Source organism: Mycobacterium asiaticum DSM 44297 (assembly GCF_000613245.1).
GTDB classification, from domain to species: Bacteria; Actinomycetota; Actinomycetes; order Mycobacteriales; family Mycobacteriaceae; genus Mycobacterium; species Mycobacterium asiaticum.
Genome location: NZ_HG964937.1, coordinates 1,793,606 through 1,851,276, shown reverse-complemented (window position 1 = coordinate 1,851,276; position 57,671 = coordinate 1,793,606). Strand labels below are relative to the sequence as shown.

Annotated in this window: 50 protein-coding genes, 1 tRNA gene and 1 riboswitch (1 of these 52 cut by a window edge); of the genes, 34 read left to right on the top strand and 17 right to left on the bottom strand. The window is 66.4% G+C overall.

The annotated features are described in order from the left end of the window. Positions 1 to 307, top strand: the 3' end of a protein-coding gene (locus BN972_RS18830; RefSeq protein WP_036360575.1) for a type I polyketide synthase. It extends 2,723 nt beyond the left edge of the window; the window shows 307 of its 3,030 coding nt (coding positions 2,724-3,030); its start codon lies off the left edge, out of view; it ends in the stop codon at positions 305 to 307. 161 nt (positions 308 to 468) lie between these two features. Beyond that, a complete protein-coding gene (locus BN972_RS18825; protein WP_036360573.1) occupies positions 469 to 1,530 on the top strand; it encodes a type III polyketide synthase in 1,062 nt (353 codons plus the stop codon). A 41-nt stretch (positions 1,531 to 1,571) separates the two neighbouring features. On the opposite strand, the gene BN972_RS18820 is transcribed toward BN972_RS18825, so the two are convergent. Then, positions 1,572 to 2,837 (bottom strand): cytochrome P450, encoded by a 1,266-nt coding sequence (locus BN972_RS18820; RefSeq protein ID WP_099051156.1) that lies wholly within the window; start codon positions 2,835 to 2,837, stop codon positions 1,572 to 1,574. Between the two features lie 5 nt (positions 2,838 to 2,842). Continuing rightward, positions 2,843 to 4,609, bottom strand: coding sequence for an ABC-F family ATP-binding cassette domain-containing protein (locus BN972_RS18815; protein ID WP_036360571.1), 1,767 nt, complete (start codon positions 4,607 to 4,609; stop codon positions 2,843 to 2,845). A gap of 46 nt (positions 4,610 to 4,655) precedes the next feature. Continuing rightward, positions 4,656 to 4,835, top strand: a riboswitch (cobalamin riboswitch). Positions 4,836 to 4,913: 78 nt separating this feature from the next. Here BN972_RS18815 and BN972_RS18810 point away from each other — a divergent pair. The 4 genes from BN972_RS18810 to BN972_RS18795 all read left to right on the top strand — a co-directional run bounded on the left by BN972_RS18810 (position 4,914) and on the right by BN972_RS18795 (position 10,296). Continuing rightward, the gene (locus BN972_RS18810; protein WP_036360570.1) at positions 4,914 to 6,602 is read left to right on the top strand and encodes a PPE family protein; all 1,689 of its coding nucleotides are present in this window, start codon (positions 4,914 to 4,916) and stop codon (positions 6,600 to 6,602) included. A gap of 104 nt (positions 6,603 to 6,706) precedes the next feature. Further along, positions 6,707 to 6,994 (top strand): CDGP domain-containing protein, encoded by a 288-nt coding sequence (locus tag BN972_RS18805; RefSeq protein ID WP_036361303.1) that lies wholly within the window; start codon positions 6,707 to 6,709, stop codon positions 6,992 to 6,994. A 116-nt stretch (positions 6,995 to 7,110) separates the two neighbouring features. Then, a complete protein-coding gene (locus BN972_RS18800) occupies positions 7,111 to 10,098 on the top strand; it encodes an acyl-CoA synthetase (protein WP_099051116.1) in 2,988 nt (995 codons plus the stop codon). A gap of 3 nt (positions 10,099 to 10,101) precedes the next feature. Next, positions 10,102 to 10,296, top strand: coding sequence for a Trm112 family protein (locus tag BN972_RS18795; protein ID WP_036360568.1), 195 nt, complete (start codon positions 10,102 to 10,104; stop codon positions 10,294 to 10,296). Here BN972_RS18795 and BN972_RS18790 read toward each other — a convergent pair. The 3 genes from BN972_RS18790 to BN972_RS18780 are packed head-to-tail and all read right to left on the bottom strand — an operon-like array spanning position 10,286 to position 12,446. Continuing rightward, positions 10,286 to 10,906 (bottom strand): TetR/AcrR family transcriptional regulator, encoded by a 621-nt coding sequence (locus tag BN972_RS18790; protein ID WP_036360566.1) that lies wholly within the window; start codon positions 10,904 to 10,906, stop codon positions 10,286 to 10,288. The genes BN972_RS18795 and BN972_RS18790 overlap by 11 nt on opposite strands. Further along, positions 10,906 to 11,748, bottom strand: a complete 843-nt coding sequence (locus tag BN972_RS18785) for an ABC transporter permease (protein WP_200869743.1) — start codon at positions 11,746 to 11,748, stop codon at positions 10,906 to 10,908. Before BN972_RS18785 ends, BN972_RS18790 begins: the two co-directional genes overlap by 1 nt. Further along, complete coding sequence (locus BN972_RS18780) at positions 11,670 to 12,446, bottom strand: ABC transporter ATP-binding protein (RefSeq protein ID WP_036360562.1); 777 nt, start codon at positions 12,444 to 12,446, stop codon at positions 11,670 to 11,672. Before BN972_RS18780 ends, BN972_RS18785 begins: the two co-directional genes overlap by 79 nt. Positions 12,447 to 12,504: 58 nt before the next feature. Here BN972_RS18780 and BN972_RS18775 point away from each other — a divergent pair, with 58 nt between their 5' ends. Further along, positions 12,505 to 13,128, top strand: coding sequence for a DNA-3-methyladenine glycosylase (locus BN972_RS18775; protein WP_036360560.1), 624 nt, complete (start codon positions 12,505 to 12,507; stop codon positions 13,126 to 13,128). On the opposite strand, the gene BN972_RS18770 is transcribed toward BN972_RS18775, so the two are convergent. Next, positions 13,125 to 14,003 carry a bile acid:sodium symporter family protein gene (locus tag BN972_RS18770; RefSeq protein ID WP_036360558.1) on the bottom strand — a complete coding sequence of 293 codons (879 nt, stop codon included), beginning with the start codon at positions 14,001 to 14,003 and terminating at the stop codon, positions 13,125 to 13,127. The two genes, BN972_RS18775 and BN972_RS18770, sit on opposite strands and share 4 nt — an antisense overlap. 154 nt (positions 14,004 to 14,157) lie before the next feature. Between BN972_RS18770 and tyrS the strand changes: the two genes are divergently transcribed. The 13 genes from tyrS to xerD all read left to right on the top strand — a co-directional run bounded on the left by tyrS (position 14,158) and on the right by xerD (position 27,516). Next, positions 14,158 to 15,429 carry a tyrosine--tRNA ligase gene (tyrS, locus tag BN972_RS18765; protein ID WP_036360556.1) on the top strand — a complete coding sequence of 424 codons (1,272 nt, stop codon included), beginning with the start codon at positions 14,158 to 14,160 and terminating at the stop codon, positions 15,427 to 15,429. Positions 15,430 to 15,693: 264 nt separating this feature from the next. Then, entirely contained in the window at positions 15,694 to 16,044 is a 351-nt protein-coding gene (locus BN972_RS18760) for a DUF732 domain-containing protein (protein ID WP_036360554.1), read from the top strand. Between the two features lie 50 nt (positions 16,045 to 16,094). Continuing rightward, the gene (locus BN972_RS18755) at positions 16,095 to 16,883 is read left to right on the top strand and encodes a tetratricopeptide repeat protein (protein WP_080696922.1); all 789 of its coding nucleotides are present in this window, start codon (positions 16,095 to 16,097) and stop codon (positions 16,881 to 16,883) included. Further along, the gene (locus BN972_RS18750) at positions 16,852 to 17,880 is read left to right on the top strand and encodes an HAD-IIA family hydrolase (protein WP_051545609.1); all 1,029 of its coding nucleotides are present in this window, start codon (positions 16,852 to 16,854) and stop codon (positions 17,878 to 17,880) included. Before BN972_RS18755 ends, BN972_RS18750 begins: the two co-directional genes overlap by 32 nt. Before the next feature lie 7 nt (positions 17,881 to 17,887). Further along, on the top strand, positions 17,888 to 18,064 hold the full coding sequence (locus tag BN972_RS28890) for a hypothetical protein (RefSeq protein ID WP_099051115.1): 177 nt from the start codon (positions 17,888 to 17,890) through the stop codon (positions 18,062 to 18,064). 8 nt (positions 18,065 to 18,072) lie between these two features. Further along, on the top strand, positions 18,073 to 18,882 hold the full coding sequence (locus BN972_RS18745; RefSeq protein WP_036360550.1) for a TlyA family RNA methyltransferase: 810 nt from the start codon (positions 18,073 to 18,075) through the stop codon (positions 18,880 to 18,882). Beyond that, complete coding sequence (locus BN972_RS18740) at positions 18,879 to 19,805, top strand: NAD kinase (RefSeq protein WP_036360549.1); 927 nt, start codon at positions 18,879 to 18,881, stop codon at positions 19,803 to 19,805. Before BN972_RS18745 ends, BN972_RS18740 begins: the two co-directional genes overlap by 4 nt. 3 nt (positions 19,806 to 19,808) lie before the next feature. Further along, complete coding sequence (gene recN, locus BN972_RS18735) at positions 19,809 to 21,551, top strand: DNA repair protein RecN (RefSeq protein ID WP_036360547.1); 1,743 nt, start codon at positions 19,809 to 19,811, stop codon at positions 21,549 to 21,551. A 372-nt stretch (positions 21,552 to 21,923) separates the two neighbouring features. Beyond that, complete coding sequence (gene steA / locus BN972_RS18730) at positions 21,924 to 23,105, top strand: putative cytokinetic ring protein SteA (RefSeq protein ID WP_036360545.1); 1,182 nt, start codon at positions 21,924 to 21,926, stop codon at positions 23,103 to 23,105. Between the two features lie 16 nt (positions 23,106 to 23,121). Further along, a complete protein-coding gene (locus BN972_RS18725; RefSeq protein WP_036360543.1) occupies positions 23,122 to 24,066 on the top strand; it encodes a copper transporter in 945 nt (314 codons plus the stop codon). A gap of 129 nt (positions 24,067 to 24,195) precedes the next feature. After that, complete coding sequence (locus BN972_RS18720; protein ID WP_036360541.1) at positions 24,196 to 25,959, top strand: CTP synthase; 1,764 nt, start codon at positions 24,196 to 24,198, stop codon at positions 25,957 to 25,959. Beyond that, complete coding sequence (locus BN972_RS18715; protein WP_036360538.1) at positions 25,952 to 26,575, top strand: NUDIX domain-containing protein; 624 nt, start codon at positions 25,952 to 25,954, stop codon at positions 26,573 to 26,575. Before BN972_RS18720 ends, BN972_RS18715 begins: the two co-directional genes overlap by 8 nt. Positions 26,576 to 26,583: 8 nt before the next feature. Continuing rightward, on the top strand, positions 26,584 to 27,516 hold the full coding sequence (xerD, locus tag BN972_RS18710) for a site-specific tyrosine recombinase XerD (RefSeq protein WP_099051155.1): 933 nt from the start codon (positions 26,584 to 26,586) through the stop codon (positions 27,514 to 27,516). A 26-nt stretch (positions 27,517 to 27,542) separates the two neighbouring features. Here the strand turns inward: xerD and BN972_RS18705 are convergent, their stop codons facing one another. Beyond that, complete coding sequence (locus BN972_RS18705) at positions 27,543 to 28,295, bottom strand: O-methyltransferase (protein WP_036360534.1); 753 nt, start codon at positions 28,293 to 28,295, stop codon at positions 27,543 to 27,545. Between the two features lie 432 nt (positions 28,296 to 28,727). Between BN972_RS18705 and BN972_RS18700 the strand changes: the two genes are divergently transcribed. From BN972_RS18700 to BN972_RS18665, 8 genes are all read left to right on the top strand, one after another. After that, on the top strand, positions 28,728 to 29,591 hold the full coding sequence (locus BN972_RS18700; RefSeq protein ID WP_036360532.1) for a ParA family protein: 864 nt from the start codon (positions 28,728 to 28,730) through the stop codon (positions 29,589 to 29,591). Next, positions 29,579 to 30,415, top strand: a complete 837-nt coding sequence (locus BN972_RS18695; RefSeq protein WP_390176224.1) for a segregation/condensation protein A — start codon at positions 29,579 to 29,581, stop codon at positions 30,413 to 30,415. Before BN972_RS18700 ends, BN972_RS18695 begins: the two co-directional genes overlap by 13 nt. Before the next feature lie 53 nt (positions 30,416 to 30,468). Beyond that, a complete protein-coding gene (gene scpB, locus BN972_RS18690) occupies positions 30,469 to 31,155 on the top strand; it encodes an SMC-Scp complex subunit ScpB (RefSeq protein ID WP_036361297.1) in 687 nt (228 codons plus the stop codon). Then, the gene (locus BN972_RS18685) at positions 31,155 to 31,907 is read left to right on the top strand and encodes a pseudouridine synthase (protein ID WP_036360530.1); all 753 of its coding nucleotides are present in this window, start codon (positions 31,155 to 31,157) and stop codon (positions 31,905 to 31,907) included. Before scpB ends, BN972_RS18685 begins: the two co-directional genes overlap by 1 nt. Then, on the top strand, positions 31,904 to 32,587 hold the full coding sequence (gene cmk, locus BN972_RS18680) for a (d)CMP kinase (protein ID WP_036360529.1): 684 nt from the start codon (positions 31,904 to 31,906) through the stop codon (positions 32,585 to 32,587). The genes BN972_RS18685 and cmk overlap by 4 nt, the downstream gene beginning before the upstream one ends. Beyond that, positions 32,584 to 33,984, top strand: a complete 1,401-nt coding sequence (gene der / locus BN972_RS18675; protein ID WP_036360528.1) for a ribosome biogenesis GTPase Der — start codon at positions 32,584 to 32,586, stop codon at positions 33,982 to 33,984. Before cmk ends, der begins: the two co-directional genes overlap by 4 nt. Positions 33,985 to 34,050: 66 nt before the next feature. Further along, complete coding sequence (locus BN972_RS18670; protein WP_036360525.1) at positions 34,051 to 35,655, top strand: PE family protein; 1,605 nt, start codon at positions 34,051 to 34,053, stop codon at positions 35,653 to 35,655. 77 nt (positions 35,656 to 35,732) lie between these two features. After that, positions 35,733 to 35,806, top strand: a tRNA-Pro gene (locus BN972_RS18665). Positions 35,807 to 35,886: 80 nt separating this feature from the next. Here the strand turns inward: BN972_RS18665 and BN972_RS30540 are convergent. The 6 genes from BN972_RS30540 to BN972_RS29295 all read right to left on the bottom strand — a co-directional run bounded on the left by BN972_RS30540 (position 35,887) and on the right by BN972_RS29295 (position 44,934). Beyond that, positions 35,887 to 36,150, bottom strand: coding sequence for a tyrosine-type recombinase/integrase (locus tag BN972_RS30540; protein WP_051545605.1), 264 nt, complete (start codon positions 36,148 to 36,150; stop codon positions 35,887 to 35,889). A 147-nt stretch (positions 36,151 to 36,297) separates the two neighbouring features. After that, positions 36,298 to 36,981, bottom strand: coding sequence for a TetR/AcrR family transcriptional regulator (locus BN972_RS18655; RefSeq protein ID WP_051545603.1), 684 nt, complete (start codon positions 36,979 to 36,981; stop codon positions 36,298 to 36,300). Beyond that, the gene (locus BN972_RS18650; protein WP_036360524.1) at positions 36,974 to 38,227 is read right to left on the bottom strand and encodes a cytochrome P450; all 1,254 of its coding nucleotides are present in this window, start codon (positions 38,225 to 38,227) and stop codon (positions 36,974 to 36,976) included. The genes BN972_RS18655 and BN972_RS18650 overlap by 8 nt, the downstream gene beginning before the upstream one ends. A gap of 411 nt (positions 38,228 to 38,638) precedes the next feature. Next, on the bottom strand, positions 38,639 to 40,594 hold the full coding sequence (locus BN972_RS27805; protein WP_051545602.1) for a protein kinase domain-containing protein: 1,956 nt from the start codon (positions 40,592 to 40,594) through the stop codon (positions 38,639 to 38,641). Between the two features lie 3 nt (positions 40,595 to 40,597). Then, positions 40,598 to 43,477, bottom strand: coding sequence for a response regulator (locus BN972_RS18640; RefSeq protein WP_051545600.1), 2,880 nt, complete (start codon positions 43,475 to 43,477; stop codon positions 40,598 to 40,600). Between the two features lie 299 nt (positions 43,478 to 43,776). Further along, positions 43,777 to 44,934, bottom strand: a complete 1,158-nt coding sequence (locus tag BN972_RS29295) for a hypothetical protein (protein ID WP_142277133.1) — start codon at positions 44,932 to 44,934, stop codon at positions 43,777 to 43,779. Between the two features lie 297 nt (positions 44,935 to 45,231). On the opposite strand from BN972_RS29295, the gene BN972_RS18625 reads away from it, so the two are divergent. Together BN972_RS18625 and BN972_RS31385 are read left to right on the top strand one after the other, a co-directional pair. After that, the gene (locus BN972_RS18625; RefSeq protein ID WP_051545598.1) at positions 45,232 to 47,871 is read left to right on the top strand and encodes an ATP-binding protein; all 2,640 of its coding nucleotides are present in this window, start codon (positions 45,232 to 45,234) and stop codon (positions 47,869 to 47,871) included. Between the two features lie 235 nt (positions 47,872 to 48,106). Continuing rightward, positions 48,107 to 48,955, top strand: coding sequence for an NHL repeat-containing protein (locus BN972_RS31385; RefSeq protein ID WP_051545594.1), 849 nt, complete (start codon positions 48,107 to 48,109; stop codon positions 48,953 to 48,955). A gap of 24 nt (positions 48,956 to 48,979) precedes the next feature. Here BN972_RS31385 and BN972_RS29790 read toward each other — a convergent pair whose 3' ends face one another. Next, a complete protein-coding gene (locus tag BN972_RS29790) occupies positions 48,980 to 49,126 on the bottom strand; it encodes a hypothetical protein (RefSeq protein WP_167659581.1) in 147 nt (48 codons plus the stop codon). A 140-nt stretch (positions 49,127 to 49,266) separates the two neighbouring features. Here BN972_RS29790 and BN972_RS18615 point away from each other — a divergent pair, with 140 nt between their 5' ends. From BN972_RS18615 to BN972_RS18600, 4 genes are read left to right on the top strand one after another with little or no spacing between them, the layout of a single operon-like run. Next, a complete protein-coding gene (locus BN972_RS18615) occupies positions 49,267 to 50,100 on the top strand; it encodes an enoyl-CoA hydratase/isomerase family protein (RefSeq protein ID WP_200869742.1) in 834 nt (277 codons plus the stop codon). Positions 50,101 to 50,120: 20 nt separating this feature from the next. Further along, positions 50,121 to 50,900 carry an SDR family NAD(P)-dependent oxidoreductase gene (locus BN972_RS18610; RefSeq protein WP_036361284.1) on the top strand — a complete coding sequence of 260 codons (780 nt, stop codon included), beginning with the start codon at positions 50,121 to 50,123 and terminating at the stop codon, positions 50,898 to 50,900. Positions 50,901 to 50,960: 60 nt separating this feature from the next. Then, positions 50,961 to 51,461, top strand: a complete 501-nt coding sequence (locus BN972_RS18605) for a pyridoxamine 5'-phosphate oxidase family protein (RefSeq protein WP_036361282.1) — start codon at positions 50,961 to 50,963, stop codon at positions 51,459 to 51,461. Positions 51,462 to 51,473: 12 nt separating this feature from the next. After that, a complete protein-coding gene (locus BN972_RS18600) occupies positions 51,474 to 52,127 on the top strand; it encodes a trimeric intracellular cation channel family protein (RefSeq protein ID WP_036360514.1) in 654 nt (217 codons plus the stop codon). A 16-nt stretch (positions 52,128 to 52,143) separates the two neighbouring features. Here BN972_RS18600 and BN972_RS29950 read toward each other — a convergent pair whose 3' ends face one another. From BN972_RS29950 to BN972_RS18585, 3 genes are all read right to left on the bottom strand, one after another. Further along, positions 52,144 to 52,521: an adenylate/guanylate cyclase domain-containing protein gene (locus tag BN972_RS29950; protein ID WP_036360512.1), complete on the bottom strand. Its 378-nt coding sequence runs from the start codon at positions 52,519 to 52,521 to the stop codon at positions 52,144 to 52,146. Between the two features lie 7 nt (positions 52,522 to 52,528). Then, the gene (locus BN972_RS30870; protein WP_200869741.1) at positions 52,529 to 54,145 is read right to left on the bottom strand and encodes an adenylate/guanylate cyclase domain-containing protein; all 1,617 of its coding nucleotides are present in this window, start codon (positions 54,143 to 54,145) and stop codon (positions 52,529 to 52,531) included. A 202-nt stretch (positions 54,146 to 54,347) separates the two neighbouring features. After that, a complete protein-coding gene (locus tag BN972_RS18585) occupies positions 54,348 to 57,581 on the bottom strand; it encodes an adenylate/guanylate cyclase domain-containing protein (RefSeq protein ID WP_051545591.1) in 3,234 nt (1,077 codons plus the stop codon). Positions 57,582 to 57,671 lie beyond the last annotated feature (90 nt).

The following is a 57,671-nucleotide window of genomic DNA, read 5'->3' as shown; positions in this document are numbered from 1 at the left end:
ACTTTCACGCACCCTGATCTTCGACTATCCCACTCCGGCGAAGTTAGCCGAACACCTCGGCCAGCAACTTTACGCTGAGACCCCGGATGAATCCGCCGACGAAGAAATTCGGCGGTTGCTGCGCAACATTCCCATTGCCGAACTACGTCGCACCGGATTGCTCGACAAACTGCTGCTGCTCGGGGGTCACACACAAAATTCCAGCTCAACGCCCTTCTTGGCAGAGGATGCGATCGACGCCCTAAGCCCGGAAGCGTTGATCGCGATGGCGCTGGACAGCGCTGAAAGGGAAGACACAGAAAACTGAATTTTGGTTCCTTAAATCTTTATTGGTGATGCTTAGCCGGGCAAATAAGACGGGTGTTGAATAGTGGCTTTTTTTGCGGGACCGTCTGCCGCCGATTAAACTCTTCTTTTGGGGAGTCTGTGCGGGGCGGACGGGCCAGCAGCAACTGAGAAGGCAGGGTCATGAGCGTCGTCGCGGGTGTTTTCGGTGCGTTGCCACCACATCGGTATAGCCAGAGTGAGATCACCGACCTCTTCGTCGAGTTCCCCGGGCTGAAGGAGCACGAAGAAATCGTGCGACGCCTGCACGCGGCTGCCAAGGTGAACAATCGCCATTTCGCCCTGCCGCTGGAGCAGTATCCGGCACTCACCGACTTCGGCGACGCCAACGAGATCTTCATCGACAAGGCCGTCGAACTCGGCATCGAGGCGCTACTGGGAGCGCTCGATGAGGCAGGTCTGCAACCGCAAGACATCGACATGATCGCCACCACGACGGTCACCGGGGTTGCGGTGCCCTCGCTGGACGCCCGCATCGCCGGGCGGCTGGGGTTACGCCCGGATGTGCGCCGGATGCCGCTGTTCGGCCTCGGATGTGTCGCCGGTGCGGCGGGCGTCGCCCGGTTGCATGACTACCTGCGTGGAGCGCCCGACGACGTCGCCGTACTGATCTCGGTCGAGCTGTGCTCGTTGACCTACCCGGCGGTGAAGCCGACCGTGTCGGGTCTGGTCGGCACGGCCCTGTTCGGCGACGGCGCCGCCGCCGTCGTCGCCGTGGGCGACCGGCGCGCCGAACAGCTGCGCGCGGCCGGGCCGCAGATCATCGACTCCCGCAGCCGGCTCTACCCGGATTCGTTGCACATCATGGGCTGGGACGTCGGATCTCACGGCCTGCAGCTGCGCCTTGCGCCCGAGCTGACTGACCTGATCGAGCGGTATCTGCCCGCCGATGTGGACGGATTCCTCACCTCCCACGAACTCACCCGGGACGACATCGGTGCGTGGGTGAGTCACCCCGGTGGCCCCAAGGTGATCAACGCGATCACCAACAGCCTCGAACTGCCGCCGGAGGCGCTGGAGCTGACTTGGCGCTCCCTGGGCGAGATCGGGAACCTGTCGTCGTCATCGGTGCTGCACATCCTGCGGGACACCATCGAAAAGCGCCCGCCCAGCGGCAGTCCTGGGTTGATGCTGGCGATGGGCCCGGGATTCTGCGCCGAATTCGTGCTGCTGCGCTGGCACTGAGTTAGCGCAGAGTTAGCGCTCGCGCAACCTAAGCAACCACATCAACCCACCTGGACCACCAAGCCCGGGCGGGGGCTCAGCGCGGCGAAATTCGCCGCCCGAATCCGCTGCTGCGGCAACCGCAGTCGTGTCCTGGCGACCAGCCGGGCCAGCATCACCGTCATCTCGGTGGTCGCCATCACCGCCCCGATGCACCGGTGCAGCCCGCCGCTGAACGGGATGAACTCGTGCGGCGCCGGCTTGCGGTATCCCTGCACCGCAGGATCCCACCGTAATGGCAGGAATTGCGTTGGCTGCGGCCATATTTCAGGGATCCGGTGCGTCACGTACGCGCTGAACACGATCATCCGGCCCGCGCGGATCCGGTGCCCGTCGAACGACAGATCGCGCATCACCCGGCGGGCCGAGATGACGCCCGGTGGATACAGGCGAAGTGTCTCGTGCACAACGCCGTTGAGGTAGGTGAGTTTCGCGATATCCTCGGCCGTCGGCGCCCGGCCGCCCAGCACGCGATCCACTTCCTCGGCGGCGGCGTCCCACGCGCCCGGCAGCGTCAGCAACGAATAGGCCGCCCAGGCCAGCGCGCCGCTGGTGGTTTCGAAACCGGCGGTGATCATCGAGACGATCTGGTCGCGAATTTCGTTGTCTTGCAGTATCTGACCCTCATCGGAGCGGCCGTTCAGCAACACTGTCAGCATGTGGTCGTCCGGGCGGGGCCGGGCGCGGGCGTCGGCGATCTCGGCGTCCATCAGATCGTCGATCCGCCGGCGGGCGTCCATCGCGCGGCGCCAACCGGGTGAGTTCAATCGCCGCTGCAGCCGCATCACCTGTGGCGGACGGTGGGTCAGGTCCAGCAGCGGTTGCAGCTGCTCACCGAGGAAGTCCGAATGCGCGGCCATCCGGGAACCGAACAGGCTTTCAGCCGTACTGCGTCGCACCGCCGACCGGAAATGCTGATACAAATCCAGGTGTTGCCCGACCCGCCAGCCGTCGATCATAGCGTCGACGGTGTGCACCATGGTCTGTACGTATTCCTGAATCTGCCGGTGCCGCAACCCCGGAGCCACCACGCTGCGCCGTCGGCGGTGGTCCTCGCCGTCGCTGACGATGAGCGCGGTGGGTCCGTCGACGGGCGCCAGGCTGTCGAACGTCTCCCGCCAGCTGAAGGCGTCCGCGTTGGCGAATACGAACTTGTTCGCCTCGGGGCCCAGCAGATACGCGAAGCCGTGCCGGCCGACGCCGGCGTTGATCACCGGACCACGCCGGCGGTAAGCGGCGAGCAGCGCTTCCCCGGGCGGGTAGGTCACCGGTTTCATTCCAACTCCTCCGACAGGTCCAGCCAGCGACCCTCCGTCGCCGCTACCTCGTCCTCGAGGGACCGTAGTTCGCCGGTCAAGCGGGTGATGCCGACGTGGTCGGATTGATCGTGCTCGGCGAGTTCGGTGTGCTTGGCCGCGATCCGCTCGGCCAGACGGGCCAGCTGCCGGTCGAGGGCCGCCAGCTCTTTTTCCGCGGCCCGCCGCTGGGCTCCCGACTTCACCGTCGGCCGCGGGACCACTTGCGGCTGAGACGATTTGGAGCGGTTGGATAACTGCAGGTACTCGTCAACGCCGCCGGGCAGGTGCCGCAACCGGCCGTCCAGGATGGCGTACTGCTGGTCGGTGACGCGTTCGAGCAGGTAGCGGTCGTGGGACACGACGATCAGGGTGCCCGCCCAGGAGTCGAGCAGGTCCTCGGTCGCGGTCAGCATGTCGGTGTCCACGTCATTGGTGGGTTCGTCGAGCAGCAGCACGTTCGGCTCGGACAGCAGAGTGAGCATGAGCTGCAACCGCCTGCGCTGACCACCGGACAGCTCACCGACCCGGGCGGAAAGCTGCCCGCGGCCAAACCCGAGCCGCTCCAGCAGCTGCGCCGGGGTGACCTCGCGTCCTTCGACCTCGTATCCCCGCTGCAGTCGGCCGAGTATGTCGGCGATGCGTTCACCGGCCAGCGCGCTCAGTTCGTCTCCCTGCTGGTCCAGCACCGCCAGGCGGACAGTCTTGCCACGCTTGACGCGTCCGCTGTCGGGCTCGACGGTGCCCGCGATCAACCCCAACAGGGTGGACTTGCCGGCTCCGTTGGCCCCGACGATGCCGGTGCGCTCTCCCGGCGCGATCCGCCACTCGACGTCGCGCAGCACCTGTCGCCCCTCAAACGAGACGGACACCTCGAGCAGATCGATGACGTCCTTGCCCAGCCGCGCGGTGGCCAGCTTGGCCAGTTCCACCGTGTTACGCAGCGGCGGCACGTCGGCGATCAGCTGATTGGCGGCCTCGATCCGGAATTTCGGTTTAGAAGTGCGCGCCGGGGCGCCCCGGCGCAGCCAGGCGAGTTCCTTGCGCATCAGGTTTTGCCGCTTTGCCTCGCTGGCAGCAGCTTGGCGGTCCCGCTCGACCCGCTGCAGCACATAGGCGGCGTACCCGCCTTCGAATGGCTCGACAATGCCGTCGTGCACTTCCCACGTGGTGTCGGCCACCTCGTCGAGGAACCAGCGGTCGTGGGTCACCACCAACAGGCCGCCGCTGTTGCGCGCCCAACGTTGTTTCAAGTGGCCGGCCAGCCAGGTGATGCCCTCGATGTCGAGATGGTTGGTGGGCTCGTCGAGCGCGATCACGTCCCATTCGCCGATCAGCAACCGCGCCAGCTGCACTCGTCGTCGCTGGCCGCCACTCAACGTGGAAACCGTTGCGTGCCAATCGATATCAGAAACCAGACCGTCGACCACATCCCGCACCCGGGCATCACCCGCCCACTGGTGCTCGGGTTGGTCGCCGACCAGCGTCCAGCCCACCGTGTGGCTGGGATCGAGGTTGTCGGCTTGGCTCAGCGCACTTACTTGCAGACCACTTCGCCGCGTCACCCGACCCGAATCCGGGTGCAACCGCCCGGTGAGAACGCCGAGCAGACTGGACTTGCCGTCCCCGTTGCGGCCGACAATGCCGATGCGCGCGCCCTCGTTGACGCCCAGGGTGACCGACTCGAATACGACCCCGGTCGGATATGCCAGGTGTATCGCCTCGGCGCCGAGCAGGTGTGCCACCGGACTGACGCTACCGATCGCGCTGACCGAACCACTTACCGCCGGACCCGGCAAAGTGCAACAATGTCAGCCGTAAGGCAATGACGATGCAGGAAGCCGGTGCGAATCCGGCGCGGTCCCGCCACTGTCATCGGGGAGCGAACCTCAATAGCCACGGCGAATAGCTGGAAGGCGAGGCGAGCGGCGATCCGAGAGCCAGGACACTCGCGTCATCGCATCCTGCGACCCGGGGCGGTGTACCCCGAGAGAGCTGATCGACGTCAATGTCACCCCTTGATCGGGTGGTCCACATCGTGGCCGCCACTTGACTGCCCCCATTTGGATGGCCGCACCGCCAGAGGTGCATTCGACGCTGCTGAGCAGCGGCCCGGGGGCGGGGCCGCTGCTGACCGCCGCGGCGGCGTGGAACGCGTTGGCCACCGAATACGCGGAAGCGGCCGAAGAACTCACCGCCCTCCTCGCGTCGGTTGACGCTGGCGCCTGGGCAGGTCCGACGGCGCAGGCATACATCGCCGCACACGCGCCGTATCTGGTTTGGCTGACGCAGGTCGGCGCGGACAGCGCGGCCGCGGCCGCCCAACACGAATCCGCCGCGACCGCCTACACGACCGCGTTGGCCGCCATGCCCACACTGCTCGAACTGGCGGCCAACCATGCCACGCACGCCGCGCTGACGGCGACGAATTTCTTCGGCATCAACACGATTCCGATCGCCCTGAACGAAGCCGACTACGTGCGGATGTGGATTCAGGCCGCCACGGTCATGAGCACGTATCAGCAGCTCGCTTCCGCGGCGTTAGCGGCGGTGCCGGAAAACATCGCGGCGCCGCAAATCGCGAAAGCCGATGCACAACAGATCGGTACAGCCGAAGCCGCCCCGTTGCCGCCCGACCGGCAGAACGAGTTCATGCAATGGCTGCAAGACATCGGGTTCGTCGACTTCTACGACGAGATCATCCAGCCGTTCATCACCTGGCTTTCCGAGCTGCCCTTCTTCCAGGCCCTGTTTTCCGGCTTCGACCCTTACCTGGTCATCCTGGGCAACCCATTGACCTACTTCAGTCCGTTCAACATCGCGTTCGCCCTTGGTTATCCAATGGATTTCGGCACCTATGTCCTGTTGCTGTCGCAGATGTTCTCTTTCGTCGCACTGGATTTGACGGCGGCGTTCGCGTCGGGCAATCCGGCGACGATCAGCTTCACCCTGCTGTTTGTCACGGTGGAGATCATCGGCACGGTGATCACCGATACCATCGCGCTGCTCAAGACGCTGCTCGAGCAGACACTGGTGCTGATCACGGTCCTGGTGCCGATGCTGACCGCGCCATTGGTGCCGTTGACAGCGGGTGCGGTGCTGGCGCCGCTCGGCATCAAGGGCCTGGCGGCCCTGGTGGCGGTACCGCCACCGCCACCGCCCGTCGCACCGGTGACGCCGCCATTGGCTGCGCTCGCTCCCAGCGTTCCGGCTTCGCCGCCGTCGCCACAATCGGCACCGCTGGAAGTAACTGCCCCGGCCACCACGGGAGCGCCGCCACCGCCGCCGGCCACCGCAGCGCCGCCGACGACCGGAACGGGCGTTGGGTTGGGGCTCGGATTAGGGATGGAAAACTTCGGCTACCTGGTGGGCGGCCTCAGCGCAGACGCGCGACGATCCGCCAGCAGCGGCGCCCGCAACAAGGCGCCAGAACCTGACACGGCACAAGAGCCCGCACCCGCGGCGACGCCGCAGGAGCCGGCTGGCGCACCGAAACGGCGGCGGACGAAGGTCGTACAGCCCGGCCGCGGCTACGAATACATGGATTTGGAGCCCGACATAGCTGCGCCGGCCGCTTCCGATCGGGGCGCGGGGTCCCAGGGGTTCACCGGTACCGCGCCGCGGCACACCGTCTCGGTGGCGGGATTGGCGACCGTGGCCGGCGACGATTTCGGCGGCAGCCCGCAAATGCCTTTGCTGCCGGGCACCTGGCCCGGCGACGCCCCCGAAAGTCCCTGACAGCAGGCCAAACGTAGGAGATTTTGCCGTAAACCGAGCCGAGGCTGGCTACCCGAGCGGTAGCGTCAGTGTGCGGCGACGCGGCCGCGGGATGGGAGACGACCATGAAGCGTTGCATCTCCGGAGGATTGGTCGCCATGCTGACGACCGCAGGGCTGATTGCCGCAGCGCCACCGGCCGGTGCCGGCTGCATTTACGGGGGACTGGCGACCATCAGCCGATGCGACGGTCCGGTGGAACCGGACGGGACTTGGCAACGTTGCGTGGTGTTCGATACGCCGAGCAGCGGCCCGAACTACCGTGCGCCGGACCGCCGCTGTGACACGATGGGCCCTGACCTGCATCCTTGGGGTTTCGCATTCAATGACCCGCCGACGCACATAGACGACTGAGGCCGAACGCGCCCGCCGCCGCGCGTGGGAAGATTGTGACCCAGACCACCCGCTGGGGCGGATGTGCCATGATTGCCACGCTGGTCAAGGCCCAACTGAGGGAGCATTGAGGAGCCGTGGTGGATCTCAATTTGTCGATGGTCACGCGACCGGTCGGGCGACTGGTGGCCACCGCTCAGAATGGTCTCGAGGTCCTGCGACTTGGGGGACTGGAGACCGGGAGCGTTCCGTCGCCGTCGCAGATCGTGGAAAGCGTGCCGATGTACAAGCTTCGGCGCTACTTCCCGCCCGACAACCGGCCCGGGCAGGCCCCGGTAGGCCCCCCGGTGCTGATGGTGCATCCGATGATGATGTCGGCGGACATGTGGGACGTCACCCGCGAAGACGGCGCCGTGGGCATCCTCCACGCCAGCGGACTGGACTGCTGGGTGATCGATTTCGGCTCACCCGACAAGGTCGAAGGCGGCATGCGCCGCAACCTGGCCGATCACATCGTCGCGTTGAGCCAAGCCATCGACACCGTCAAGGACACCACCGGTCAGGACGTACACCTGGTCGGCTATTCCCAGGGTGGCATGTGGAGCTACCAGGTTGCCGCCTACCGGCGCTCCAAGAACCTCGCCAGCATCGTGGCGTTCGGTTCGCCGGTGGACACGCTGGCCGCGTTGCCGATGGGCATCCCGGCCAACTTCGGCGCCGACGCCGCCAACTTCATGGCCGACCATGTCTTCAATCGCCTGAACATCCCAAGTTGGATGGCGCGCACCGGTTTTCAGATGATGGACCCACTCAAGACCGCGAAGGCCCGCGTCGACCTCGTGCGCCAGCTGCACGACCGCGAGGCGCTGCTGCCCCGCGAGCAGCAGCGCAGGTTCCTCGAGCGCGAAGGCTGGATCGCCTGGTCCGGCCCGGCCATCTCCGAACTGCTCAAGCAGTTCATCGCCCACAACCGGATGATGACCGGCGGTTTCGCCATCAACGGTCAGCTGGTGACGCTCACCGACATCACCTGCCCCATCCTCGCGTTCGTCGGCGAGGTGGACGACATCGGCCAGCCGGCCTCGGTGCGCGGCATCCGGCGTGCGGCGCCCAATACCGATGTCTACGAATGCCTCATCCGCACAGGACATTTCGGCCTCGTCGTCGGATCCAAGGCCGCTCAACAGAGTTGGCCCACCGTCGCCCAGTGGGTGCGGTGGATCTCCGGCGGCGGCGACAAACCGGCCAGCATCCAAGTCATGGTTGAGCAGTCAGCCGAACACACCGACAGTGGTGTTGCGTTGAGTTCGCGCGTCGCGCACGGGATCGGGGAGGTCTCCGAGGCCGCCCTCGCCATCGCCCGCGGTGCGGCCGATGCCGTCGTCGCGGCAAACAAGTCGGTGCGCACTTTGGCCGTCGAAACCGTCCGCACGCTGCCGCGGCTGGCGCGGCTCGGACAACTCAACGATCACACCCGAATCTCGTTGGGCCGCATCATCGATGAGCAGGCGCGCGATGCCCCACAGGGTGAATTCCTGTTGTTCGACGGCCGCGTGCACACCTACGAGGCCGTCAACCGCCGCATCAACAACGTGGTCCGCGGACTGATCGAGGTCGGGGTACGCCAGGGCGACCGGGTTGGCCTACTGATGGAGACCCGGCCCAGCGCGCTGGTGGCCATCGCCGCCCTGTCCCGGCTCGGTGGCGTCGCCGTATTGATGCGCCGGGACGCCGATCTGGCCGCCCAGGTCCGGCTGGGCGGAGTCAGCGAAATCCTGACCGATCCAGCCAACCTCGAGGTAGCCCGGCAGTTGCCGGGCCAGATCCTGGTGCTGGGCGGCGGGGAGACGCGCGATCTGCATCTGCCTGACGACGCGGACGTCATCGACATGGAACAGATCGATCCCGACGCCGTGCAACTGCCGGCCTGGTACCGGCCCAATCCGGGGTTCGCGCGGGATCTGGCGTTCATCGCCTTCAACGCGGCCGGCGGCGAACTGGTGGCCAAGCAGATCACCAACTTCCGCTGGGCGCTGTCCGCCTTCGGCACCGCGTCCACAGCGGCGCTGGACCGCAAGGACACGGTGTACTGCCTGACGCCGCTGCACCATGAGTCCGCGCTGCTGGTCAGCTTGGGTGGGGCGGTCGTCGGCGGCACCCGCATCGCGCTCTCGCGTGGCCTGCGTCCGGATCGGTTCGTCGCCGAGGTACGCCAGTACGGCGTGACAGTGGTGTCCTACACCTGGGCCATGCTCCGCGACGTGGTCGACGACCCGGATTTCGCGTTGCACGGCAACCACCCCGTGCGGTTGTTCATCGGTTCCGGTATGCCGACCGGGTTGTGGGAGCGGGTGGAAGACGCGTTCGCCCCCGCCCACGTCGTCGAATTTTTCGCCACCACGGACGGGCAGGCGGTGCTGGCCAACGTGTCCGCCACCAAGGTCGGGTCCAAGGGGCGTCCGCTGCCAGGGGCCGGACGCGTCGAACTCGGTGCCTATGACGCCGAGCACGACCTGATCTTGGAGGACGACGACGGGTTCGTACAGGTCGCCGAGACCAACCAGGTCGGCGTCCTGCTGGCCCAGTCCCGCGGCCCGATCGACCCGACCGCATCGGTCAAGCGCGGCGTCTTCGCCCCCGCCGACACCTGGATCTCCACCGAGTACCTGTTCTACCGCGACGCGGACGGGGACTTCTGGCTGGCCGGCCGGCGCGGCGCGGTGATCCGCACCGCACGCGGCATGGTGTACGCGGAACTTGTCGTCGACGCGCTGGGCTGCATCGGCGCGATCGATCTCGCGGTGACCTACGGCGTGTCGGTCGGGGATCGCCAGCTGGCTGTGTCCGCCGTGACGTTGCGTCCAGGTGCCAGCGTCACCGCCGCCGACCTGACGGAGGCCGTAGCCGGGATGCCGGTGGGGCTTGGCCCCGACATCGTGCATGTCGTGCCGGAGCTGACGTTGAGCGCGACCTTCCGTCCGACGGTCAGCGCGCTACGGGCGGCCGGGGTACCGAAGTCGGGACGGCAGGCCTGGTGTTTCGACGCTGACAGCAAGGAATTCCGCAAGCTGACACCGGCGGCTCGCACCCAGCTGAGCGGCAAGAAAGCGACCAAGGATGCTTGACGGATGATCGACGACGCCCTGCTCGAAATCCTGGTCTGCCCCGCCGACCGGGGCCCGCTGCTGCTTGTTGACGACGGCCGCGAGCTGTACAACCCGAGGTTGCGGCGCGCCTACCGCATCGACGACGGTATCCCGGTCCTGTTGGTCGACGAGGCTCGCGACGTCGGCGACGACGAGCACACCCGCTTTACGGCGTAAGGCCGTCCGGCAGTTCCCCGGTGAGGTAGCGCTGCAGGTTCGGCGCGATGGTGCGCGCGATCTGGTCGGTCGGCAGTGAGGCGAACGGTTCGATCTTGACGATGTAGCGCGCCATCACCACACCCATCAACTGGGAGGCAACGAACTGGGTGCGGATTCTGCCCGTCCCCACCGGATTGTCAACGCGCGAACCCACTTCCACGCTGATCACCTCCTGCAGAAACGAGCGCGCCAGGCTCACCTCGTCGCCCGCGATCAACGACCGCAGCGTCGCGATCAGTCCGGCACCCAGTTCGGAATCCCACAGCGGCAGCAACAAGGACGGCAGCCGATAGCCGAGCTCTTCGACGGGGATTTCCCGCAGTTGCGTTATCACTATCATCGGGTCGATCGGGAGGCGGATCGCGGCCGCGAACAGTTCCTGTTTCGTGCCGTAGTAGTGGTGCACCAGTGCCGCGTCCACACCGGCGGCCTTGGCCACCGCACGAATCGACGTCCGGTCAATTCCGTTGCGTGCAAACAGCTCTCGCGCGCTGACCAGAATCCGCTCGCGGGTGTCGGAGTTTCCCGCGGGCCGTCCCGGTTTGCGCTTCGCGGTGTCCGCCACCATCAAGGGGTCCTGCGCCGCAGGGTGGCAGCGGCAAGACACATTGATGCGACGGCAAAACCCAACACGACAGACATGTCACGCACGGTAGTCGCCGTCAGACCCGAATGGGCACCCACCTGCTGCAAGGCTTCCAGCGCATAGCTGGCGGGCAGGACATTACTGATCCACTGCAGCCAGTCCGGCATTGCCGACCGCGGCACGAGCACGCCGGCCAGCAGCAGCTGCGGCACCATCACCAACGGGATGAACTGCACGGCCTGAAACTCGGTGCGGGCGAACGCGCTGAACAACAGCCCCAATCCGACACCGAGGATGGCGTTGGAGATGGCGATCACGAACACCAACACCGGGCTACCCGCGGTAGTGAAATCCAACAGCCAGAACGAGACCGCGCAGGCCACCACCGCTTGCGCCACCGCGGCAGCCGAGAATGCGGTCCCGTAGGCCATCAGCAAGTCGAGTCGCCGTAGCGGCGTGGTCAGGATGCGCTCCAAGGTTCCCGACGCACGCTCGCGCTGCATGGTGATCGAGGTGATGATGAACATGACGAACAACGGGAAGAGGCCCAGCAGGATCAGGCAGGCGTTGTTGAACGGGGTAGGGGCGCCGGGCCGATGCGGGGCATCCTGAAACATGAAGTACATCAACGAGATCACCACGACGGGCACCACCAGGATCATCGCGACACTGCGGTGATCGGCACCCAGCTGGCGGACAATACGCGTCGTGGTGGCCGCGTACGGCTTGAGCTGCTGCAGCGGGCTCAGCCGGCCCTGGGACCCGCCAGCGGCTCGGTGCTGCGCCGGATGACCGACAGAAACGCTTCCTCCAGTGACGTGCATGACGTTTCCTCTCGTAGTTGGGTCGGGGTGGTGTGCGCCACCAGGCGGCCGTCGCGCATCAGCAGCAGGTCCGCGCAATGATCGGCTTCGTCCATCACATGACTGGACACCAGTAATGTCGTTCCACCGTCTGCCAGTTCACTGAATTGCCGCCAAAGCTCAACGCGCAGAACCGGGTCCAGGCCGACGGTGGGTTCGTCGAGCACGAGCAGGTCTGGCTGGCACACCAACGCGCACGCCAGGGACACCCTGGTGCGTTGACCGCCGGAGAGGTTCTCGCAGACGGCGGTTCGGTGATCGGTGAGCCCGACCCGCTCGATGGCTTGTTCGGCGGCCTGGCCGTCGAACCCGTACAGCGATGCGAAGTAGCGGACATTGTCGATCACCCGCAGGTCGCGGTAGATGGTCGGATCCTGGGGCACGTAACCCACCCGGCGGCGCAGTGCCGCCGAGCCGGCGGGATGGCCCAGCACGGTTACCGTGCCTGACGCCACGATTTGAGTCCCGACGATGCTGCGTATGAGGGTGCTCTTGCCGCAGCCGGACGGTCCGAGGAGCCCGGTGATCGTGCCCGGCGCGATGCGGACCGAGAAGTCGTGCAGTGCAGGCCGTTTACCGCGGATCACCCGGAGATGCTCGATGCTCACCGCGGGGGTTGTGATGTGTTGCATTAATTCATCGCGTGATGAAGTCATCATGTGATGAATATTCGACCTGTCGGCGCGCCTTGTCAAGAGGCCGGGCACAATCAGTTCGATGAGCGCTTCGGGACCGGCCGCGGAGTTGCTGGTCGATCCGCTCGCCGCCGCGCGCCGGCTGCTCGGTGCCGACATCCGTGGTCGGGGGGTTCGCGCCGTGATCGTCGAGGTCGAGGCGTACGGCGGTGTGCCAGACGGTCCGTGGCCGGATGCGGCGGCGCATTCCTACCGGGGGCGCAGCGCCCGCAACGGGGTCATGTTCGGGCCGCCGGGGCGGCTGTACACCTACCGCAGCCACGGCATCCACGTCTGCGCCAACGTCTCGTGCGGCCCGGACGGCACCGCGGCAGCCGTCCTGCTCCGGGCGTGCGTGATCGAGGACGGCTTGGACGTTGCGCGAAGCCGTCGTGGTGCGGCGGTTCGCGATGCGGCGCTAGGGCGCGGGCCGGGGAATCTGTGTTCGGCGCTGGGAATCACGATGGACGACAACGGGATCGATGTGTTCGATCCCGCCAGTGCGGTGACGCTGCAGCTATGTGCGCCGCTGACGCCTACGGCGGGCCCGCGAGTGGGGGTCAGTCAAGCCGCGGACCGGCCCTGGCGACTGTGGCTGGCCGGCCGGCCCGAGGTGTCGGCGTACCGACGAAGTCCACGAGCACCGGCGCCCGGGGCCAGCGACTAGGTCTGCTGCCGAGACGCTGCCCGATAGCCGGGGTCGAGGCGGCGCACCGTGAACACGAACGCCAGCGCGATGAACGGCGCGAGTAGCCCGTAAATCGCGGCAGGGGTGGCCATTTCGGCGTTGTTGAGCAGTTGCGGACTCAGCGCGATGCCGACCGCCACGACAGCATTGTGCAGCCCGATCTCCAAGCTGATCGCGATGGATTGGCGAGGGGCTAGCCGCATCCAGCGGGGCGCCAGATAGCCCACCGTCAGGCTGATCGCGCAGAAGGACACAATCGCCACGCTGAGCACACCGAAGTTGCGCAGCAACGTCGACCGGCCGCCCGCCACGCCGGCGAACAGGGCCACCACCAGCAGGACCGCCGCGACGACCCGGACCGGATTCTGCAACCGCCGCGCCAGATCCGGGAAGCGGTGACGTATCGCCACCCCGATCGCGGTGGGTATCAGCACCACCGCGAACACTCCAAAGAACTTGTCGAACTGCAGCGGGATGAACCGGCCTTCGCCGAGGAACCATGCCATCGAGGCCGCCAGGATCGCCGGTATCGCGAAGATCGACAGCACGGCGTTGACGGCTGTGAGCGTGAGATTGAGGGCCAGGTCGCCGTTGACCAGGTGGCTGAGCACGTTGGCCAGCATGCCGCCCGGGCACGCAGCCATCAGCATCAGCCCGACCGCTAGATTCGGTTCCAGATTCAGCCCCTCGGCGATCAGCAAGCACAGGCCGGGCAGTACCACGGCCTGACACACCAGAGCCACCGCCAGCGGGCGGCGAAGCTTGGCGGCTCGCCGGAAGTCGGCAACGGTCAGGGTGAGGCCAAGCGCCAGCATGACCGCCACGACGACCAGCGGAAAGAATCGATTGTCCATGTCGTTCCGCAAGTTACTCCACGGCCGACCGTCCGGCGCCACACCGCGCGAAGGCCTCGGCCGTTGACCATGCACGCCCCGCTGGAATCATCCTGAGCGAATGGCAGGCATCCGGCGCGCACGGCCGGCCCCGCATCCTGGAAGACTCTCAGCCATGGGAAACGGGATCCTCGACGAGTTGGAATGGCGCGGACTGATCGCGCAGTCCACCGACCTCGACGCGCTCGCCGCCGAGGCGCAGCGCGGTCCGCTGACCGTGTACGCCGGGTTCGACCCGACCGCGGCGAGCCTGCACGCCGGACACCTGGTGCCGCTGCTGGCCTTGCGGCGCTTCCAGCGTGCCGGTCACCGGCCGATCGTGCTGGCCGGCGGCGCCACCGGCATGATCGGCGACCCGCGCGAGGTCGGTGAGCGCAGCCTGCACGAGGCCGACACGGTCGCCGAGTGGACCGAACGAATCCGGGGTCAGCTGGAGCGCTTCGTAGACTTCGACAACTCACCGACGGGTGCGATCGTCGAGAACAACCTCGAGTGGACGGGCAGCTTGTCGGCCATCGAGTTCCTGCGCGACATCGGCAAGCATTTCTCGGTCAATGTGATGCTGGACCGCGACACCGTCCGACGCCGGCTGGAGGGTGAGGGGATCTCCTACACCGAATTCAGCTACATGCTGTTGCAGGCCAACGATTATGTCGAGTTGCACCGGCGGCACGGCTGCTCGCTGCAGATCGGCGGCTCGGATCAGTGGGGCAACATCATCGCCGGAGTCCGGTTGGTGCGCCAGAAGCTCGGTGCGGCTGTGCACGCACTCACCCTCCCGCTGGTGACGTCGTCCGACGGCAAGAAGTTCGGCAAATCCACCGGCGGCGGCAGCCTGTGGCTCGACCCGCAGATGACCAGCCCGTACGCCTGGTACCAGTACTTCGTCAACACCGCCGATGCCGATGTGATCCGCTACCTACGCTGGTTCACCTTCCTGTCGGCCGATGAACTCGCTGAGCTGGAACAGGCCACCGTGGAGCGCCCGCAACAGCGCGCGGCCCAGCGCAGGCTGGCCACGGAACTGACCGTCCTGGTACACGGCGAGGCCGCCGCCGAAGCGGTCCAACACGCCAGCCGGGCGTTGTTCGGGCAGGGCGAGCTGGACCGTCTCGACGAGGCCACATTGTCGGCGGCCCTGCGCGAAACCTCGGTCGTCGAACTCAAACCCGGTGAGCCGCAGGGGATTGTCGACCTGTTGGTGGCCACCGGGTTGTCCGAGAGCCGGAAAGCCGCGCGCCGCACCATCGGTGAAGGTGGTGTGTCTGTCAACAACATTCGCATCACCAGCGACGAATGGTCGCCCCAGCCAACGGATTTCCTGCACGGACGCTGGCTGGTACTGCGGCGCGGCAAACGGAATGTCGCGGGAGTCGAACGGCTGTAGCATTCAGCGGGGTCTCATCGCGAGGGGGAGGGGGGCGTCGACGAGACCCCGCTGAAAATGTGGGGTTGTTATCTCCTTGCTACGACACCAATTCTGCGGCCCGGTCGCCGCTCCAGCTATCCCACTTCCGGCTGGAAGACGGGGGAAATTCCGTTCGCCCGTTCGGCTAGGTGCTGCGTCCACCGATCGGAGGACACGCCTTAGTGCGCAAACCTTTACCTCATCGTGTCGTGTATGTGACAGTCGTTCAGCACTGTTGTCACGATGACCGCACCCGCGCTCGCTCTCCGGCTGCTGGCGCTGGCCGCAGGCGTGTTCGGTGTTTCGGCCAGCGTCGCGGCGCCGATACACGCCGACATGCTGGGGAACGCCTTCCTCAATGGCCTGACCAATGCCGGCATTCCCTACAGCCAGCCGGAGACCGCTATTGCGCAGGGGCGTTCGGTCTGCCCGAGAGCGTTCCAGCCGGGCGGCAACTTCGACGCGATCGTCTCCGAAATCGCTGAGCTCAACGGCATATCGCAAGATCGGGCCGCAGCCTTCACTATCGTGGCGATCGCCACATACTGCCCCGCATTGATAGCACCGATGCTGCCGCACCGACTGCAGGCTTAGCCCACGGCGTTGTTTGTGAGGCCCGCGGCCCTACCCGTAACCTCTAGCGGGTGGTCGATGACAGGCGCGGAGGCAATGAGCGGCGGCCTCGACCGCCATCCGCCGGCGCACCCCGGCGTTCCGGGCCGGGACGGGCGCGGCCTGCACAACCCCGGCAGGCGCCCGCGGACGCCGCCCCGGCCGGACCGCCGATTCCCGACGACATTGACGCTCGGCAACTGGCACCCGACGTGCGTCGGGAGCTGAGCACCCTGGACCGGACTACCGCGGACACGGTCGCCCGCCACTTGGTAGCCGCGGGCGGCCTGCTCGACGAGGACCCGGAAGCCGCGCTGAGCCATGCCCGCGCCGCCCGTGTTCGGGCCAGCCGGATCGCCGCGGTCCGGGAGGCCGTCGGGATCGCCGCCTACCACTGCGGCGACTGGGGCCAGGCGCTGGCCGAATTCCGCGCCGCACGTCGGATGGGCAGCAAGTCCGCGTTGCTGGCGCTGATCGCCGACTGCGAGCGCGGTCTCGGTCGACCGCAGCGCGCCATCGACCTGGCCCGCAGCCCCGAGGCCGCCCAGCTCACCGGCGATGACGCCGACGAGCTGCGCATCGTCGCAGCCGGTGCGCGGGCCGACCTGGGGCAGCTCGAGCAGGCGCTGACCGTGTTGTCCACTCCGGCGCTGGACCCGTCCCGCACCGGCTCGACGGCCGCGCGGCTGTTCTACGCCTACGCCGAAACACTATTGGCACTCGGACGCGCGGACGAGGCTCTGCAGTGGTTCCTGCGGTCGGCCGCTGCCGATGTGGAAGGCGTTACCGATGCCGAAGACCGGGTCAACGAACTTGGCTGACACGAAAACTATTGCGCAGCAATATGATTGCTTGCTGCTGGACCTCGACGGAACGGTCTTTCGCGGCCATCGGCCCACCGAGGGCGCCGTCAAGTCGTTGGACGCGATCAACAGCCGGAAGCTGTTCGTCACCAACAATGCGTCGCGCAGCGCCGACGGGGTCGCCGCACACCTGCGTGAGCTCGGGTTCAGCGCCGACAGCGACGACGTGGTGACCAGCGCGCAGAGCGCAGCCCACCTGCTGGCCGCGCAACTGCAACCGGACGCCAAGGTCCTGGTCGTGGGCACCGAGGCGCTGGCCGATGAGATCGCTGCCGTCGGGCTGCGCCCGGTACGGCGATTCGACGACCGACCCGACGCCGTCGTCCAAGGCCTGTCGATGGAGGTCGGCTGGTCCGACCTAGCCGAGGCCGCCCTAGCCATTCGGGCGGGGGCGGTGTGGGTGGCCGCCAACGTCGACCCGACGCTGCCTACCGAGCGGGGCCTGCTGCCGGGTAACGGGTCATTGGTGGCCGCGGTACGCACCGCTACCGGGGAGGAACCTCAGGTCGCGGGCAAGCCCGGGCCGCAGTTGATGAAGGATGCGGTGGGCCGCGGCGAGTTCCGGGCGCCGCTGGTAGTCGGCGATCGGTTGGACACCGACATCGAAGGCGCCAACGCTGCGGGTCTGCCGAGCCTGATGGTGCTCACCGGAGTCAATTCGGCACACGACGCGGTATTCGCCTCGCCCAAACAGCGGCCCACTTATATCGGGCATGATCTGCGGTCACTGCACCAGGATGCCGAGCTGCTGAAGGTGGGGCCACAGGCGGGCTGGCGGGTCGACGTCGACGCCCACACGCTCACCGTCAGTGCGACCGGCGACGACCCCGCGGACGAGTTGGCCGTGGTTCGCGTCGTGGCCGCCGCGGTCTGGGACGCTCCCGCCGGTGTGGGAATCGAAGCCGGTGACGATCAGGCCCGCGATGCGCTCAAGCGCTGGTCCCTACTAGCGTAAGAGCACAATGACTATCGATCCTGACGAGATTCGCGCGGAAATTGAATCCTTGGTGGCCCAGTTGCCCGAGGACGCCGACGCGGCCGACGGTCCGTCGCTCGAGCAACTCGAAGACATCGCCCGCCGCCTCTCCGAGGCGCACGACGTGCTACTGCGTGCCCTGGAGTCGGCGGAGAAGGGCTGAGTGGGCGCATGCCGCGGCGTGCCCGCGTCGACGCCGAGCTGGTTCGGCGGGGTCTGGCACGTTCGCGTCAGCAGGCCGCGGAACTGATCGGGGCCGGCAAGGTGCGCATCGACGGCCTGCCCGCGGTCAAACCCGCCACCGCCGTCGCGGTGACCGCCGCCCTGACCGTCGCCGACGACGGGGAACGTTCCTGGGTATCGCGCGGGGCGCACAAGCTGATTGGGGCGCTGGATGATTTCGGGATCCCGGTCCACGGCCGGCGTTGCCTGGACGCGGGGGCCTCCACCGGAGGTTTCACCGAGGTCCTGCTGGACCGCGGCGCCACGGAAGTGGTCGCCGCTGATGTCGGGTACGGGCAACTTGCCTGGTCGTTGCGCAGCGACCCCCGCGTGAGGGTTGTGGAGCGGACCAACGCTCGGGACCTGTCACCGATGGTAATCGGGGGACCCGTCGACTTGGTGGTGGCCGACCTGTCATTCATCTCGTTGGCGACGGTGCTGCCCGCGCTGGTTGGCTGCGCTTGCCCGGACGCGGATATCGTTCCCATGGTGAAGCCGCAATTCGAGGTGGGGAAAGGCCAGGTCGGGTCCGGCGGGGTGGTGCGGGAAACCCAACTGCGCACCGATGCGGTGCTGGCTGTGGCGCGGCGCGCCGAGGAGCTGGGCTGGCGTCCGATCGATGTGACGGCAAGTCCGCTGCCGGGCCCGGCGGGCAACGTCGAATATTTCTTGTGGCTGCGCGCCGAGAGCGACCGCGGGCTCGTAGGCGACGCGTTGGTTGATGCGGTGCAGCATGTTGTTATGGAGGGCCCGCAGTGACTACCGAACGCACCGTGCTAATGGTCGTCCACACCGGGCGCGACGAAGCGACCGAAACCGCCCGGCGCGTGGAGAAAGTGTTACACGACAAGGGGATTGCGCTGCGCGCCCTGTCCGCGGAAGCGGTCGACAAGGGCACGCAGCGGCTCGGGCCCCATGACATGCGGGCGATGGGTGTCGACATCGAGGTTGTCGACGCGGACCCGATGGTGGCAGAAGGCTGCGAACTGGTGCTGGTGCTCGGCGGCGACGGCACCTTCCTGCGCGCGGCCGAACTGGCCCGCAATGCCGACCTACCGGTGCTGGGCGTCAACCTGGGCCGGATCGGCTTCTTGGCCGAAGCCGAGGCCGAGGCGATCGACGTCGTACTCGAACATGTTGTGGCACGTGACTATCGCGTGGAAGAACGGCTCACGCTCGACGTCTCGGTGCGCCAGGACGGTGAAATCATCGATCAGGGCTGGGCACTCAACGAAGCCAGCCTGGAAAAGGGCCCGCGCCTGGGCGTCCTGGGCGTGGTCGTGGAGATCGATGGCCGCCCGGTCTCGACGTTCGGCTGCGACGGCGTGCTGGTGTCCACACCCACCGGGTCCACCGCCTACGCATTCTCCGCGGGCGGGCCGGTGCTGTGGCCGGACCTGGAAGCAATTCTGGTGGTGCCCAACAACGCTCACGCGCTGTTCGGCCGGCCGATGGTCACCAGCCCCGATGCCAGCATCGCGATCGAGATCGAAGCCAGCGGGCACGACGCGCTGGTGTTCTGCGATGGCCGCCGCGAGATGGTGGTGCCGGCGGGCAGCCGACTCGAGATCACCCGGTGCAATACGCCGGTGAAGTGGGCGCGACTGGACAGCGCGCCGTTCACCGACCGCCTGGTCACCAAGTTCCGCTTGCCCGTAACAGGTTGGCGCGGACGGAAGTAGCTCGTGCTCACCGAGATAAGGATCGAATCGCTGGGTGCCATCAGCGTTGCGACCGCCGAGTTCGACCGCGGGCTCACGGTGTTGACCGGTGAGACCGGTACCGGCAAGACCATGGTGGTGACGGGGTTGCACTTGCTGGGCGGTGCGCGGGCCGACGCCACCCGGGTGCGGTCCGGCGCCGAGCGCGCCGTCGTCGAAGGTCGTTTCACCACAAGCGATGTCGACGACGCAGTGACCGCCTATCTCGACGAGATCCTGGACGCCTCGGGCGGCGAGCGTGACGAGGACGGCAGCGTGATCGCGTTGCGCACCGTCAACCGCGACGGGCCGTCCCGGGCGTATTTAGGGGGCCGCAGCGTGCCCGCCAAGTCGCTGAGCGGGTTCACCACACAGCTGCTCGCGCTGCACGGACAAAACGATCAGCTGCGGCTGATGCGCCCCGACGAGCAGCGCGGTGCACTGGATCGCTTCGCCGGCGCCGGACCGGCGCTGGAGCGCTACCGCAAGCTGCGCGACGCGTGGCTCACGGCGCGGCGCGATCTCAACGACCGCCGCGACCGGGCCCGTGAGCTCGCCCAGGAGGCCGACCGGCTCAAGTTCGCGCTGAACGAGATCGACACCGTCGACCCGCAACCGGGGGAGGACGAGGCGCTTGTCGCCGACATCCTGCGGTTGTCCGAACTCGACACGCTGCGTGAAGCGGCGGCGTCGGCACGCGAAATGCTGTCGAGTTCGTCGGAGGACGCGCTGGGTGCGGCCGATGCGTTGGGACGGGCCCGGGGCACGCTCGAATCTGCGGGGGATGCCCGACTGCGAGCGCTGGCGGAACAGATCAACGGCGCGTTGACGGTGGTGATCGACGCCGCGTCCGAGTTGGGCGACTACCTGGACGGGCTGCCCGTCGACGCCAGCGCATTGGAATCCAAATTGGCTCGCCAGGCCCAACTTCGCACGCTGACCCGCAAGTACGCCGCCGACATCGACGGCGTGTTGCAATGGGCCCAGGACTCGCGCAATCGGCTGGCGCAGCTCGACGTGTCGGAGGAGGGTCTGGGCGCGCTGCAACGTCAGGTGGACGACCTGGGCCGCGAATTGGCCCAGGCCGCAGTCGAACTCAGCAAGGTCAGGCGCAAGGCCGCCAAGAACCTGGCCAAAGAGGTGACCGCGGAACTGGCGGGTCTGGCGATGGCCGACGCCGAATTCACCATCGGTGTGGCCACCGATCACGCCGAACCGGACGATCCCGCCGCGCTGAGCCTGCCCGACGGCAAGACGGTAAGGGTGGGCGCTGACGGCGTCGACACTGTGGAGTTCGGCTTCGCCGCACACCGCGGGATGTCGGTCCTGCCGCTGGCCAAGAGCGCTTCGGGCGGTGAGCTGTCCCGGGTGATGCTCGCATTGGAAGTGGTGCTTTCGGCTTCGGCCACCGGCACCACGATGGTGTTCGACGAAGTGGACGCCGGTGTGGGCGGCTGGGCAGCGGTGCAGATCGGCCGCCGCCTGGCCCGGCTGGCCCGCACCCACCAGGTCATCGTCGTCACCCATCTACCGCAGGTCGCGGCCTACGCCGACGTGCATCTAGTGGTGCACAGTCAGGGGCCCAAGGGAGCCAGCGGGGTCCGTCGGCTGACCGACGACGACCGGGTCGCCGAGCTGGCCCGGATGCTGGCCGGGCTGGGGGAGTCCGACAGTGGCCGCGCGCATGCGCGCGAGCTGTTGGAAACGGCGCAGAACGACCGAGCCTGAGCTTTCTGTTCGCTCTCCGGATTGCGCGAGCGTGCGCAGATGTACGAGGACACGCCGTTGCGGCTGGCATTCTGCGCACCTTCGCGGGAAGGGGTGTCCCCTGGGGTGGTCTTGCGGCCGGGGCGGTCGCGAGCGTGCCGCGTCGCTGGTGAGCGGCCCCCTCGCTCGCGAGCGTGCGCAGATGCACAAGGACACGCCGTCGCGGCTGGCATTCTGCGCACCTTCGCGGGAAGGGGACCGCGAAAGGGCCGCGAACGGCCGCAATAGACCCGCGATACAACTGTGACAGGTGTGACGCTTTTAAACTTATGGGGCAGATGTTACGGCGCGCCTCCCCGGCAGTGACGACCTTCGCCGACAGAATCGGCTCCCATGAAGATGTCAGCGCTTCTAACCCGTAACACCGTCCGGCCCGGTCTGATCGGCACCGCCCGAGTCGACCGCAATATCGATCGACTGCTGCGCAGGGTATGTCCCGGCGACATCGTGGTCCTCGACATCCTGGACCTCGACCGCATCACCGCCGACGCCCTGGTCGAAGCTGACATCGCCGCGGTCGTCAACGCCTCGCCGTCCGTCTCGGGCCGCTACCCCAACCTCGGCCCCGAGGTACTGGTCAACAACGGGGTCACCCTGATCGACGAGACCGGGCCGGAGATCTTCAAGAAGGTCAAGGACGGCGCCAAGATCCGCCTCTACGAGGGCGGCGTCTACTCCGGGGATCGCCGGTTGATCCGCGGCACCGAGCGCACCGACCACGACATCGCCGACCTGATGCGCGAGGCCAAGAGCGGGCTGGCCGCTCACCTGGAAGCCTTCGCCGGCAACACCATTGAGTTCATCCGCAGCGAAAGCCCGCTGCTGATTGACGGCATTGGCATCCCCGACATCGACGTCGACATGCGCCGCCGCCACGTGGTGATCGTTTCCGAGGAGCCCAGCGCCGCTGACGACCTCAAAGCCCTCAAACCGTTCATCAAGGAGTACCAGCCGGTGCTGGTCGGGGTCGGTCAGGGTGCGGACGTGCTGCGCAAGGCGGGTTACCGTCCGCAATTAATCGTCGGTGACCCCGACCAGATCAGCACCGAAGTCCTCAAGTGCGGCGCCCAGGTGGTGCTACCCGCCGACGCCGACGGGCACGCGGCCGGGCTGGAGCGCATCCAGGACCTCGGGGTCGGGGCCATGACCTTCCCTGCCGCCGGCTCCGCAACCGACCTGGCCCTGCTGCTGGCCGACCACCACGGCGCGGCGCTGCTCGTCACCGCCGGCCACACCGCCAACATCGAGACGTTCTTCGATCGCACCCGCTCGCAAAGCAACCCATCCACCTTCCTCACCCGGCTGCGCGTCGGCGAGAAGCTGGTGGACGCCAAAGCGGTGGCCACCCTGTACCGCAACCACATCTCCGGCGGCGCCATCGCGTTGCTGGCACTGACCATGCTGATCGCCATCATCGTGGTGCTGTGGGTGTCTCGCACCGACGGGGTGGTGCTGCACTGGATCGTCGACTACTGGAACCGCTTCACCCTTTGGGTCCAGCACTTGGTGTCATAACTAAGGACGTGAGTTCATGATCTCGTTACGCCAACATGCGATCTCGCTGGCCGCGGTATTCCTCGCGCTGGCCATCGGCGTCGTGCTCGGTTCGGGCTTCTTCTCCGACACCGTGCTGTCCAGCCTGCGTAACGAGAAGCGTGACCTCGCTGCCCAGGTCAGCACGCTCAACGATCAACGCAACGCACTCAACGAAAAATTGGGCGCAGCAAACACTTTCGACGCGCAGGTGCTCGGTCGCATCGTGCACGACGCGCTGGCGGGCAAGACCGTGGTGCTCTTTCGGACCCCGGACGCCAAAGACGACGACGTCGCCGCGGTGTCCAAGATCGTGGGACAGGCCGGCGGGTCGGTCACCGGCACCGTGGCGCTGACGCACGAGTTCGTCGAAGCCAATTCCGGGGAGAAACTGCGCTCGGTGGTCAACTCGTCGATCCTGCCCGCCGGCACCCAGCTGAGCAGCAAGCTGGTAGACCAAGGCTCGCAGGCCGGTGATCTGCTCGGCATCGCACTGCTGGCCAACACCAACCCCCAAGCGCCGGCCGTCGACGACACGCAACGCAGCACCGTGCTGGCCGCCCTGCGCGAGACCGGCTTCATCACCTACCAACCCAACGACCACATTGCGGCGGCCAACGCGGCCGTAGTGGTAACCGGAGGCGGCCTGCCCGCGGATGCCGGCAACCAGGGCGTCACCGTCGCGCGGTTCACCGCAGCCCTGGCGCCGCATGGCTCCGGTGCGGTGCTGGCCGGTCGGGACGGTTCGGCCGGCGGCAGTGCCGCTGTGGCCGTGGCGCGTGCTGACGCCGGGATGGCCGCGGCGATCAGCACCGTCGACGACGTCGACAGCGAGCCCGGCCGGATCACCGCCGTCCTGGCCCTGCACGACCTGGTCGGCGGCGCCCATCCTGGTCACTACGGCACCGGACACGGAGCGACGTCGGTGACCGTTCCGCAGTAGCACCCCACTAGGGCGTGTTTGCCGCGGCGGCGCGCGGCGGATGTTAGGGTGGGTTTCCGTGGGTCGGCAGGCCCAGCTGGTAAAGGCTAGACAACTTATGCCCTGCCCGTCTTCACGGAGGTCGCCTCTTTGCGTAAGCATCCGCAAACCACCACCAAGCACCTCTTCGTCAGCGGTGGTGTCGCCTCTTCGCTGGGCAAGGGCCTGACTGCCAGCAGCCTCGGACAGTTGCTGACCGCCCGCGGGTTGGCGGTGACGATGCAGAAGCTTGACCCGTACCTCAATGTCGATCCAGGCACCATGAACCCGTTCCAGCACGGTGAGGTTTTCGTCACCGAGGACGGCGCCGAGACCGACCTGGACGTCGGGCACTATGAGCGGTTCCTCGACCGCAACCTGTCCGGTTCGGCCAATGTCACTACCGGACAGGTGTATTCGACGGTGATCGCCAAGGAGCGCCGCGGTGAATACCTTGGCGACACCGTCCAGGTCATCCCGCACATCACCGACGAGATCAAGCGACGGATCCTGGCCATGGCCGAACCTGACGCCAACGGCCGCCGTCCGGACGTCGTGATCACCGAGATCGGTGGCACCGTGGGTGACATCGAGTCGCAGCCGTTTCTGGAGGCCGCCCGCCAGGTCCGCCACTACCTGGGCCGCGAGGACGTCTTCTTCCTGCACGTGTCGCTTGTCCCGTATCTGGCGCCGTCGGGCGAGCTCAAGACCAAGCCGACTCAGCACTCGGTGGCGGCACTGCGCAGCATCGGTATCAGCCCCGACGCGCTGATCCTGCGTTGCGACCGCAATGTCCCCGAGGCGCTGAAGAACAAGATCGCGCTGATGTGTGACGTCGACATCGACGGCGTCATCTCCACGCCGGACGCGCCCTCGATCTACGACATCCCCAAGGTACTGCACCGCGAGGAATTGGACGCCTTCGTCGTCCGCCGCCTGAATCTGCCCTTCCGTGACGTCGACTGGACCGAATGGGACGACCTGCTGCGCCGAGTGCACGAACCGCACGACACCGTGCGTATTGCATTGGTAGGCAAGTATGTTGATCTTTCCGACGCCTACCTCTCGGTCAGCGAGGCATTGCGCGCCGGCGGCTTCAAGCACCGCGTCAAGGTCGAAATCCAATGGGTCGCTTCCGATGACTGCGAGACGCCCAGCGGAGCGGCGCACGCCCTGGCCGACGCGCACGGTGTGCTGATCCCCGGCGGGTTTGGAATCCGTGGCATCGAAGGCAAGATCGGAGCAATCCGGCACGCCCGTCAGCGCGGACTACCCGTGCTGGGACTGTGTCTTGGCCTGCAGTGCATCGTGATCGAGGCGGCGCGCTCGGTCGGACTGACCGAAGCGAATTCGGCGGAGTTCGAACCGGAAACACCCGACCCAGTGATCTCCACAATGGCCGACCAGGAGCAGATCGTAGCCGGCGAAGCCGACCTAGGCGGCACCATGCGACTGGGCGCCTACCCGGCGGTCTTGGACGCGGATTCGATTGTGGCGAGGGCCTATCAAGCGACCGACGTGTCCGAGCGGCACCGGCACCGCTACGAGGTCAACAACGCCTACCGGGAGAAGATCGCCGAGAGCGGCCTGCGGTTCTCCGGGACGTCACCCGACGGGCACTTGGTTGAGTTCGTCGAATATCCGCCCGAGCAGCACCCGTTCATCGTCGGCACCCAGGCGCACCCGGAGCTGAAGAGCCGGCCCACCCGGCCGCATCCGCTATTCGTCGCGTTCGTCCGGGCGGCCATTGATTATCAAGAGGGCGAACTGCTCCCGGTCGAAATTCCGGAACATCACGAGCAGCATGCGCCCAACGGCAACGAGCATCGAGACAGCATCGGGCAGTCGCTACCTGAACCCGCCACCCGTGGCTGAGCACGATTTCCAGACAGTCTCGTCTGAAACCCTCTACCAGGGAGCAATTTTCGCGCTGCGTCGGGACCAGGTAAAGATGCCCGGCGGCAACGTCGCCAAACGGGAAGTACTCGAGCACTACGGCGCTGTGGCTATCGTCGCGCTCAACGACGCCAGCGAAGTCGCGTTGGTCTACCAATATCGGCACACCTACCGCCGCAGGATATGGGAGTTACCTGCCGGATTGCTCGATGCCCCCGGCGAGCCGCCCCACCACACGGCGGTGCGCGAACTCGAGGAGGAGGTCGGGCTGCGCGCCGACACCTGGCAGGTGCTGCTGGACGTGAACACTGCGCCCGGCTACAGCGACGAGTCGGTGCGCGTCTACCTGGCGACTGGGCTCACTGACATCGGGCGACCCGAGGCGCACGACGAAGAAGCCGACATGACGATGCAGTGGTTCCCGCTTGCGAAGGCGGTCGAGTTGGTGATGAACGGGGAGATCGTCAATTCCATTGCGATCGCGGGGATTCTGGCGGCCCATGCGGTCCGTTCCGGCAACGCAGAACCGCGGCCGCTCGACACCCCGTGGATCGACAAACCGGCGGCGTTCGCCAAGCGCAAGGCAGGGCAGTGACGGCAGCCCTGACGCTCGATGCGCAGCTGCAGGGATATCTCGACCATCTGGCGATCGAGCGGGGCGTCGCGGCCAACACGCTGAGCTCCTACCGACGCGACCTACGCCGTTACTCAAAACATCTGGCGGAACGCGGGATTCACGATCTGGCCAAGGTCGGCGAAGACGACGTGAGCGATTTCCTCGTGGCGCTGCGGCGCGGAGACCCGGAATCGGGTGCGGCGGCGCTGTCCGCGGTGTCGGCGGCACGGGCGTTGATCGCCGTGCGTGGGCTGCACCGGTTCGCCGCCGCCGAGGGACTGGCCGAGTTGGACGTGGCGCGGGCGGTACGACCGCCGACGCCCGGGCGGCGATTACCCAAGAGCCTTTCCCTCGACCAGGTGCTGTCGCTGCTGGAAGCTGCCGGCGGGGAGGACGCGTCGGACGGTCCGCTGACGCTGCGCAACCGCGCGCTGCTGGAGTTGCTGTACTCGACGGGGTCGCGGATCTCGGAGGCCGTCGGCCTGGACGTCGACGACATCGACACGCACGCCCGCTCAGTGTTGTTGCGCGGCAAGGGCGGTAAGCAGCGGCTGGTGCCGGTGGGCCGGCCCGCGGTGGCGGCGCTGGACGCGTATCTGGTGCGCGGCCGGCCCGATCTCGCGCGGCGCGGACGGGGCACACCGGCGATCTTTCTGAACGCCCGCGGCGGCCGGTTGTCCCGGCAGAGCGCCTGGCAGGTTTTGCAGGACGCCGCCGAGCGGGCCGGCATCACCTCGGGGGTGTCGCCGCACATGCTGCGGCATTCGTTCGCCACGCACCTGCTGGAGGGTGGCGCCGACGTCCGAGTGGTGCAGGAGCTGTTGGGCCACGCGTCGGTGACGACCACGCAGATCTACACGATGGTCACCGTCCACGCGCTGCGGGAGGTGTGGGCCGGCGCCCACCCGCGGGCCACCTAAGTTTGCGTCTGCTCGCGCACCCAAACCTAGCCCAGGTACGTCGACTCCAGCACCAGGTCGGACACCATCGACTGATACTCCAAATGCGCCTTGTGTTCGGTGGTGTCGAACAACTTGCCCTGCTGCTCTCGCATGTACGCGCGGTACTTCGGCGCGCCGGGCACCCGGACGTTGTCGGCAACAACGACCGACCCCGGATGCAGCCAACCCCGGTCCAGAATGCTCTTCAAGTCGTCCAGGTAGGCATCCTTGTCATGATCGAGGAAGAGGAAATCCAATGTGCCCGAACCAAATCCGTGCTTGTTGGCCAGGGCGTCCAGGGTGCGGCCGCCGTCACCGATGGTGCCGACGACGCACGTCACCCGGTCCGCCACGCCGGCGTGACTCCAGATGCGACGGGCGTTGGCGGCGTTCGCCTCGGCTAGCTCGACCGAGTACACCGTCGCGTTTGGAGCCGCGCGGGAGATTCGCAACGCGCCATAGCCCACGTAAGTACCGAGTTCCAGCGCCACAGTCGGATTCGCGCGCCGCACCGCCGCGTCGAGGATGGCGCCCTTCTCGTCCCCGACGTTGATCAGCATCGACTTCTCGTAGGCGAATTGGTCGATCTTGGCCAGCACATCGTCGATATCGCCGGGCCGCGCATGATCCAAGACGTAGTCGACGACGGCCGCTTCCCGTCCGTCACCGATCTGTCCGGTCTTGGTGATGTTGCGCGCACCGGCGGCCATCCGCCATACCGACCACCGCAGTAAAGGAATGCGTCGCTTGAGATCCATAGGTCTCCACGATAGGGGCTCCCCGGATTCACCGGGATACCTGCTCAACGGTGGTGCAGTACATTCGGCTGGCCGTTCCCGGCGATGGAAAGCCAACGTCACCGAAGTGGACGGCAGCCACCGAGTCGACGGGCCACTGTCGTTTGTCTCTGTCGATGGGGCAGCCCGCTGCGCGACGGCCGCAACCACGTGTCATTGGGGTGTCGATGTGAGCAGCAGCCTCATTCCACCATGCCTTGGGATCATTTGATCGCCCTCCCCGGCAGCGAGCCACGCGACAAGCTACGGGCCGTCGTCGAACACGCCTGACCGGGCCACCCTCAATATCCGCTGATTACGTTGCCTGCGGGTCTCCCGCCGCAGGCGGGCACAGCCGTTAGACTTTCCTGCGATGTCCACGCTGACGCTCGTCACGACCTGCTGCAGGCGGGCATGACCGATCACCCCGACAGCGGACCGGAGCTCGGCCTGACCGGCCGGCCGCCGCGGGCGATTCCTGAGCCCCAGCCGCTCGTCGCGCACGGACCGGCCAAGGTCGTGGCGATGTGCAACCAGAAGGGCGGCGTCGGCAAGACCACCTCGACGATCAACCTGGGCGCAGCGCTGGCCGAATACGGCCGCCGGGTGCTGCTGGTGGACATGGACCCGCAGGGCGCGCTGTCCGCCGGGCTGGGCGTACCGCACTACGAGCTGGAAAAGACCATCCACAACGTGCTGGTCGAGCCGCGGATCTCGGTCGACGACGTGCTGCTGCACACCCGGGTCAAAAACCTGGACCTGGTGCCCAGCAACATCGACCTGTCCGCCGCGGAGATTCAGCTGGTCAACGAGGTAGGCCGGGAACAAACCTTGGCCCGGGCGCTGTACCCGGTGCTCGACCGCTACGACTACGTGCTGATCGACTGCCAGCCCTCGCTGGGTCTGCTCACCGTCAACGGGCTGGCCTGCGCCGAGGGCGTCGTCATCCCAACCGAATGCGAGTTCTTCTCGCTGCGCGGGCTGGCGTTGCTCACCGACACCGTCGACAAGGTCCGCGACCGGCTCAACCCCAAGCTCGACATCAGCGGCATCCTGATCACCCGCTATGACCCGCGCACCGTCAACTCCCGCGAGGTGATGGCCCGCGTCGTGGAGCGGTTCGGTGACCTAGTGTTCGACACCGTGATCACCCGTACCGTCCGATTCCCGGAGACCAGCGTCGCGGGGGAGCCCATCACCACCTGGGCGCCCAAATCCAGCGGCGCGCTGGCCTATCGCGCGCTGGCCCGCGAGTTCATCGACCGATTCGGCGTGTGAGCGGCGAAAAAACAGGTCACGCGGCACCCGAGAACGGCTCCTCGGATGGCTTTCAAGTTCGGCTGACCAACTTCGAGGGGCCGTTCGACCTACTGCTGCAGCTCATCTTCGCGCACCGTCTCGATGTCACGGAGGTGGCGTTACACCAGGTCACCGACGACTTCATCGCCTACACAAAGGCCATCGGCCCGCAGCTGGAGCTGGAGGAGACCACCGCGTTCCTGGTCATCGCAGCGACACTGCTCGACCTCAAGGCCGCGCGGCTGCTGCCGACCGGACAGGTGGACGACGAGGAGGACCTGGCCCTGCTGGAGGTGCGCGACCTGCTGTTCGCGCGGCTGTTGCAGTACCGGGCGTTCAAGCACGTTGCGGAGATGTTCGCCGAACTCGAGGCGACCGCGCTGCGCAGCTATCCCCGTTCGGTTTCGCTGGAGGAGCGCTTCGAGGGCCTGCTGCCCGAGGTGATGCTCGGCGTGGACGCCATGCGTTTCGCCGAGATCGCCGCGGTCGCCTTCACGCCGCGCCCGGTGCCCACCGTGGCGACCGGGCACCTGCACGTGCAGTCGGTATCGGTACCCGAGCAGGCCAGACACATCCTGACGATGCTGGAAAGCCTGGGCAGCGGCCAATGGGCGTCGTTCTCGCAGCTAGTCGCGGACTGCACGGTGCCGGTTGAGATCGTCGGGCGCTTCCTCGCGCTGCTCGAACTGTATCGTTCGCGGGCGGTAGCATTCGACCAGTCCGAGCCCCTAGGCGTGCTCCAAATTTCTTGGACCGGTGAGCGACCGACCGCCGAATCCCTGTTAGAAGTGCGAGACCAATGACCGACCCGCGGCGTGACGATGCAGAGCGGAGCGATGAGGAGGAGCGCCGCTCGATGAACGGAAATCCCGAGCTCGATGCGGGCATCCCGGAGATCGCCGAGCCCGCAGAAATGGACCCCGACGAACTCGGCCGGGTGCTGGAGGCGCTGCTACTGGTGGTGGACACCCCGGTGACGGCCGAGGCGCTCGCCTCGGCCACCGGCCAGCCCGTCTACCGCGTCGCCGCCAAGCTGCAGCTCATGGCCGACGAGCTCACCGAACGTGACAGCGGCATCGACCTGCGGCACACCGGCGAGGGATGGCGGCTGTACACCCGTGCCCGGTTCGCGCCGTTCGTGGAAAAGCTGTTGCTGGACGGCGCGCGCAGCAAGCTCACCCGCGCCGCGCTGGAGACGCTGGCGGTGGTTGCCTACCGCCAGCCGGTGACCCGCGCCCGGGTGAGCGCGGTGCGTGGCGTGAATGTGGACGCGGTGATGCGGACTCTGTTGGCGCGCGGACTGATCACCGAGGTCGGCAACGACGAGGACAGCGGGGCGGTGACGTTCGCGACCACCGAATTGTTCCTGGAACGCCTCGGGCTGAACTCGCTGGCCGACCTGCCGGACATCGCGCCACTGCTGCCGGATGTCGACACCATCGACGACCTCAGCGAATCCCTGGACAGCGAACCGCGTTTCATCAAGCTCGCCGGCGGTCAGCCGGCTGATCCGTCGCTGACGTTTGACGTGGATCACGACTGATGGTGGAGTTCGAGGAGCCGCAGGGCACGCGCCTGCAGAAGGTGTTGTCCCAGGCCGGAATTGCGTCCCGTCGGGCCGCCGAGAAGATGATCCTCGACGGACGGGTCGAGATCGACGGGCGGGTGGTGACCGAATTGGGCACCAGGGTCGACCCGGACCAGTCGGTGATCCGTGTCGACGGCGCCCGGGTGGTGCTTGACGACTCGCTGGTTTATCTCGCGCTGAACAAGCCGCGCGGTATGCACTCGACCATGTCCGACGATCGTGGCCGGCCCTGCATCGGTGACCTCATTGAACGAAAAGTTCGGGGCAACAAGAAGTTATTTCACGTGGGGCGGTTGGACGCCGATACCGAGGGGCTGATCCTGCTGACCAACGACGGCGAGTTGGCCCACCGGTTGATGCACCCGTCCCACGAGGTACCCAAGACCTACCTCGCGACGGTGACGGGCGCGGTGCCGCGCGGGCTCGGCAAGCAGCTTCGGGCCGGCATCGAGTTGGAGGACGGACCGGTGCGGCTCGACGACTTCGCCGTCGTGGACTCCATTCCCGGGAAATCGCTGGTGCGGGTGACGCTGCACGAAGGACGCAACCGGATCGTGCGTCGGTTGCTGGCCGCGGTCGGATTTCCGGTGGAAGCGTTGGTGCGCACTGACATTGGCGCGGTCACACTGGGCAAGCAGCGTCCGGGTTCGGTGCGGCCGCTGCGCCGGGATGAGGTCGGTCAACTGTACAAGGCGGTGGGTCTGTGAGCGCGCTCGTCGTGGCCATCGACGGTCCGGCAGGTACCGGAAAGTCCTCTGTTTCCAAGGGTTTGGCGCGCGGCCTGGGCGCGCGATTCCTGGACACCGGAGCGATGTACCGGATCGTGACGTTGGCGGTGCTGCGCGCCGGGGTCGACCCGTCGGACGCCGAGGCCGTCGGCGAGACCGCATCGGACGTGCAGTTGTCGGTCGGCTATGACCCTGACGACAGCAGCTTTTACCTTGCCGGCGAGGACGTTTCGACGGAGATCCGGGGCGACGACGTCACCAGGGCGGTCTCGGCGGTGTCAGCGGTCCCGACGGTACGCACCCGGCTCGTCGACATCCAACGCGAAATGGCCGAGGGCCCGGGCAGTATCGTCGTCGAGGGACGCGACATCGGCACCGTGGTGTTCCCCGATGCGCCCGTGAAGATCTTCCTCACCGCGTCGGCCGAGACCCGCGCGCAGCGCCGCAACGCCCAGAATGTCCGGGCGGGCCTGGCCGACGATTACCCGGCGGTGCTGGCCGACGTACGCCGCCGCGATCACCTGGATTCCACCCGTGCGGTGTCACCGTTGCGGGCGGCCGAGGATGCGATCGTCGTCGACACCAGCGACATGACCGAGAACGAAGTGATCGCCCACCTGTTGGATTTGGTCACGCAGCGAAGCGAGGCGATGCGGTGACGCAGGACGGTACCTGGGCGGACGAAAGCGACTGGGAACTCAGCGATTCCGAACTGGATGAACTGGCCGAGGCCGGCCCGGCGCCCGTCGTGGCGATCGTCGGACGGCCCAACGTCGGCAAGTCGACGTTGGTCAATCGGATCATCGGCCGCCGTGAGGCCGTGGTTCAGGACGTTCCAGGCGTGACGCGGGACCGGGTTTCCTACGACGCGCTGTGGACCGGGCGCCGGTTTGTGGTGCAGGACACCGGGGGATGGGAGCCCGACGCCAAGGGTCTGCAGCAGCTGGTGGCCGAGCAGGCATCGGTGGCCATGCGCACCGCCGATGCGGTGATATTGGTCGTCGACGCGACCGTGGGCGCCACGTCTCCCGATGAGGCCGCCGCCCGCATTCTCCTTCGCTCGGGCAAACCGGTGTTCCTGGCGGCCAACAAGGTTGACAGCGAAAAGGGTGAGGCCGACGCGGCGGCGTTGTGGTCACTCGGACTCGGTGAGCCGCACGCGATCAGCGCCATGCATGGGCGCGGTGTGGCCGATCTGCTCGACGCGGTGCTCGAGGCGCTGCCCGAAGTTTCCGAAGCGGCGCCGAGCGCCGGTGGTCCGCGCCGGGTCGCGCTGGTTGGGAAGCCCAACGTGGGCAAGAGTTCTCTGTTGAACAAGCTGGCCGGTGACGAACGCTCGGTGGTGCACGATGTCGCGGGTACCACGGTCGACCCGGTGGACTCGCTCGTCGAATTGGGCGGCAAGATCTGGAAGTTCGTCGACACCGCCGGGTTGCGCCGCAAGGTCGGGCAGGCCAGCGGACATGAGTTTTATGCCTCGGTCCGCACCCATGGCGCCATCGATGCTGCCGAAGTGGTGATCGTGCTGATCGACGGGTCCCAGCCGCTGACCGAGCAGGATCTGCGGGTGCTGTCGATGGTGATCGAGGCCGGACGGGCGCTGGTGTTGGCCTACAACAAATGGGACCTGGTCGACGAGGACCGCCGCGAGTTGCTGGAACGCGAGATCGACCGGGAACTGGTGCAGGTGCGGTGGGCGCAGCGCGTCAACATCTCAGCCAAGACCGGACGGGCGGTGCAGAAGCTGGTGCCGGCGATGGAGAACGCGCTGGCGTCCTGGGACACCCGGATCGCGACCGGGCCGCTCAACGCGTGGATCAAGGAGGTCGTCGCCGCGACGCCGCCTCCGGTGCGCGGCGGCAAGCAACCGCGGATCCTGTTCGCGACGCAGGCAACCGCGCGGCCGCCGACGTTCGTGTTATTCACCTCCGGTTTCCTGGAGGCCGGCTACCGGCGCTTCCTGGAACGGCGGCTGCGCGAGACATTCGGCTTCGAGGGCAGCCCGATCCGGATCAATGTGCGGGTGCGGGAGAAGCGCGGACCCAAGCGGCGCTGAACCTAAGACAAGCAGGCGCGGTCGCCTCTACGCTGACCAGCAGGATCAAAGTGTGAGGACTGGCCGATTACCTACCTGACCACCCAGCCGCAGGTGCTGGCTGCGGCAGCAGCGGATCTTTCCGGGATCGGCTCGGCCGTTGCCGAGGCGACCTCGGCCGCGTCGGGACGTACCACCGGCGTGGTGGCCGCGGCCCTGGACGAGGTGTCGGTGGCCACGGCTGCGCTGTTCAACGGCTTCGCTCAGGAATGCCAGGCAGTTGTTGGTCAGGCGGCCGCATTCCACCAGGAGTTCGCTCGTGCGGTGGCCGCCGCGGAAAGCGCCTATCTGGCGGCGGAGACCGGCAACGCGGCCGCAGCAACCGACGTCACGCTCGTGATGGGCGGCAGTGGCAATCCGATACCTCCACTGAGTTACGTGAATGCCGTTGTCTCGAAATATATTACGCCCCACTTCCCGGCTTTCACGGTCGCCAACGCGGTGTCGCTGTTCACCCCGGAAGCGTTTTATCCACTCACCGGCATCAAGGACCTGGTGCCGAACGTGTCGGTGTCCGAAGGTGTGCAAATACTGGACACCGCCATCAAGCAGCAACTCGCGACGGGAAACAACGTTGCGGTGTTGGGGTTCTCCCAGAGCTCCATCATCTCCTCGCTGGAAATGATGGCGCTCAACCCCAGCGGCACGCCGAGCGCGCTTCCGATCGTTTTCACGCTGCTCGGGAATCCCATGAATCCCAACGGGGGTCTGCTGGCCCGCTTCCCCGGATTGGAGATGCCGAGCCTGGGATTCACCTTCTACGGCGCGACACCTGCCAATAGCTTCGAGACGAACATCTACACCATCGAGTACGACGGTTTTGCCGACTTCCCGCAATACCCGCTGAACATCCTGGCCGACCTCAATGCCCTTGCCGGCATCTACTACGTGCACGGCACCTATGCGAATCTCACACCGGCACAGATTGATTCGGCTATCCATCTGACCAACACGGTCGGCCCCACCACGACCGACTATTACATGATCCCCAACCCGCAACTGCCGCTGACGCAAGGACTGCGGGCGCTGCCGCTGATCGGTACGCCGCTGGCAGATCTGGTCGAACCGAATCTTCGGATCCTCGTAAACCTGGGTTACGGCAGTCCCGATCAGGGCTGGTCGACCGGGCCACCGAACGTGCACACGCCGTTCGGACTGTTTCCGCCGGTTGACCCCGTCGACGTCTCCGCCCGCCTGGCCGTGGGCACTCAGCAGGGCGTCAACGCCTTCGCCAACGACATCGCCTTCATGGCGTCCCAGGCGTCGCCGTCGGACCTGGTGGATGTCGTGTCGTCGGTGCCGTTGCCCTCGCCTGACTGGATCGCGCGCCTGGTGGCGAACCCAGTCAACTCGGTCAACACCCTGGCCAGTGCGATATCAACCGGCTACTCGGTGCTGCTGCCCACGGCGGACTTCGCGACCGCGGCGCTGACGTCGGTGCCGGCCTACAACCTGCAGCTGTTCGGCGAAGGGCTGGCGCAGGCCGCCACGGGGGACCCGATCGGGCTGGTCAACGCGATCGGCCGGCCGATCGCTGCCGATGCTGCCCTGTTCTCGATCGCGGGCGGATTCGAAGCCCTGGTGCTGATATCCGCGGTGCAGTCGATCATGGATGACCTCAGCAGCCTCTGAGGCCGGTGGTGCCGTGATAGCGGTGGGGGGTGGCTGCGGTAGGCTGTCGACCTGCTGCCGGTTGATGCCGGCGGCGCCGGGCTGTGGCGCAGTTTGGTAGCGCACTTGACTGGGGGTCAAGTGGTCGCAGGTTCAAATCCTGTCAGCCCGACTAGAAAACATGCAGTTCAGAGGCGGTTTCCGAGGTTCGAGAGCCGCCTGTTTACGCTGTACCGCCTTTGCATACCGCCATTACAATCCGAGCGCATCCCCGACCCCGTTGACTGCGGCCCGTGCGGCATCATCGCTGGCGTGCCCGTAAAGGTCACCGGTGATGCTGATCGATGCGTGCCCGAGTAGGTCGGCCGCAGCCTTAATATGCACGCCTGATTCAAGCCAGCCGACGGCTGCCGAATGGCGCAACGTCTGTGCGCCGACGTCGGCGATGCCGGCCTTCTCGGCGGGCAATCCCGACGGTGCGCAGCAGGTTGCGCGGGTCGACCCATCCGCCAGCATCCGTGGCGAACACTGTCCCAGTGTCGGCCCGCTGGTCGCGGGCGTGCAGCCGCTCGGCGACCTGCTCCTTGCGATGTGCCTTCGGCTCGGCGACGAGGCCGGCCGTCAGCGGGATGCGCCGGCACGCACTCCGAAGGTTTGCCGTTCTTACCGCAGTCGACGCGAGGTGCGTCCTTCTGCTTCGATGTGCCGATCCGGTGATGCGTGCCGTTCGTGGACCGGCAACGACGTCATCCGTGGATAGAGGATCGCTGGACCGAGCCATCGCGCAATAAAGCGGCGTAGTGCGCTTGCGTCGCGGTGCTGCTGCCCGGGATCGGTCAGCAGAGAATGCACTGTGCGCAAGGTCATTTCGGCAAGCTCACGGAGCGAAGCGGTGTCGAAGCCGTGAAGCTCCCAATCGACATCGAGGCGGCGGAAGCCCGACAAGCAGAAAACGATCGCTGTGTCGGAGGTGAGCGAGATGGTAGCTCCGTCCTCAGGTGCCTGGGTAAGCAAGCTCTCCAACTGTGGATCGCCGGTGAGGTTCTCGACTGCGAACGAGATTATTTCGACGACTGCAGTGACCGGGTCGTTCAGACCGCTGACGTGGCCTACAGCCTGGTCGATGAATCCGTTGACCGCACGCATTGCACTGGCCATCAGGAGCGCGTCGGCGTTGGGAAAGTACCGGTATACCGTCTGACGAGTGACTCCGAGCCTTCGGGCGACGTCGGCAAGCTTTATCGCCGACCCGTGTTCAGCGATCACGTCGTCTACCGCATCCAGAATGCGGCCGATTGCCTCTTCGTCCGAGGCGGGTGTGACACCCGCCCAGCCGCGACTACGCATCCGCTGCCACAAGCATTTCGCTGTCGAACTCGATCTCAAGTGTCGTCGGGCCGGTCATACCGAGCAGGGATTTCCACGGCGCAGGAGCGATGCGGTGGGGTGCGGTGAGGCGTCGGGTGAGGATTGTGAGTGCTTCCGCCAGTTCCCGGCGTGCGAGGTTCGCGCCTAGGCAGTAGTGCGCACCACCACCGAAAGTCAGAATCGCGGGCACGTCCTTGCGCGCGATGTCGAACCGATCTGCATTCTCATAGATCGCTGGATCACGGTTGGCTGCAAAGGTGTTCACGACTACAAAGGTGCCCGCCGGGAACGTGTACCCACCAAATTCGGCATCCTCGCTAGCGGCTCGCACCGCGATGCAGACCGCCGGCGAGTGCCGCATGGTCTCCTCGACCGCCTGCATCGCAAGCTCTGGCTGGTGGCCCAGCCTCGCCCATTGATCCGGATGCTCGCACAGCACCTGCACCGAGGCGGCAAGCTGGTGTCGGGTGGTGTCCGTCCCCGCCATCAGGAAGCCAGCCACCAGCATGCGCAGTTCGTCGAGATTGAGCCGGTCGCCCTCGCTTTCGGCGCGAATGAGCTCAGACAGCAGATCATCAGTCAGGTGACTTCGGCGTGCGGCGACCATGTCATCGACGTAGGCGTCCAGTTCGTTCCACGACCGCATGATCGTGGCTTCATCGAAATCGGCGTCGGGCTGAATGTTGAAAGCCTTGAAGATTTCGTCGGTCCACTGTGCGAAAAGATGCCAGTCTTCTCGAGGCGCACCGATCAGCGCACACATGATCGGGGTGGGATAGGGCCGCGCGATGTCGGTCACGACGTCGCAGCGACCGACCTCTACTACTTGATCGATCAGTGCGTTTACCACCTCATGAATCGTGTCCTGTAGAGGTGACGTAGCGCGCGGAGTGAACGCCCTCGACACCAGTTTGCGTAAGCGAGTATGTGGGGGACCATCGAGGCCCAGGAGGCTGCTCATCAGCTTGTCGTACAGGGGGCCTGAGGTGACGCCCTGCGCTGCTAGCGACAACCCAGGTGGCAGCCTGAATCTGCTGTCGCGCAGCATATCCCGCGCCAGGCCGTAGGAAAGTATCTCGGGACCGAGAGGACCAATGGCGATGGGTGCACGCGACTGCGCAGTTCGCACGTCTTCCAGGATGTCCTGCGGAGTGGCGGTGAAGTCGTAGCTGAACGTGGGCAGGCCAGCTTCGAAGACGTTGGGAGCGGCGCTACTTACGTTCATCGCGATATCTCACATTCGATTGAAGGCCCGACGGGCCGAGTCACGGACAACTATATCCAAAATGTATGACCATAGCCCTGAGCTCGTCAACATAGACCGTATATTCGCAGTTAAACGCCTGTGCCACGTACCGTGGTCATACGGATTGTCGCCTCGTGTCCGCGCCGCTGCGAGGGGCAGTTGGTCAAGCCGTTCTGTGGCTCCGTCTCGCGCCAGACTGCCCGACGATCCGGTACCGGCCTTTCTCGTTAAGAAACTGGGGCGCATGCCAATCCGTATGCCAGCGGCGCGAATAAACTGCATCCGCCGCCACGCCGAACTCTCTATTGCCGTCGCAACGAGCCGCACGAAGCGGGCAGCAGCATGTTGTGAGAGGTTTCCTCGAATAGCCGCGCAGCGGTCGCGTCGGGCTCAGGCCGTCGGCGGGACCTGCGCCAGCGCCTCGGCCAGTTCGCGCGCCGAAGCGAAGCGATTCTCTGGCTCACGCTCCAGCAGGCGGCTGATCACCGTGCTCAGCACGGGCGGTACGTCGTTGGCGAAAGTCAACACGTCCGGCGCTCTCTGCTCCAACATAGCGGCGAGGATCGCCACAGGGCTCGTGGCCTGGTACGGCAGCCGGCCCGTCAGGCACTCGAACAACACCACGCCCACCGCGTACAGATCGGTGCGCGCGTCCAGGTCACCGCCCATCAGCTGCTCCGGCGGCATGTAGTTCACCGTGCCGACGACGAAGCCGGCCTGTGTCAGCGCCTCGGTGCGCTGCACCGTGCGGGCCAGGCCGAAGTCCGCCACCTTTAGCATGCCGCTTTCGTCGATCATCAGATTTGTCGGCTTGATGTCGCGGTGCACGATGTCCTGGTCGTGGGCCACTGCCAGCGCGTCGGCCAGCTGCGTGCCGATGGCCAGTGTGGACTCGACCGTGAGCCGCCCGCGCTTTCTGATCAGGTCGGACACGGTCACGCCGCGGATGAACTCCATGGTGATGTAGTGGGTGCCTTCCCACTCGCCGATGTCGTGCGAGCGGACCACGTTGGGGTGGGAGATCTTGCGGGCCAGCTTCATCTCGGTGCGCAGGCGCTCGAGCCCCACCGGTTCCTCGGCCAGCAACGACGGATGCAGCATCTTGAGCGCTACGTCCTCACCCAGCTCGCGGTCGTAGACCAGGTACACCGCGCCCATGCCGCCGACGCCCAGCTCGCGGCGGACCTGATAGCGGCCCGCGATGACCTGGTCCGTCGCCGCAGGCCCGGACGCGGCCCCCTCGGCGGTCACGCCGGACTGCTCCATCTCGCGGCGCAGGCCGCGCACCCGCGCCCGGAGCCGTTCCTCGCGCGAGCGGATGCCTCGCACCATGCGGTCGAACACGCGCGCCAGCTGGCCCAGCTGGTCCTGTCGCGCCAGCAGGTCGGCAAGCAGTTTCGGGTCGTAGGTCTGCGCCTCGACCGCTTCGGCCGCCGCAGTGAGCCGGGCCACCCGGTGCAGGTACGCCAACTCCAGATCGCGCAGCCGTTTGCGCTCCAGTGACGTGCGGATGCGCGCCGCGAGCACCACGCTCTCGTACGGCTTGGTGAGGTGGTCCTCGGCGCCGCGCTCCAGGCAGCGCACGACGCTGGCGGCATCGCCCTCACCCGAGACCACGATGACCGGGATGTGCTGGGTGCGCGCGTCGGCCTTGAGTCGCTCGAGCAGCTCGAAGCCGTCCATGCCTGGCATGTTCAGGTCGGTAATTACCAGGTCCGGGGCGTCGCGCTCGGCCGCCTCCAGTCCGGCGCGCCCGTTCTCGGCCATGATCACCGAGTGGCCCAATCGCTCCAGCACCATCGCCAGTTGCTCGCGCAGCAGCTCATCGTCGTCCACCACTAGTACGCGCGCCGCGCCGGCCACCTTCGGCTCGGCCGAAGCGTCTGCTGCGTTAACCGCCTGCGTCGCCCCGGCGCGGAAACCGCCCGCGGCCAGCAGCGCGGCGGCGCCCTCCCGCGCGGCGCGCGCGTCCTGCAGTACCAGCTCTTCCTCGAGGTCGGTCGGGATCATAGTCAGCAGCCGGGTCAGCGCGTCCGCGACTTCCTTGAGCGGCGCGCGCAGCGCGGACTGAAGCTCCTCGAGCGCACGCGCATCGGTCACCTGGCCGCCGCCGGGCGGCCGCACGAGGAGCGTGGCCAGATAGCGCGCCTGCACCAGGGCGTGCCCCGCGTGCTCGCGCCAAGCGTGGTGAGCAGGGCGGTGCAGGTCGGCCAGCAACCGCTCGCAGTCACCGGCGAGGCGATGTACGCCGGCACTCAGCTGGTGCCGGGCCAGCGTGACTCGTTCCAGCTCGCCCGACTCTACGTTGAACACCGGCGCCGCTATGGTCGCGTCCAGCTCGCTCACCTGCTATCCCCCACGATCGCCTCTCGGGTGCGGCAGGACCGCTCGCACTGCCTCGACCAGCCGCGCTAACTCCTCCGCCAGCCGCGCGTTGGCCGCGCGAAGCTCGCCCTCGCTCGCCTGTTGCTTGATCGCGGACTCCAGCGCCGCGGCCCTCGCTTGGACCTCGACGGCGCCCACCGCGCCGGCGGACCCCTTGAGCGAGTGCGCCGAGCGCTGGGCGTCGGCCAGCTCGCCGCGGTCCAGCTGCCCCGTGATGGTCGCCGCCATCGCCGCGGAATTGCCCCAGGCGAACCTGTGAAGCAGGCGTTCGTACATGGAACGGTCGTTCATCATGCGGCCGATGGCGGCCTTCACGTCGAGACCAGCGATGCCCTCGAGGGTGGCGGTTCGGGGCGCACCCGTCGGGCCGTCGGCCGCCGCGCGGGCCACCGAAGACGGGGCCCGCCCCGCCCCACCCTGCGGCCGCCATCGCAACAGCTTGCCGAACAGGTCGGCCGGTTCGATCGGCTTGGCGATGTGATCGTTCATCCCGGCCGCGAGACAGCGTTCGCGATCGCCGGCCATGGCGTTCGCCGTCATCGCCAGGATGGCGAGCTGGCTGATCGAGAACTGTTGGCGAATGCGGCGTGTGGCCTCCTCGCCGTCCATCACCGGCATCTGCATGTCCATGAGCACCAGGTCGTAGCGCCGTTGGCCGACCCGCTCCACGGCGATCTGTCCGTTCTCGGCTACGTCGACCTCAAGCCCAGCGTTCTTCAGAAGCTCGGTGGCCACCAGCTGATTCAGCTCGTTGTCTTCGACCAGCAACACCTGCAGCCCCTGGAGCGGAGCCAGGTCGGGCAGATCGGTCGGCTGCACGGCGGACTCCCTGGCGCTGGTGGCGCCAAACGTGTTGATGACGGTATCGAACAGCAGCGACGGGCTGACCGGTTTGACCAGCGTGGCCTGGATGCCGGCCACGCCGGCTTCCTGGATCACCTCGGCATGGCCGTAGGCGGTGACCATCACACGGCGCGGCTGCGCGTTGAGCGGTAGGGCAGCTATGCGGCGAGCCGTCTCGATGCCGTCGATGCCGCCGGGCATGCTCCAGTCGAGGAACACCACGTCGTACGGCTCGCCCGACCGGTCCGCTGCAGCGACGCGGTCCAGGGCATCCTCCCCGCGCGTCACCGTGTCGACGCGGAACGTCATGTATGACAGCATCCCTGCCAGCACCTCGCGCGCAGTGGCGCTGTCATCCACGACCAGGGCGCGCCGGTCGCGGAGGTCCGGCGACGGCTGGAGCAGTTGTTCCGTTACCGCCCCGCGCCCCAACGGCGCCGTGAACCAGAATGTGCTGCCCCGGCCGAGCTCGCTCTCCACTCCCACGGCACCGCCCATCAGCTCGGCGAGCCGCTTGCTGATGGCCAGGCCGAGGCCAGTGCCGCCGTACTTGCGGGAGGTAGAGGCGTCGGCCTGCTGGAACGACTGGAACAGCAGCGCCTGCTGCTCGGGCGTCAGCCCCATGCCGGTGTCGCGCACCTCGAAACGCACGCGGAGGTCGTCGGCGGTCTCCTCCTCCACGCGCACGCGGATGACGATCTCGCCCCGCTCGGTGAACTTGACCGCGTTGTTGGCGTAGTTGATGACGATTTGGCTGATGCGCAGCGGGTCACCGCGCAACGCGCGCGGCATGCGCGGGTCCACGTCGAAGGTCAGCTCGAGACCCTTCTTTGTGGCCTTGTCGGTCACCAGCGCCGCCACGTTCTCCAACAGGCGGTCGACGTGGAAGTCGACCGTCTCGACCGTGAGCTTGCCGGCTTCGATCTTGGAGAAGTCGAGGATGTCGTTGATGATGCCCAGCAGGTGCTTGCCCGAGCCCTCGATCTTCTGCACGTAGTCACGCTGGTGGCGGTCGAGGTCGGTGAGCAGCGCGAGGTGCGACAAGCCGATGATGGCGTTCATCGGCGTGCGGATCTCGTGGCTCATGTTGGCCAGGAAGTCCGCCTTGGCCTGGGCGGCCACCTCGGCGGCGTCGCGCGCGGTTTCGAGCTCGGCCTGGAGCGTTTTCATCTCGGTGATGTCCTGCACCACGCCGTACATCTGCTGTGGTTGGCCGGCCTGGTCTCGCACTAGTGTCGCCAGCGCCCGGACCCAGATGACATGGCCGTCGCTCGGACGGCGGTAGGGATAAGTCGCATCGTAGGCCGGGTAGCGGCCCTCGATGGTGCCCTGGAGCTGCTCGCAGGTCGCCTCGGCGGCGGCCGGGTCCACCGCGCCAATACGTGCGCGCCACTGGTCGGTAAGGCGGAGCCGACCTCTCTCGTCGCTGGTCTCACCTAAGATCTCCTGGACCCGCTGCGAGGCGTAGTAATGATCGGGATCGGCGAAGTCGATGTGCCAGTGACCCGAATGGGAGAGCTTGAGCGCCGTGTCGGCGAGGAAATGGCTGCGGTCGAGCTGTGCACGCAGCTCGAGATCCTGGGTCACGTCCCGTACGGCCGCCAGTACCAGCCGCTCGCCGCCCGGATGAACGATGGCCAGGCTGATGTCCACCGGGACTTCGCTGCCATCCTTTCGCACGGCGCGCAGCGCGGCGCGCTGGGAGATTGCGCCCATGCGGCGGTTGACGCCGCCGTCCAGGAACGACTTGCGCAGGCCGGGGTGCACGCCGCGGATGCGGTGGGGGACCAACATCTCGATCTTCGACCCCAACAGCTCGGTGGGTTCGTAGCCGAAGAGGTCCAGGACGGCGCGGTTGGCGGACCGGATGGTGCCGTCCTCGGTCACGGTGAGCATGGCATCGGGCGCACCGTCGAAGATGGCCTCGTGGTGCGTCGCCAGGGGGGCGCGCTCCTGGCGCGGCCGTCCCCACGCGCCGCCAGCGGCGGACAGTCCTTCCATATCGGCAACCTCGGGCTAGGGCGCCAATGGCACTTTCGATATTCAGGCGGGTGCTTCGCGCGCTTCACGTTTCATCATCGGTGTGTCCCTCGTCACCAATGTAGCCTCGACCCCCACCAGCCGACCACCGCGCCGTGGCCCTCGAACGCCCGGTCCACCAGCGCCTCCACGGCCGACATCTCCTACGCCGACCGTCCAGGTGGCCTCCGCACGCCTAACGCCGCCATGCTGTTCTCGGATGCCCAATGTCGACGTCCTCATCTCGAACCTTCGCGATCTCAAACGCATTTGAAGCCGCTCTAGCCCCGCTTCCGGCAGATCAGCAACGCCTCGACATAATCCCACCGATACCGCTCCGGATCGTCCGCCACACGACCCTCAAGCTCGCCGAGAAAGTCAGCGAGGAGATCGGCAGCGCGCATACCGGTTTCGCGCGCGAACGCACGCAAGAACAGCGGCCCGCCCCACGCGGTGATGCTTTTGACGTAGTCCCGTGCAAACACCGCCGCCTCGTCATGCCGATAGGGGTTATCAAGACGGAACAGTTCGGCGCTTTCGAGCGCCAGTCCGCCCACCTGCCCGCCGCCCACCTCGAAGGGAGCACAGAACTCGTCGAGCGTGCGCGACCAGACCGGAACGACAGCCGCCTCCACGGTGGCGCTGCCGATGCGGCCGGCGTTGCGCCACTCGGCAAGCAACCGATTCATGTCTGCGATGATCTCGGCGTACAGACCGGTCCTGTCGGGGCATGGTGTGGGGGAGGCGGGGATGGCGGCGACGAACCACCCGCCCGGCGCGAGCTCTGCGGCGCGCATTTCGAGCAGGCACTGCCAATGCCGCTGCGCGGCAGCACGCCAAGCGCGGCGCTCCTCGCTATCCACATGATCGGGATAGCCCGGGAAGATCGAGCCACTCGACGGCAAACCGGCGGTGTCGGGCACCCAGTGCATGCATGTTCCGGTCACCGCGATGTGCACGGTGCCTGTCGGCAAGCAAGGCGCCTGATGCAAGGGAATTCCGGCCATAGAAACGACCGTCGCCGCAGTTGGGACCCGATCGAACGCTCGTCGACAAGCCTCGCCGTGGGCTTCCGGCTCGGTGTAGTGAGCGCCCGTTCCTTCGTCGGCAACGCCAGGTCCGGTCTGACCCTGCGCGGGGATTACGACGACCCCGCTCCCATCCGAAACCGGCCTAAAGGCTTCCTGCAAATGGCCGGCGGCGACATTCCAACTGTTCGTCGGAAGATCGACGAGCGCGTAGCTCAACGGCCGTCCGTCGCGCAGCGCCGCGAGATCGCGGATGAGGCCGTGCGAGTTCACCCCGTCGGCGGCACCCAGATCCGCCACCCGAAGCACCGGTTCGCTCGCAAGGTGCTGAGCGGCGGACAGGACGGCCGGGTGAGTGGCCTCAAAGGCGGCGAGTTGCGAAAGGGCGTGTCGTGCATAGTCATCCGCCATGCTCGACAGTTCCGGACGACGTGAGGCCGTGGCAGTCCCTTTCCCGCGCGACGCCGTCGCGGGCGGGACGGCGCGACGGGATTATCGTGCCACGAGCCAATGTGCTGGCCAAGATCGACAAGCGAATTCAAAATCGGCAGCCATGGAATCAATAGGCGCTGATTTCCGGCCGATGCCGCAAGGGTGCCGTTGAGTTCGGATCCCTGCGGGCGTTGGCTGACGGCAGTCCACACCATGCGGTCAGTGTGAGATTCTGCTGGTGTGTCCGCGCCAGTGGCGGCTGCTCCTTCGGGAGTAGTGACGTTTCTGTTCACCGACGTCGAAGGGTCGACCCGCCGGTGGGAAGCTGACGCGGATTCGATGCGGCTGGCGCTGGCCGCCCACGACGAGCTGTTGCGATCGGTGATCCAGACGCACAACGGTTGGTTGTTCAAGCACACGGGTGACGGGATTTGCGCCGCTTTCGCCTCGCCGCGCTGTGCGGTCGATGCGGCGGTGGCCGCGCAGCGGTCCTTGAAACTGCCGGTGCGGATGGGCATCGCGACCGGTGAAGCCGAGCCGCGAGACGGAGATTACTTCGGTGCGGTGCTGAACCGTGCGGCGCGGGTGATGGCTGCGGGTCACGGCGGCCAGATTCTCCTGGCCGAGTCGACGGCAGGGCTTTTGAGCGGGGTGGAGCTACTGGATCTGGGGCCGCGACGGTTACGGGGTGTCCCTATGCCGATCGGTGTATTCCAGGTCCGAGCTCCGGGCTTACGCACGGAGTTTCCCCCGCTGCGGGCACTCGGTGCCAATCCGGGAAATCTAATGCAAACCGGCAGCAAGTTGATCGGACGCGAGGTCGAGGTCGCAAAGATCCAAACGGCGGTCAGGGCGCATCGGCTGGTGACGCTCACGGGTGTTGGTGGGGTCGGTAAGACGTGCCTTGCGATGGAGGTCGCCGCCCGACTGGTCGATGAATTTCCCGACGGCGTTTGGTTTTTCGAGTTGGCGGCGGTCACCGATCCGGCCGCCGTGCCCGACGCGATGGCGGTGGTGCTGGGCATCACGCAGCAGCCGGGAAAGACTGTCAGCGAGTCGGTCGCCGCTGCGTTGGAGGACCGGGTCCGGCTCTTGGTGATTGACAACTGCGAGCACGTTCTCACCGCCGCCGCAGACCTGATCGAGGCGATACTTGCGTCCTCGGCGACGGTACGAATCCTCGCTACCAGCCGCGAAGGACTCGGCAGTCTGGAGGAGCGGGTATGGCCAGTGCGTTCCCTGAATGCAGCGGGAATCGACTCCGCGGCGGTGAGCCTGTTCGTCGAGCGCGCGCAAGGCATTGCGCCCAGCTTCTCGCTGGCCGACGGTGCCGAAGCGACCGCAATCGCTGAGGTATGTCAACGCCTCGATGGGATCCCATTGGCTATCGAATTGGCTGCCTCGCGGATGGGCTCGATGACCGCCAGTGAACTGCGTGATCGACTCGATCACCGATTCAGGCTCCTGGTCGGCTCGCGCCGTGGCCTGGAGCGGCACCACACGCTGCGCCACGCCGTGGCCTGGTCTTACGACCTTCTCGGTAACGCCGAAAGGATCGTGCTGGAACGCTGTTCAGTCTTCACCGGCGGATTCGACCTCCAAAGCGCTTGTGCGGTAGCCGGATCCGATGATAGCGACGAGTACGCGATCCTCGAGGTGCTCGACGCCTTGGTGCGCAAGTCGCTACTCGCGGTGAACCAGACCGGTGCACGAACCCGTTTTTCGATGCTGGAGACGATCCGCCAGTTCGCCGAGGAACGACTCACCCTCCGCGGCGAAGCAGCCGAAGTCCGTAACGCCCACTCGCGATACTTCGCTAGGCGGGAGACCGACCTCATGGATATGTGGGACGGCCCGCGTCAACGAGAGACATACGACTGGCTCATGGTCGAGCTGTCCAACCTGCGCACCGCGTTTCGGTGGGCCGCGGACCACAGTGACCTGGACGCGGGCGCCGCGATCGCGTCCTATGCGGCCTTTCTTGGACCGTTTCTTGAAAACTACGAACCGATCACTTGGGCCGAAGAGTTGATCGAACCCCTCCGCGCTGTGGGACATCCCCGTCTCGCCGCAGTATGTGTGGGGGCATCCCTGTGCTGCCTGATCGGACGCTTCGATCAGGCCGTGCACTACAGCGAGATCGGCCAGCCCGTCATCGCGGCCGCCGGCGACAAGGTGTCCTACTTCGGTGAAGCATGGCTCGGCAGTGCGTATTTGTTCGTCGGCCGGCCCGAACGGTATGTCGACTTATGCCGAGCCCAGCTGGCCCGCAGTGGTGACACAAACACCATGGCCAAGGCGAATCTCGCGTTCGCCCTATCCGTCACCGGTTCGACCAGCGAGGCGCTCGCCGCTGCTAAGGGTCTTCTGGATACCGCCGAAGCGATCGGGAATCCGTGGGTGCTCGCTTACACCCTCTTCGCTTGCGGATATGCCTTCCGCGACACCGATCCAGACCTCGCGCTCGAGGTGTTGCGCCGCGCGGTGCTCGTCGCTGAGGACAGCGGCAACCGCTTCTTCGAGACCCAACTGGGGTACTGGCTGTGCGGATTCGAGGCCGAGCAGGGAAACCCGTTGGCGGCGTTGAAGTCCCTCGACACTGCAATCCGCAATAACTATGAGTCGGGCAACATCGGCATGCTGCCTAACCCGCTGGCAATCCTTGCCGGCGTCCTCGACCGGCTCGGACGCTACCAACCAGCTGCCACCATCACCGGTTTCGCGGCGGTCAACCCCATGGCCGCGGTCACCCTGCCCGAACTCCGGACACGGATAGCGCACTTGCGCGCAATGCTCGGTGACCAAACCTATGAATCCCTTACACGCAGCGGGAAATCGATGACGATCTCCGCCATGGTGACGTACGCCCACGACCAAATTGACCAGGCGCGAGCCGAAGCTACCGACGAAGCTTGAGCAAATAGCGCCCTTCGTCGATACGAGCGCGTAGGGTCAGAGCGCCATGGTTTCGCCACCGGGACCCCCGGAACGCGAGCGGCCCGCGCCGCATCCGCATCCGCCCCCATCGCCGCCGGGAGCCCATCCGGCGGCGGGAAACTTCGCGGCCGCCGGTCCAACCCAACGGCCGCCGCGAGTCAAGGCCAAACGCAGAAGCACACCGTGGATCATCGCCGGTATTGCAGCTGCACTCGTGACAGTCACCGCAATAGCGGCAATCCTGTTTCTCCAGAACATATCTGGCGAATCACCCAAAGGTCAGGTGGTATTGCCCTTCAGCGGGTTGAACGATATCGGCGGTGTGGCAGTGGACAATTCGGGCGCAGTCTACGTAACCGACTCAAAAGCCAATCGGGTGCTGAAGCTGGCAGCGGGCTCGACTACCGCAGCCGAGCTGCCCTTCACCGGTCTAGACAACCCCCACGGTGTCGCCGTCGACTCCTCCGGCTCGGTATACGTCGCTGACACGGGCAACAACCGCGTGCTGAGGTTGGCCTCCGGCGAGAAGAGCCCAACCCAGCTACCGTTCACCGGATTCAACAGCGGCAACCGCCCCAGCCGGGTGGCGGTGGATGCCAAGGGCACCGTGTATTGCATGGACTCCGTCCAGTTGCTCAAGCTGCCGGCGGGTTCCTCCAAGATGGTGTACGTGCAGAGCGGGGAGGCCTGGCTGAGCAACTCGGCCGGGATGGCCGTCGACAAAAACGGTGCGGTGTACCTGCTCGCCGTCGACACCATCTATTACGGCAAGTCCGAAACCAGCGTGCTGAAAATGGATGCCGACCGGAGCCAGCCCAGCAAGCTGGAACCGCCCATCGCCGGGCTGAAACGTCCTGCCGGTCTGGCCGTCGACGGCAACGGCGCACTGTATATCGCAGACGAAGAAACCAACCGGATCCTGAAGTTGCCCTCCGGCGCCAAAGACCCCATCGAATTGCCTTTCACCGGCCTGAGCGAGCCCGGTGACGTGGCGGTGGATAAGGCCGGGAACGTCTATGTCGTCGACACTGGCAACAAGCGGGTGCTCAAACTGTCGACGTAGAGGACCTGGTACCAACGCGCAGAACTAACCGTGATGCGGCGGTCGTTCGTCGCGCAGCCGGCCCTCGTCAAACGCCTCGCGCACCTGGTCCTCGTCGCCGAACCGCTCCAAGTCCTCCCGGGTGACGGGCGCGCGCGGCGGTTTTGGCGCGCGTGTCGGTTCGGTAGCCATCGCACAATTGTCCTCCGGTCGCCTCAAGCCATTGCGGGCTCCTTCTGTCTCGGCATTGGCCCGCGGTAATCCACCACGTGGTCAGCTGAGATCATTCGGCTGAAGCAGGAAACCAAGCACTACGGATCTCGAGGAGAGCGATGATGGAATCAACTGCAGCACAGCAGGACCCGAAGCCTCCGGAAGGGGATTGGCTGGGCACAAAGTTCCTACGGTTCGATCGGGAAGGCCCGTTCGGGATCTGCACCCTCGACCGGCCGGAGGCACGCAACGCGATGACCCCGGCGATGTATTTCGGCATCAAGTATGCGGTCAAGCACGTCGACGCCGATGCCGACCTCGCCGGCCTGTTGATTACCGGCACCGGTGATGTCTTCGCGCCCGGCGGTGACATGGGTGGCGGTGGTGAAGACAACTGGCTGACGTTCGGATCAGTGCTGGGGATGGACGCCCTGCCGTTCGACACGCTGCGCCAGTCGGCTAAACCAGTGGTAGCCGCGGTCAACGGCCTATGCCAGGGCGGGGGGCTGCAGATCGCACTGTGCTCGGACATGGCGGTGGTCAGTGAGCGCGCCACCTTCCGCGTGCCCGAGCTCTACCGCGGGATCGCCGACACCTACTACAGCCACACGCTGGCCCGGCTGATCGGGCCGGTACGCACTCGCGATCTCATGTTTACCGGCCGAACGCTCTCGGCGGCCGAGGCTCTGAACTGGGGCCTGGTGGCGCGCGTGGTCCCGCACGACGAGTTGCACAACGCCGCGCGCGAGGTCCTGGCTCAGTGCTGCCGCACTGCGCCCCAGGCTCGCAGCGTCGTCAAGGCCAGCCTGGACAACTATGTCGGGCTCTACGACCGGATCGCAATGCAGTCCAGTCTCGGTGCGCCCGAGTCGATCGAGGGCTTCCTGGCATTCAAGGAACGCCGTTCCCCCGACTGGGTGCATCCCGCACTGGAGCTCGACGGACGTCTCTAACTTTGGAGGAGAAACCGCCAGTGGCAGACAACCTAGAGGACATGTTCGGAATTGGCGGAAGGATCGCCGTCGTCACCGGCGCGGCCGGCGGCATCGGTCTGGGAGTTGCGCAGGTGCTCGCTCTCGCCGGCGCTACCGTCGTGCTGGCGGACTGTGACCACGCCGCAGCCGAGCGCCACGCCGCAGCCTTCACCGCGAGAGGCCAGCAAGCCGTCGCGGTCGACGTGGATCTGGCGGACGAGGCATCGATCGTGCGGGCCTGCGCCCAGATTGTCGAAATCGGTGGTGTTCGTGTTCCTTGGCTTTTAGTCAACAACGCCGCGTTGCAGGATCGGGAACCGTTACTGGATGCGACCGCCGCTGAATGGGATCGAATCCAGAATGTCAACGCGCGAGGCGCATTCCTCATGACCCGGGAGATCGCGCGCGCGATGGTCGCCGCGCAACAGGGCGGAAGGATCGTCAACATCGCATCTAACGCCCTGCGCGGGGGTCTTATCAAAGGCCTCGTGTCCTATACGTCGTCTAAGGGCGCGTTGGCGGCACTGAGTCTCGCCACCGCGTTCGAGCTTGCCGACTACGACATCACCGTCAACACCGTGCTGCCCGGCGCCGTCATCACTCCCGGCGCAATCAACGCCAAAGGTCCGCTCAGCGACGGTCCGGCAACTCGCAAGACACCGTTCGGATTCCAGGAGCCGCACGAAATTGGCGCCGCAGTGCTCTATTTCGCCTCACCTGCGGCTCGAGCGGTTACCAATCAGGTACTCGCCGTGGACGGCGGGTTCTCCGTCAGCTGAGCCGACGCCGCGGGCATGGGTATCCAGACGGATCCAAGCGGGGGTAGGACTCCAAACATGATGAACAAGCAACAGTTGGCCGAAGAACTCGCCCAGCCCGGCGCCCAAGAGCTGCTCTCGGGTTCGATGGCGCGGCTGGCCTATAACGGACACGACGGCTTCCCTCGGGTGATCCCGGTCGGTTTCCACTGGACCGGCGAGCGCATCGTCGTTTCCACGGCCCCGACGTCCCCGAAGGCCCGCGCTCTGGCAGCCCGCCCGCAGGTCGCCGTGGCAATCGACACCGGATCCACACCGGAAGAGGCGAGGACACTGTTGGTGCGTGGCCTCGCCACCCTTGACACCGTCAGCGGCGTCACCGAGGAGTACCTCGAATCCGCCCGAAATTCGATGGACGGGCCCGAACTCGAAGAGTTCGAACGCAACGTGCGCGCGACATACCAAGAGATGGTGCGTATCTCGATTGAGCCGCTCTGGGCGCGGTTCTACGACTTCGGCGCCGGCCGGTTACCCGACTTCCTCGCGGAGCTGATCAACGGCGGTGAGTCCGCAAACTCGTGATAAGCACTTCACGTGAGCGCCGAAGCCCAGCTACTCCTCGTCCTCGATCTCACCGGCACGTTCGTCTTCGGATTGAACGGCGCGCTGACAGCGGTACGCGTCGCGCGGCTGGACATCGTGGGGGTCGTGACGCTCGGCCTGATCACCGCGATGGGCGGCGGGGTCATCCGTGACGTCCTGATCGGCTCCATTCCGCCCGCCACGTTTCGGGACTGGCGTTACTTCGCGCTGGCCGGGGCCGGCGGACTGATTGCGTTCGCGCTCAGCCGACGGTTGGACCGACTGGGTACGGCGATCACCGTGCTCGACGCGATCGGGCTGAGCGTTTTTGCCGTCATCGGCGCGAGCAAGGCCGTCGAATACGGGCTCGGGATCGCGCCCGCGCTCCTGCTCGGTGTCGTCACCGCGGTAGGTGGCGGCACGATTCGCGACATGCTCGTCCTGCAGATTCCGACGGTGCTGCGTAGCGATCTGTACGCAATCCCCGCTTTAGCGGCCGCCGCAATCACTGTGGCTGCCATGCGGTTGGACGTCTACGGTCTGCCGGCCGCGGTGGTAGCCGGATCGGTGTGCTTCGTGATCCGGATGCTCGGGGTCCGGTTCAATCTGAACGCACCTACCCCACCCGGCGGCTACGAACCCGAAGTGCCTCACGAGAAGGCCTGATCGGATTAACCGTGCCTCAGCGGATGGCGTCTAGAACGTAGACCTCGACCGGCTCGCTCTTGCCCTTGACCTTCACCCGGCGCCGCGCACTGACGCGGGCCGCCTCGCCGAGTGCGACCACGGTCCCATGTCCGACGATCACCTGGCCGGGCTTGGCCAGGTCCTGCAGCCGCGCGGCCAGGTTGACCGTGTCACCGATCGCGGTGTAACTGCGCATCTGCGCGGCGCCGACGTTGCCAACCAATGTCGGACCGGTGTTGATCCCCACCCGGAACCGTGGCCAGTCGTCGTGCTCGACGGCGGCCTGCTCGACGGCCGCATGCAGCGCCAGGCCGGCGCGAGCGGCGCGCAAAGCGTGATCGATGTGCCGCGCTGGGGCTCCCCAGACCGCCATGACCGCGTCACCGACGAATTGCGTTATGGGTGCCGCCGGTCTCGAGAATCACCGGAACGATCGCCCCGTAATACGTGTTCAGCATGGTGACGACATGGACCGGGGAATGGGCTTCAGCGAATGCGGTGAACCCGCGCAGGTCGGCCATCAAGACCGTCGCATCAACGATCGCGCCACCCAGTCCCGCCTGGTCGGGGTCGGCGAGCAGTGCGGTCGCGACGGCGGGGGACATGTAGCTGCGGAAAAGGTCGTCGAGATGACGGTAAAGACGAGCGTTTTCCAGTGCGATCGAGGTCTGACTGGCGAAAGAGCGCAGCAGTGCTACGTCGGCGTCGGGGAAGATGCCGCTCGGTCGCCGGACTGTGATCATTCCGGCGATCTTCCCCTTCACCTCGAGAGGCAGCTTCAGCGTCACCGCGCCCGACGCCGTGGGACCAGGGGCAGGGGAGTCGTTGGAGTGCAGCTCGCCGGCATGCATTACGGCCAGTCCAATGTCATCGCGAGGGAAGGCATCCGCGATGGCCGACATCACACGGCCTAGCAAGACATCTTCATCCTGAATCACGCTCAATTCCTCGCCCACCGCAACCAGCTTGCCCAGTCTGCGCAATTGCTCGCGCTCGGCGCCAAGCGCTTCGGCAGCGCGTTTGAGAACGGCGACCTGCTGTTCGGACAAGCCGAATCGGTCGGCAAGGCGAATGGTCACAGCGCCGGAGGGCACCTGTTCGCCACGCTCGCGACGCCGCATGACGTCGACCATTGCGTCCAGCGCCATGCTGTAGTCGCTGCGCAGCGCGGCGACGGTCTCCCGGGTCGCGAGGGCGTCGAACAACCCACGCGCTGAACCCTCCCGGTGAAACTGGACGCGAGCGCTGTAGGCGATGAAACAGAAGGCCGTCGTCATCAACAGGTGCCAAAGCCACCACGAGGCATGCCAACTCATCCCGACGGCCAGCGCCACCGATGCCTCCGCGAGCAGCACGAAGGCGGTCAGGACAGACATCAACACGACCGCAGGCCGGCGGCGATAGATAGGAAAATACGCGGCCGCCGCCGTGGCGAACAGCGCTCCGCCGATCAGCGCCGCATCGTGTTCCACCCGCTCGACCAGCTCCTGGTCCGGCAGCCGATCCAGTAATCCGAAATTGACCACTACCGCACACAACGCCATGGATGCCCAGACCAACCCGGACAGGAGCCGGCGCAGCATCCAAAGTCCGGCGCTTCTGGCGGGGCTGAACGTCGCGGCGGACGCCAGCGCCACCGTGCCCGCAAGCACCAACCCCATTCGCGTCGGAAACATGAAGTCGGCGTCGGACGTGTCCTTCAACACTCCTGGTGTGAAAAGTGCATGAACGCCGAAGAACCCGGCCGTCGTCACGAACACCAGCGACACCAGCCACAGGCGGGCGTCGTTTCGCGCGCGAGCCGCACGGGCTATCACCACGCCCAGCGCGACGCTTACCGCCGACGCGGACAGGACCAGCACGAAGTGCGCGATCCGGTTGTCCCATTCCAGGTCGACGGCCGGATGCTTCAGTAGCAGCCACAGTGCCAGCATCGGGAGCGCCAGGTGCATCAGCCAATTCGCAGTGCGAAGCACCGATCCGCGGTGTGCAGCCATTCGGCTTTCCCCCAGCATGCGCTCCCGAAATGCGCAGTGGCCGACCGTCGGCCCCAGACGGAATTGCATTGTTGTCAGTGCATCACACGGAACCTTGGCGTTTGCTGTCAGCGCGGGGCCACGGAGGTGGCTTGTGCGGGTCCGGCTGGCAGGTAGGCGGTGTCACCCTCGGGCACGTCTCCATCTTCCCGAGCGCGCAGCGTCAGGTTGCGCCAAGCGCCGCGGTGGCTTTGGCGGACTCAACTAGCGCGCTCTCTGCTGACACGCGACCCATCGCGGTGGCCAGAGCGGATCGAGCAGCTTGCCCACGCAACTCGAAATCGTCAAGCGCCGAGCGTAATTCGAACAAATGCGCGCCCTGACGGTCTGCTGACTGCAGGGCGCACTGCAGGTCGTCACGACGTTCCGCTGGGTCCCGCCGGGTATGAGAAAGCAGCCGCAGCAGCTCCGCGTCGTAGAAACACATTCCCGTCTCGCGTGCCAGCGCTAAGGCCTCCTCGATGCGGGCGCGGGCGTCGTCGAACCGTTCGGCGGCGATCAACAGCCGCGCCAGTGCACCAGCGAAGAAAGGCAGATAGACGTTGAGGTCAGCGGCGCGCAGTTCATCGACCAGTTCGCTGACCCGCGAGACGTGGTCCGAAAAAGCCGATGACGGACCGTTTTCGGCGTATGTCAACAGGGCGTCGATGACGGTCCGTAGAATCGTGCCCCGTAACCGCCACTGGTCGAAGCCGTGCCGTCCTGCGTCGTCAATCATCTCAGCCGCCAGGGCCGACGCGCGGTCGAGTTGGCCGGCTTCGGTTCGCACCCAAATCTCAGCGAAGCGCAGATAGGCAAGGCTGTAGGGCCCCTGCGGGAAACCGATGCCTTCAACGCAGCGCGCGGCGTGCGCCAGTTCATTCTCGGCAGTGGGGAGATTGCCCTGGACCATCCGCAGTAACGCAAGATGAATACGGGCGGCCACGATGGGGTCAATCGGCAAAAAGCCCACCGTCTCGGTCTCACGATTGTCGATCGCTCCGCGGCCGGTTGCAAGCTCCAAATGCGAAGCAGCGTCGGCAAACTCGCCACGAAGGAAGGCAAGCACCCCTGACCACGCGGCCAGTCGCGGCCAGAATCCAGGACGCCATTGATCCAGCGCGGCGCGCAGCAATTCGAGCGCTTGAGTTGCGCGGTTCAAATCCGCACGCCCGGTGTAGTAACCGGTCAAGACTCCCAGCGTCGCAAAAAGCTCCTGCGCGGTGGATGTCCGGCCGCGGCTATTGGTCGGCACTTCGGCGCCGACCAGCTGCAGGCAGCGTTCCAGGTCGGGTGCGACGACCGGGCTTGACGGACTGACCGCGCTGCCGGCGAGAAATCCCCGACCCAAGCGCAGGGCAATCTCCCGGCGGTCGCGATCGGGGCTGGGCGGGCACCTGTCCAGTTGTGTTAGCGCATGGCCAAGGTGTGTGCGGGCCTCGTTCAGGGCGCCGCGACGACGTGCTGCCGCTGATGCCTGTTGATGCGCGGATGCGGCGTCATCGAATCGCTCGGCCCAGGTGTAGTGGTTTGCGACCAATCCCCAGTCGGGTTCGCCGCCAACACTGCACAGGGCGTCGCCGACTCGGGCGTGCAGTCTGCGGCGGACGCTGGGCGGCGCCAATTCAACGGCCACTTCACGCAGCAGCTCATGACGGAAACGCCAGCCATCCGCCTTCCACGGTTCCAGCACCTGCGCCGCCGCGAGTTCACCGACGACGCGGTCGAGGTCTTCATCGTCCATGTCGACCACGGATCGCAGCAGGCCGGTGTCGACGTACCGACCGATGACGGCCGCTGCCTCCACCACGGGCACCACCTGCGCGCTCGCACGGAGTCGGGCGAACAGCGGCTCATAGAGCGCTTCGGGAACACCAACCTCGGTGATCCCGGCGACCACCTGCTCGATGTAGAACGGGAGGCCGTCACACCGGGACCGAACAGTGGCTTGCTCCTGCGGTGTCAACGCCGGATTGAGGGCGGCGATCAATTCGTCGCTTTCGTCCTCGGTCAACGGCTGGAGCTCAAATACATTCGCCGGCCAACTATCCGGAAGCCAGTCGCGGTTTCGTCCCGTCACGATCACCAGCAGGCGGCCGTGGCCCGCGCCGAGTAGGCCGCCAAGCACCTCGAGGCTGGCGGGGTCGAACCAGTGCGCGTCCTCGGCGACCACAAGACCGGGGTCGTTGCCGAACCGGGCCAACAGATAGGTCTGCACCGCTTCGAAGATGCGGTTGTAAAGCTCGGGCCCTTGGTCCGGGACCGCCTGGTATCCGTGTTGGGCGTCGATGCTGAGCACCGGCGCCAGCAGCGGAATGAGGCGGGCCGGGTCCAGGCCCACCCTGACCACCTCGGCGGTCAACAGCGCCAGGCGCTCGGCCGGTGCGGTGAGGCGACCGATGCCGCAGTGACGTTCGATCAGCGCACGTACCGGGTGCATACCGGCGTCGGTATGAAACGGCGACCCGATCAGTTCCAGCACGGCGTTCCCGGACTGCGTGACCAGTACCTCGCCCGCCGTCGCCAGCCTGCTCTTGCCGATACCCGCTTCCCCGCTGAACACGATCCCCGGCATGTCCAACTGGCCCGCCTGTGCCCGCGCCCAACTGGCCTGCAGATGCTGCCACTCTCGCGACCGACCGACGATCGGTCCCTGTGCAACCCGCGCTGGTACCGGTCGCTCACCCAGCACCCGGTAATGGTCGATCAGGCCGGCCACACCCTTCACCGGCGCGGCGGGGCAGGATTCGAGTTCGAACGCATCACCGACGAGGCGCGCGACAGCCTCGGAGATCACGACAGCGCCAGGCGCGGCCAAGCCGCACACCCTGGCAGCAAGATTGGCGCCGAGGCCGTACACGTCGGCCTGGGTTGTGTCTAGATAGACGACACCGCGGTGCACGCCCACGCGAGCACGCACTTCGAACCCGAAGCGTGCTTTGACCTGGGCGCTCAGTTTCGCGACCGCCCGGTTGATCTCCAGGCCGGCGAGCACGGCTCGGCGCAGGTCGTCCTCGTGCGCAACCGGGTGCCCGAAGACCGCCAATAGCCCGTCGCCATGGGTCGAGCCGATGTGGCCGCCGAGGCGATTCACGGTTTTGAGCACGTGCTCGCGGTACCGGCCGACCACTAGGCGATAGGTCTCTGGTTCGATGGTGGTCGACAACGCGGTGGAGTCCACCAGATCGACGAAAAGTATTGTCAGCCGGCGGATTTCACCGCCCTGGGCCGGGGCCGTCAATAACTCCTCGGCGTCGGCATTACCTTCGTCGGCGGCCAGCACCTGCCCCGCCAGGGCGGTGGCCGCTGCTCGATCGCCGCTGTCAATTGCCGCGACCGCGCGATCCAGCAGCGCATCGATTGCTGCGGCTTTTTTGCGGCCGTGACCGTCCCGGCCAGGGACATCGCGCTCGTCCACGTCAATATCCTGTCACTCCCGGCGCGCGAGGGCACCGGTCAATTTTGCGGCTGAGGGATTTGGGGCTGCGCGATCGCAGTCATAACGCGA

What these genes read in the sequence shown, in the direction of transcription:
- BN972_RS18795 (WP_036360568.1), top strand. Translation starts at nt 10,102, where the DNA reads ATGATCGACGACGCCCTGCTCGAAATCCTGGTCTGCCCCGCCGACCGG.
- BN972_RS29790 (WP_167659581.1), bottom strand. Translation starts at nt 49,126, where the DNA reads ATGGCTACCGAACCGACACGCGCGCCAAAACCGCCGCGCGCGCCCGTC.
- BN972_RS18770 (WP_036360558.1), bottom strand. Translation starts at nt 14,003, where the DNA reads ATGGACAATCGATTCTTTCCGCTGGTCGTCGTGGCGGTCATGCTGGCG.
- BN972_RS18775 (WP_036360560.1), top strand. Translation starts at nt 12,505, where the DNA reads ATGAGCGCTTCGGGACCGGCCGCGGAGTTGCTGGTCGATCCGCTCGCC.
- BN972_RS18745 (WP_036360550.1), top strand. Translation starts at nt 18,073, where the DNA reads ATGCCGCGGCGTGCCCGCGTCGACGCCGAGCTGGTTCGGCGGGGTCTG.
- tyrS (WP_036360556.1), top strand. Translation starts at nt 14,158, where the DNA reads ATGGGAAACGGGATCCTCGACGAGTTGGAATGGCGCGGACTGATCGCG.
- BN972_RS29950 (WP_036360512.1), bottom strand. Translation starts at nt 52,521, where the DNA reads ATGGCGGTCTGGGGAGCCCCAGCGCGGCACATCGATCACGCTTTGCGC.
- BN972_RS30870 (WP_200869741.1), bottom strand. Translation starts at nt 54,145, where the DNA reads ATGGCTGCACACCGCGGATCGGTGCTTCGCACTGCGAATTGGCTGATG.
- BN972_RS18650 (WP_036360524.1), bottom strand. Translation starts at nt 38,227, where the DNA reads ATGAACGTAAGTAGCGCCGCTCCCAACGTCTTCGAAGCTGGCCTGCCC.
- BN972_RS18615 (WP_200869742.1), top strand. Translation starts at nt 49,267, where the DNA reads ATGATGGAATCAACTGCAGCACAGCAGGACCCGAAGCCTCCGGAAGGG.
- BN972_RS18640 (WP_051545600.1), bottom strand. Translation starts at nt 43,477, where the DNA reads ATGGAAGGACTGTCCGCCGCTGGCGGCGCGTGGGGACGGCCGCGCCAG.
- BN972_RS18605 (WP_036361282.1), top strand. Translation starts at nt 50,961, where the DNA reads ATGAACAAGCAACAGTTGGCCGAAGAACTCGCCCAGCCCGGCGCCCAA.
- scpB (WP_036361297.1), top strand. Translation starts at nt 30,469, where the DNA reads ATGAACGGAAATCCCGAGCTCGATGCGGGCATCCCGGAGATCGCCGAG.
- BN972_RS18705 (WP_036360534.1), bottom strand. Translation starts at nt 28,295, where the DNA reads ATGGATCTCAAGCGACGCATTCCTTTACTGCGGTGGTCGGTATGGCGG.
- BN972_RS29295 (WP_142277133.1), bottom strand. Translation starts at nt 44,934, where the DNA reads ATGGCGGATGACTATGCACGACACGCCCTTTCGCAACTCGCCGCCTTT.
- BN972_RS18725 (WP_036360543.1), top strand. Translation starts at nt 23,122, where the DNA reads ATGATCTCGTTACGCCAACATGCGATCTCGCTGGCCGCGGTATTCCTC.
- BN972_RS18760 (WP_036360554.1), top strand. Translation starts at nt 15,694, where the DNA reads ATGACCGCACCCGCGCTCGCTCTCCGGCTGCTGGCGCTGGCCGCAGGC.
- steA (WP_036360545.1), top strand. Translation starts at nt 21,924, where the DNA reads ATGAAGATGTCAGCGCTTCTAACCCGTAACACCGTCCGGCCCGGTCTG.
- BN972_RS18685 (WP_036360530.1), top strand. Translation starts at nt 31,155, where the DNA reads ATGGTGGAGTTCGAGGAGCCGCAGGGCACGCGCCTGCAGAAGGTGTTG.
- BN972_RS18750 (WP_051545609.1), top strand. Translation starts at nt 16,852, where the DNA reads ATGCCGAAGACCGGGTCAACGAACTTGGCTGACACGAAAACTATTGCG.
- BN972_RS18825 (WP_036360573.1), top strand. Translation starts at nt 469, where the DNA reads ATGAGCGTCGTCGCGGGTGTTTTCGGTGCGTTGCCACCACATCGGTAT.
- BN972_RS18785 (WP_200869743.1), bottom strand. Translation starts at nt 11,748, where the DNA reads ATGCACGTCACTGGAGGAAGCGTTTCTGTCGGTCATCCGGCGCAGCAC.
- BN972_RS18805 (WP_036361303.1), top strand. Translation starts at nt 6,707, where the DNA reads ATGAAGCGTTGCATCTCCGGAGGATTGGTCGCCATGCTGACGACCGCA.
- BN972_RS18700 (WP_036360532.1), top strand. Translation starts at nt 28,728, where the DNA reads ATGACCGATCACCCCGACAGCGGACCGGAGCTCGGCCTGACCGGCCGG.
- BN972_RS30540 (WP_051545605.1), bottom strand. Translation starts at nt 36,150, where the DNA reads ATGCTGGCGGATGGGTCGACCCGCGCAACCTGCTGCGCACCGTCGGGA.
- BN972_RS18655 (WP_051545603.1), bottom strand. Translation starts at nt 36,981, where the DNA reads ATGCGTAGTCGCGGCTGGGCGGGTGTCACACCCGCCTCGGACGAAGAG.
- BN972_RS18780 (WP_036360562.1), bottom strand. Translation starts at nt 12,446, where the DNA reads ATGATGACTTCATCACGCGATGAATTAATGCAACACATCACAACCCCC.
- BN972_RS28890 (WP_099051115.1), top strand. Translation starts at nt 17,888, where the DNA reads ATGACTATCGATCCTGACGAGATTCGCGCGGAAATTGAATCCTTGGTG.
- BN972_RS18790 (WP_036360566.1), bottom strand. Translation starts at nt 10,906, where the DNA reads ATGGTGGCGGACACCGCGAAGCGCAAACCGGGACGGCCCGCGGGAAAC.